Here is a 46,371-nt window from a genome sequence, read left to right as displayed (position 1 = left end):
ACAGCCCAGCACGATCCGAATGCGCAGCTTTTCATCCGCAGGCGCTTTACGAATTGCCAGATGCGCTAGCAACTCTGCACGCTCTTGATCGGTGATCGTTAACGTTGAAGCAGGGCGTCCGCGCTTGGCCATGAACAAGAGTTCCCGTTTATCAAGGAACCAACCATGACACACGGCATGAATTAGTTAAAGTTATTTTTGAGACACCACACTAGGTACTCACATATCATGATGACGTCCGGAGATGACGTCGTATGTATCGCAAGTCTCCGACCAGTTTTCATGGAAATACTTCGCCACTGTGCTGGAGTACGGATCGTCTTGCACGCTGGTGCCTGATTGCGACCAAATAAACGCGCGTGATCGTCTTGCATTGTCGTTATTGTCGACAAAATGACCGCAAACAGTTGTTTGGAATCCTGGCTTGGCGACCACAAAGACATCCAGATATGTGACGTCGTGAGGAGGTCGGGAGGAAAGGGAAACTTCATACCGAGCCGTCGTTTCCGCAATTCTGGATTCTTCAAGCATTTTTCTGTGTTTGGCCTGAGATTGCCGAAGGGAATGAAAAAGGAACGGAAGGCAGCCGACAATGGCAAAAATGACTACCACAATGAGAAGGCGTTTAGTGGTCATCTGAAATAATTATCGCAGAGATAGGTTAATGGGGTAGTTCACGTCAGTGCCGCCCCCATACCCATACTTCGCCGTTTTCATCGAGCGCGGCGCTGCTGTTGTAACCCGCGGCGATCGCGGTGACCTTCCCGATGCCAGGCACCTTGGCGACATAAGGCGAGTAGGGCGCAACAGCAGTGAGATCGGTTTCTGATCCGCAAGAGTAGGAGACATGCGCATAGCGGTGCTCTCCTAATTCACCGTCGCTATTTTCACCCCAGGCCCAGACATTGCCTTCGGCGTCCAGCGCCAGGGCGTGCCGTTTCCCCGCTGCGATCGCAGTAATGTGCACCAAGCCGGCGATACGTACCGGGGACGCCTGGTACATGCGCTCGTCGATCTTTTTTGGGTCTTCTCCTACTGGGTCTATGCCTAGCTGACCACAGCTGTTGTAACCCCAACCCCAGACATGGCCGTCTCTATCCAAGGCCAGATCGAACGCGTGAAACGTCGAAATCGCTTCAATGGGGGGGAGTCCTTGTACTTTTGCGGGGAAAGAGTTCGGATCAGAAGAAAGGAATGGGAAATGCTCATTGACGTGTCTATCGCAGTAGTTGAAATTGGCTACTGGCTGAGTGCCGGCTACTGAATTGAAAAAAGAATCCGACATATTTCCCCATACGAAGACCGTGCCATCCCGAGTCAATGCCATGCTATTGCGCATGCCGGCGCCGACCGCTATCACATTGTGAAGCATCTCGACGGGCTCGGTTGTCCATTCGTGCAGCGGTCTGACTTCGCGGCCTAATTGACCACAATCATTCTTGCCCCACGACCATACTGTTCCATCCTTGCGCAAGAGCAACGCGTTCCAGTGGCCCGATGCTTCCTGAGCAATTCGGTTATCACCAAGGTAGTGGCATTGATTCCCTCCACCGGAGCATGGGGGCTCCTTATATTGATCCGTGGGTATAGACCGCGCTCTGCCGCTATCAGTCACCCCGACAGCACCAGATAAGCTGCTTGCAATCATGAGGAGCTTTCCCGCTTCAGGCTCATCTACCGATTGCTTGATGGGGAATACCTTGAGCGGTTTGGCCTTCGTGCAGCTTGCGTTGCCTTGATAATAAGCCCAGGCAGCTCCGTCACGGTCGACCGCCATGAGGACGCTTTTATCAACGAAGGCAATGGATGCGATATTTTTTAGATTGGGCACCTTCTGGGGAGGGGAGTAACCCAAATGCGGGCAGAAATCCTGAGCTTCTGTCCCGTATTTTGGCGTTGCAGCTTGTTTTGAATGCAAGATGGCATTCGATCCGTAACCGATTAGGCCTACAAGAATTATCGTAGCGATTAGGGATTTTGGCGTCATTTTTGGGGCTAACAGTGAGTTCGAGTGAGGGGCAAGCTCGTGCCGTGTTTGCTCACGCGCCGGTTCGGATTACGCATTTCATCAATCATTTTCGCAAATACGCCCTCTTCCTGTCGTAAGAGGGCGTTGGTTCGTAACGCGACTCAGTTCACACGTTTGATTATTAGGCCGCTTTGCCCAACCAGATCAGTCGGAATCAACGGCGGCTCGGCGATCAAGGCATTCCACCAAATGCTGCCGACAGCCTCCGAATGACCGCCTTTTGCATGGACATCGTCGCCCCAGGTCACGCACATATGGGAATCACCGCCAACAAAATGACTGCGTTTGCCCTGATTGATGATCACGTATTTGTTGTAGTCGCCCTCATTGTCATCGAGCTGATCTATTGAGGACTGGATCATGATCGTTTGGCTATAACCACAACCGTCGTCATCCTTGTTGTCTACAGACAAACTGACAATGGCTGTTGCACTATTGATGCCGTCGCTGACCGTGTAGGTAAACGCATCGGTACCACTGAAGCCGCTTTGTGGCTTGTATACGTAGACGCCATCTTCTTGACGGACAAGTCGACCATGAGCCGGTGAGTTGACGGTGATGGCAAGGACCGACTCAGCGTTTTCATCCGGATCATCAACTAGACGACGAAGATCGATAAGGACAGTACCATCGCTGTTCAGGTGGAATTGTGCGTCTTGCGCAGTCGGCATCGCGACCACTTTGATATGCACTGTGGCGACGTTCGACTTAGCCTCACTGTCATTGACGTAATAGCTGAAGCTGTCGTCACCGAACCACTCATCCTGCGGCACGTAGGTGTAGCTGCCGTCATCGTTATGCCGCAGATAGCCGTGGCACGGGCCTGCCACGATGTGCGCAGTGAGTGCCTGCCCATCCGGATCGTTGGCGTTGGCCAGGATGTTGATGGGCGACGGCTTTTCGGATGGCACGCTGATGGTGACATCGCTGGCGGCGGGCGGACGCTTCGGCGGCAGCACGGTAATGGTGACGGTGGCTGGCTTGGAGTCCAGTTCACCGGTGCTCAGTGCATAGGTGAAGGTATCGGTGCCGATAAAGCCCGCATCCGCCGTGTAGATCCAGCGTCCGTCGTCGTCCTGTTCCAGGTTGCCATGCTGCGGTTGGCTGAGAATCTTGGCGTACTGCTCGTCGTCGCCGCAGTCGTCATAGTCATCCGGTACCAATGTGATCGCCGTGGATTTGCCTGTGCGCACGCTGATGCTTTCGTTTTGGGCGACCGGTCGCGGATCGACATCGAGATGGATCACCCCGACATTCGAATCGTATTGCGTGTCATTGGCGACGAAGGCGAAGCTGTCTTCGCCTGTCCAGCCGGCGGTTGGGGTGTAGGTATAGGTGCCGTCTTGATTCAACGACAAGATGCCATGGCGCGGGCCACGCACGATACGCAAGGTCAGCGGGTCACCGTCCGGATCTGATGCTTCCTGCATTAGGTTGATCTGCTGTGATTCGTTTTCGGCAATGAATAGTTTCTCGCCCTCAGCGTGCGGCGGACGGTTGCGGGACTTCACATCAATGGTGGCGGTGGCGACGTTGGAATCAGCCTGGCCGTTATTGGCGACAAAACTGAAGCTGTCTGTACCCACATAGCATTGATCCGGCTTGTAGGTATAGGTGCCGTCGGCATTGAGGATCAGGTCGCCATGTTTGGGCGCACTGACGATGCGGAAGCTCAGCGTGGTGCCGGGCAGGGTGGTGGTGTCATCCGCCAGGTTGAACGTGCGCGTCCAGTTGTTGTGCAGCCAGAAGCTGAAGTTGCTGGCTGTCGGCGGCACTAGCGCCACATTCAAGCTGACCGTGGCAACGTTGGAATCCAACTGCCCGTCGTTGGCCACGTACGTAAAGCTGTCGTTGCCGTAATACAGGTCGGTCGGCTTGTAGGAGAAAGTGCCGTCGGCATTTTGCGTGACGGTGCCGTGCTGCGGTCCCTGGATGACGCGGTAGGTGAGGGGATCGCCATCTACGTCGTTGGTTGAGGTGTGGAAATCAACGTTGACGTTGCCGTCTTCGAGCACGTTGAGCGATTGATTCTTAGCCGTCGGTGCGTGGTTCACATGTGCGACGGACAGGCTCACGGTGCTGACGTTGGAATCCAGCTGACCATCGTTGGCGACGTAGGTAAAGCTGTCGCTGCCGTAGAACAGATAGCCTGGCGTATAGGTGAAGCTGCCATCCGCATTTTGCGTCAGGGTTCCGTGTTGCGGAGCGCTGACGATGCGGTAGGTTAGGGGATCACCATCCACGTCGTTATTCGACGTAGACAGGTTCACCTGTGCGTTGCCGTCCTCAAACAGGTTCAGCGATTGATCCTTGGTCGTCGGTGCATGATTTACATGTGCGACAGCTAGGCTCACGGTGCTTACATTGGAATCCAGCTGACCGTCGTTGGCGACGTAGGTAAAGCTGTCGCTGCCGTAGAACAGGTAGCCTGGCGTATAGGTGAAGCTACCATCCGCGTTTTGCGTCAGGGTGCCATGTTGCGGACCGCTGACGATGCGATAAGTCAGCGGATCACCGTCCACGTCGTTAGTCGACGTAGACAGGTTCACCTGTGCGTTGCCGTCCTCAAACAGGTTCAGCGATTGATCCTTGGTCGTCGGTGCATGGTTCACATGCGCGACGGATAGGCTCACGGTGCTTACGTTGGAATCCAGCTGACCATCGTTGGCGACATAGGTAAAGCTGTCGCTGCCATAGAACAGATAGCTTGGCGTGTAGGCGAAGCTGCCATCCGCGTTTTGCGTCAGCGTGCCATGTTGCGGGCCGTTGACGATGCGGTAGGTCAATGGGTCGCCATCCACATCGTTGATGGATGTGGACAGATTTACCTGGACGTTGCCGTCTTCGAGCAGATTCAGCGATTGACCATTCGTTGTCGGCGCATGGTTGACGTGCGCAATGCTCAAGTGAATGGTCGCGGTGTTGGATTGCGCAGCGCCGTTGTCGAGCAGGTAGGTGAAGCTGTCGTCGCCGTAGAACAGATAACCTGGCGTGTAAACAAAGCTGCCGTCCTGATTGAGCGTAACGGTGCCGTGTGCGGGGCCGGACACGAGCTTCGGTGCGGCACCGAAGAGATCGGTGTCATTGACCAGCACGTTGCCGGCCACGGTGCCGTCTTCATTGCCGCTGAACGATGCATCGTTGGCATGTGGCACCGCGAAGGTTGCCACATCGCTGATCGTGACATGACTGCCTGAGGGCTCAAAGCCGATCAGGTCGAAGGACAGGTTCACGGCCGTGCCGGTGGGTACGCTACGCAGATCGACGACGTAGGTGCGGCTGCCATCGGCGTTGTTGACGACGGTGATGCCTTGCGCAACGTGCGAGCTACCATCGCCTTGCAGGTTGAGCAGGGCATCGGTCTGGCTGAGGTCAATGGTGCCGCCAAGTGAAGCGCCGGTGGCTGCATTGAGCAAAGCCACTTGGAATGCGTCCTCGGGGCGATCGCCCGGGTTTTGCAGGGCGACGTTGCTGACGGTGAAGCGCAGGAAGCGATCATTGGCGCCGAGCGTGAATGCCTGATTGAGACGTGTCTGGGTCTTAATGGTCTCGCTCAGTACTGCCGTGCCGTTGATTAAGTTCACATCGCCTTCTGTCGACCAGCCCGTGCTTGACTGGAACGAGCCGGAGGCTAAGGACGGGTTGACCAGTACCTCGGCGTGTGCGGGCGAAGCCGCGGTTGGCGCGTTTGGGGTACTTGTTGACTGAGTTAGCGGAATGGTGACTTGCGTTCGGCCGGAGGCAACCGCTTGGCCCACCATCGCCATCTTCTGCGCAATCATTTGCTTGATAGCAGCAAGCTCGCTAGCTGACGGCAGGCGGCGCATGCCGGGTGTCAGCTTCAGCGACATCAAGTCATCGGCGTTCGTATCGTCGCCCAGCCCAAGTAGATGTCCATACTCATGCAGCACGACCGTCAGCAAGTCGACCTTGCCGTCGGCGGCGCTGCCTTGCTTGGCAACCCACACATTGGGATCGGACGTCGGCAGGAAGTCGGCATTCGAGACTGGATCGGTATTGGTATACCAGCCATAACCTTGTGCGTCGTCGTTGATGGAGATGGTATCGCCCTGGGTAAGGCCAAGTTCCGAATTACCGAGATGCGCCACGGATACGTTCGGGGTCATAGCCACGCCCAGCGCAGCCAGATCCTGAGCGCTCAGTCCCCATATTTGCGCAGCATCGGTAAGGATCGCTGCGATGTCGGTTTGTGATGCGACAGGAAGCGTGGATGAGGCCTGATTAGCATTCGGTGCAGTGACGTCTTGCTGCTGCCCAATGTCATGCGGCAGCAGCTTGACGTGAACCATGCCGGCATAGCCCGTCATCTGGTCGATATCGTGAATACCGAAGCGCGCGCTGTGCGGATCATTGGCCGGATCAGCGTTGGGTCCTTGGTACGCCTGCGGAATGGGCGTATCGAAATGAATCATGCCAAGAACGGCTGTCACCAGGCTATTGCGGAAGTAGGGGGCACTATCGCCGAGATAGGCGCCATTCCAGTATTGGCCAGCCGCTTGTCGCAGGCACGCGACATCGACGATCGCCGCCTTTTCGGCGGCATATAGCCCAGAGAGGCTCATGACGTATTGCAGCTGACTAGGTAGATCCTGCATGGCGCGCAAGGCCTGACCTACCTGGTTCAGGTCAACCGGATCGGTGCGGTGATCCGGTTGGGAGAGCTGGTCGTCAAACTTGATATCGAATTCCCGTCCATCGAGATTTTCAAGCTGATGCTCGATATCGGCGGCGGAAGGCGCTGTTTGCGGCTTGGGAGGTTCGCTCCAACCGTCATGCGACATCTGCAATAGGTTGAACTGGCTTCCGGTATAGGCGGAAGCAGCGCTGGAGGCTTGCAGAATCGTGTCGGTGGACCAACTGGTGCCGAAGCGTGTGTTGTTGCTGGTGCCGTTGACGATCGTGTCGTTTTTGTCGGCGGTGAATTCCATCCAGCGCGGCGCATTGGGGTCGTTGAGCCATTGCAACGTCTTGTCGCTGGTGTCAGTGGTGATGATGCCGGTGCGATCCTTGGGATTGGACGGATCGAGCGTGGATTCGATCTGGTTCGTATACACCGGTTCGTGATTAGGTGTACGTGCGCTGTTGGCGGCGAGCTGGTGGTCTGCGCCGACATACTCGTCGAGCTTGGCGCGCGCCCACAAAATGGTGTTCGGCGGCTGAGTGTGGGTGGGGTCTGCCGAGTACTGGGCTGCCCAGGCTGCGTACGTCTGGTCGTATGACTGGCCGGTAATGCCTAGGACCAGATCCTTCAAATCCTGCATGTAGGTAGAGGAATAAGTCTGCGATGTGTGCGATGTGGGATCGACGATGGTGACCGAGTAGGCGTGATCCTCCTTAACATCATCAGTAAGTTCGTCCGGAATTTGCTGGGCCTGAGGAAGCGGATTTTCGCCATCCGCGTCGTTCAGAAGATGGGGCAAATACGGCTTGTCATCGAAGAACAGGACGATGCGGCCAGTTTCGTTATCGACTACCGTGCTGAATTGGTCGTTGGTGCCCGGCCTCGGGTCATACACGGTATAGCGCGGATCGTTGCGGAATTCGGCTGGGCGATGGCCGAGCAATGCGTATGCCATGTTCAGACCCTGGTCGAACGAATTTTCAGCTCCTTGCGAGAAGATGGCGCTGAATGTGTTCCAGAATCCCGGTAGGTCGCCGAGGTTTATCGTCGGCATGCCGTTACCCGGCGTGAGGTACAAGATATTCCCCGGGAAATACTGTCCCAGTCCCTTGGATTCCCATGTGGCGCGGTCGGCGTCGAGTATCTGGGCATCCGTGATGCGGCCATTGCCGCCGTTACGGAGGTTCTCCCGAATTGCGCGGATATTGCCCGCGTCGATATCCATGGAGAATTGGTCCAGGTTGAGGTTGTACCAACCATCCCCGACATTCTTCTTAGCCATCGAGTTGCCGATCAGGCCGCCCGCGCCGAAGAAGCCCGCGTAGGTGGTGATCTGCGCTTGCACCAACAACATTGGTGCGCCAACCGCGCTGTAAAGCGTCATATAAGCGCCGGCACGATTGCCCGCTGCGAGTTGCGCTTCGGCACGCTCAAGCAAATCCTCCGTGACGGGAACAAGTTGATTGGCTTGCAAAGGCTGGTAAATGACGTCCGATGCCTCCGTTCTGGTGTCGTAGGTCTTCGGTGGCTGCACGGCCGAGGCTGTAGCGGCCTGGAACAAGTCCAGTGCCGCTTCCGTGCGATCAATCGGCGTCTGCGACGATGACGGCATGACATCACCGCCCCACTTTCCGTCGACGTTGATGACGTTTGGCGTCGAGAAATCGGCCGGATCAGCGGCTGCACGTGTGGCGTCGCTAATACCCTTGTCGTCGGCGCTGTCATAGGACGGATAGCCAAGGAATTTAAGGCGCTGCTGCACCCGGGCGACATCTAGTGGATTATTGGTCTGGCCTTTGCCTACACCTGCACCAGGCGTCAAGGTGAAGGCGGTGTATCCAGGATTATTGCTGTCCTGCAAGGTATTGGCGTTATAGCGAAGCAATACCTTGAACGTCATGTACTCATCGACTGTCTGGCCGTTAATGCTCCTCACTTTGACCGTAAAGTAGCCGAGCGATGACTGCGCCGGCAAGGCTTCACGTTGCTGGATCTTGGTGAAGTCGAAATCCGGTGCAAAGTAGAACGTGCCGGTGTCGGCAAAGGTATTGTTGCCTGGGGCGTTGGCGGTGGAATCGTCTTGCACGATTTGCCAGTTGTCGCCGTATTGATAGGAAAGCACATGACCGTTGTTGAACCAGCCGTAGCTCATGGTGTCACTGCTGGAGGGAGACGCGGAACCGCTTCCTCCTGCCTCTTGGTTTAAAACGGCATCCATCGAGAATGAGGGATTGTCGTCGACGACGATGCCTTGAGCAGACAGCATGGAGCGCAAGTCGACTTTGGCGATATCCCCATATTGCTGATTGTCCAACTCCAGCGTTTGCATCTGCGATTGTTGCGTGGGTGCTGCGCCAATACCATAGATCCACCCAAATTTCGTTGCTGCTGTGGGTCCGTCGTAACGCGCGGGATGGAGGCTTGAATTATTCAGGTCGATGGGCGTGGTAAGCCCTTTTCCGCCTTGATAGTTGGCGAGCGCGGCATTGACGATGTCGTCGACGTTGTTCCAGACCAGCAGTGCCTTGAAGTCCTCGGAACTAACGCCAGGTTCGGTACTGGGCTCGTCGACGAACACATCGGCATAGAGTCTGCCGTCGTCGCCCAACACGAGATGGTCAAAAGCACCTCCTACGAAAGGTGTCGTGGCGCCTAGATAGATCGGCCCGCCTTGCTTGCCGAAGGGGTCTTGAATGATGCCGATCTTGCCGCCAATCTGCTTGCCTAACAGAGTGCCGCCGGCGTAGTTGGCATCGTTGAAGATGAAGTTGTAATCGGCAACGAGTGCGTAATCGACGCCGCCCACGTCGGTAAAGACAACGCCGTTGGCACGCTGAATATTCTGCTGGAATTGACGCGTAAGCCACGACGGATCGCCGGAGGCCGGTGTCAGCGTAGGTGCGGTTACGGTTGGAGTGCTACCCAGATTGCCTTTGTCATCGACCGGCCAAGAGACGATGGCCAGGCCTCGGCTGTGGTCCATTGCGTCAGAAATGATGAACTCGCCAGGACGATCTCCTGCGACGACGTAGTCGGGGGCTTTGCCCAGGAATGAATCAGGCAAGGCAGACAGCGGCAACAGTCTCACAGCGTTCTTGCCCACCTTGCCGGTGTCGTCGATCAGATTCAGGTCGATGACATAAGTGTTGCCTGGAATGGCGTTGGCCGTTTGGGTGACGCCGATGGGTGACTGTGCGGCAGTCACCGCGAGGTAGCGGCCGGTATTGATCGCAAGGCCAAGGTAGCCGTCGGGCGCTTGACTTATGCCGAGATTTAGCACTTGCTGCGCGCGAAGGAATCCGTCGGAGGACGGATCGATGTTGACGCGAGTCAAACGACCCGCACCGCCATACGGACCGCCTTCTGCGGCATACAGCCAGGCCCCGTTGACAACCAGGCTGCTGATCGACCCGCTCGAATTTTGCAGCGCTATGGTGTACCCGATGGTGAGCGTGGTGGCGTCGATGACGTAGATGAGACCGTTTTTTCCGGCTACGAACGCCAGCGAGCGATTGTCGTTGTAAACAATCTGGCCGTACTTGGCGCCAAGCATTTGTAGCGGTCGATTCTGCTCATCGGTGATTTCCTGCTTGATCAGCTCAAGTTGCGAGTCGTTCTTGAAATAGCTGATGCTGTTGGCGTTCGTGACCAAGGTCGCGGGAATCACCTGGGTCGGGTCGAACGGATTCACTGCATCGCTGCGGATTCCTGTCTTCGGTACGACGACATTGCCCTGCGCGTCGACCATTTTGACGATGCGTTCGACGTAGATCTGATGCTGGGAGAGCAGAATTCCGGGAGGGATGGTCACGGCGATATTGCCGTTCCCATCAACAGTTCCGTCCAGGGCAGTCCAGATCAGCCCATGATCGGGCGTGGCGGTCGTGGCCGTTAGCTCCTTGCCACGCGGCGCAATCCAAACTTTGAGGATGACGTTCTGGGCAGGTGTGCCATCGGAAGGCAGGAAGTTCTGCCCTTGCAACGTCAGCTTCTGCGTCTGGGCGTCCAGGGTATACCCCGTGATGGCAGGCTTGTCCCAACTGCGCGGCGGCGCATCCGGGAACGTAACGCTAAAGACGCCGGATTGATCGGTGCTTACAGGTACGGACAGCTGATAGGAGCCGGCCAGCGTGTATTGCACGCAGCTCAACGGGCTGCCACTTCCTCCAAAGATATCGAGCATGGACAAGGCCATCACCGGGGTTGGGGCCATCGCGATGGATGACGCCTGTGCCCACAATGCATTCCAGTTCAGCGTAGCCGCTGTGACCTTTGTTTCGCCGGTATGCAAGTTGACTTTGCTGGTGGTGATGAGGATGTCGCCACTTGAAGTAAAGCCAGGGAAGGGCGGGCTGGAGGTATGTGCCATTCCGTCGGCACCCATCACACCGTTATCGACCAGCCACCAGGTGTCATGCGCAACACCCGCACCGTCGATAATCGTTCCCTTGCGCCAGAAAAACACTTGCGTGCCGGCAGCCGGGACGCTCGGCTGGCCGGTCATGGGATCGACTGGGCCGGTTACGTGCAATGCCATTTGCAGCGGAAGCGCCGAGTTGTTGGCGCCCACATCCACGTGATAGGCGCCAATGACGTTCAGCACGTTGGGCGCGGGCATCGGCATGTTGAGCGTCGCAGGATCGACCGCTGCAATGGAAACGGTGGTGTCGGACGGCAATGCACCCGGCGGCACCATGACTAGGTTGCCTTGTGCATCTTGTACCGACGCGCCAATCGCAGCTGAGATCAGTGTTGGACCCGTGGACGGTGCTTGTACATAGAGGAGAATGTCGTGCTGTAAGCCGCCGTGGATGATCGAAATGGTTGCGTAACCGGTTGCCTTGGCCGTGATGAGCCCATCGGGCGTGATGCTGGCGACGCTATCGTTACTGATGAAGTACAGCGTGCCACTCGCTGCCGCAGATATGCTCGTGCCATCGGCTGCAGTGACCTTGAGTTGGCGCGTACCAACATTGGCCGGCAAGTCGATTGCGCGTGGATATACGTCGACATCGAAGCCATTCGGATCGATCGGTGCTGTGGTATCAATGTTGAGTGCATCCACTGCCCGGATTCCTTGGGTGGACACTTCGATTACCGCGGTGCCCGTGGCGAGAGCGTGCACAGCGCCATTGTCGAAGATCTGCGCGATGGCCGTGTTGCTGGACGTAATGCTGACATAGCTGCTGTCGAGAGCGACGTTATCCTGATCTTCGAACTTGCCGGTGATCCGTAGGTTTACCGTGTCTCCCGTGGCTACGCCTGCGACGCGATTTATGTCGATCTCCAGCAATTTTGCTGCACTGACGTTGACGTTGAGTGCAATCGGCGCGCTCGCTACATAGCCATCATCGGCTACCACTGTCACGGTAGCCACCCCGCTATAACCCGTAGCCGGCGTAAAGATCACCGACTTGCCATCGCTGCTTAGCTTCGCCGTACCGTTCGTCACACCCGTGATACGCCAATAGATCGGTGCACCGCTGTAGTTGGTAGCGACTTGATCCAGCGCAATCGTGGTGCTCAATCCCACATGCGTCAGCGTGGTCGGCAAGTTGGTCGCCGCTTGCGGCGGCAATGCAGCCTGGAAGCCATAGTTGGCGTACAGAATTTCGCGATCGGTTTGATCGACCACCCCATCGCCGTTGATGTCGCCGGCTACGTTCTTGCTGGCGATGTCTTGATCCAACGCCGCAGCATCGCTGCCGTCAACCTTGCCATCGCGACTGATGTCACCGGCAATCGACACGTTAATCGTTGCAGTGCCGGTACCGCTGATGCGCAGCAGTTTCATGCCGGCATCGGTGATGCGCACGAGGATGGTGTGTACGCCATTGACGATGGTGTTGCCGAGCACGTCGCCGCCGACGACCTGCAGCGTGCTGCTTGGGTCGCTGAAGGTGGCGCTGATGGCGACGATCAATGCGCCGCTGCTGCCGGGCACCTTGATGGTGGAGGCCAGTTCGCTGTCGCGGATGGTGAAGGCGAGGCTGGTGGTCTGGCCGGCTTGCAGTGTGCCGCTCCACTGGTTGGCGGTGCTGTTGCCCATCCAGTTGGCGGCGGTGCCTAGGTTGGCGGTGATGGTGTCGGTCAGCAGGTTGCCGTTGCTGTCGTAGCCATACGGTGTGCCCATGCCGGTGTCGTCGAGTGCGCGGGCGAGTACGAGGCGGTTTTGGCTGTCGTACGCGTAGACCATGCTGCGGGTGTTGCCGCTGGCGTCGATCGGGCCGGTGATGCGCACGATGTTGCCGTTGGCGTTGCGCAGGATGTCGACGCGGTCGCTGGCGCTGCCGCCGACCAGTGCGATGCCTTCGTCGGAAACCAGCCATTGCTTGCCGTCGGCGAAGGTGACGCCGGTGATCTTGCCGGTGGTGTCGAGGTTGTACTGCGTGCCATCGGGTGCGGTGAGCACGTAGCCGTCCGGTACCCACGGCAGGCCGGTGGTTTCGTCGTAGAGGTGGCTGCCTTGGCGTTGCAGGGCGGTGCCGTTGGTGGCTTGCAGTGACCAGCCTTGGTTGGTGCCGAAGTCAGCGTTGTAGCTCAGCGGGGCGTTGGCGCTGCCCTGCATGGCGATGGCGTCGGCGCCGAGGGTGAAGCTGAGGTTTTGCAGCAGGGCGTTGGCGTCGCCGAGGTTGGTTGGGATCGACAGCCAGATGTGGCTGCCGGTGGTCCATGCGGCTGTTGCGTCGCTGCTGGTGGTGGCGGGTTGATCTGTTGTGAGGCCGATGTCGAAGCCGGCGATGGTCCAGTTGCCGAGCGAAAGTCCCTGGGCCCCGGCGTTCGCCGGGGCGACGGAGGTTGGGAGAGTGCGGTTTATGGTGAAGCTGTGGCCGCCGAGGGTGTAGGTGACGTCGGCGACGTTGGCTTGCGCGGCATTCTTTTGCGCGGTGTTGATGATGATGCGCGTGTCGATCTCGCTGGTGCGGCCTTGCAGGTCCCATGCGGTAAGGCGCAGCTGATAGACGCCGTTGTTGAACGCGGCCGGATCAAGCGAGGCAAGGTTGACGGCCTGGTTGACGTTGCTGGCGTCGTAGCTTTGGCTGCCTAGCGTTTGCCAGGTGCTGCTGCCGATCGGGGCGATCTGCAGGGTGTAGCCCATCAGCTGCAGTTCTTGCAGGTTGGCTTGCAGCGTCGTCAGTGCATCGATTTCAACCGGCTTGCTGGTGAGCGTGGCGTTGGCCAGCGCGCTGCTCCATGTCACGACGGGTGCGAGTGCGGCTGGGTCCTTGATCAGCAGGGTGCCGTCCTGCGTGGTGCTGAAGCCGTCGGCATCCGTGGCGATGACGCGCACGTCGATGGTGCCGGGTTGCGTGGCCTTGAGATGGAAGCGGCCGCTGCTGTCCAGCGTTACGGTTTGCCATTGATCCGTGCCCAAGCCGGTGCCGCGCATTTGGACGGCCAAACGGCTGACCGGGCTGAAGCTGGTGGCGCGCACGGTCACCATGATGTCCTGACCGGGCAGGGCGGGCGTGCTGGGTACGCTGTCGATCAGCACCTTGGGTGCATTGGCCGAGGCATCGGCCACCACGCGCACGGTAAAGGTGCGCTGCACGACGTTGCCATGACCGTCGTTGACGTTGGCGGTGATGACGAAGTCACCCACCTGGCCGGGGCCGGGTGTCCAGTTCAACTGTTGCTTGGCGGCGTCGTAGCTTGCGCCTTGCGGCAGGTTGGTGAAGCTTACGGTGAGCGCCTGCGTCAGCGCATCGCCATCCAGATCATTGGCGTAGATGCCTTGATGTGTATCCGTGCCGCCCAGCTGAATCGGCAAGCTCAGGGCCTGGCCCACTACCACGGCATGGCTGGTCGCGTCGAGCATCGGCGCGCGATACACGCCGAGTACGCGTACTTGAACGGTTTGCGTGGTGGTGAGCGTGCCGTCCGTGGCCTGGAAGTGGAAGATGAAATCCTTGGTTGGATTGTTCGCCTTGTCCACCGTGTTGTAGCTGGGTGTCCATTCGAAGGTGCCGCTGGTGGGATCGAACGCAACACCGGTGGGCGTGCTGGCGTCGTAGATCAAGCTCATGTGCACCGGCTTGCCGTCGGCATCCACGCTGTGCAGCTGGAACGACAAGGTGTTGCCTTCGTCCACCAGTTGCATCGGCAGCGGCACGATCTGCGGCGCCTGCGATACATGCGCAACGTGCACTTCGAGCGTGCGCGTGAAGCTCATCGCGCCATCGCTGCCGGTGACGGTAATGGTGTAGACGCCGTTGCTGTTGACGCCACCCTTGGACGCGAACATGTCCGGCGTCCAGCTGAGCGTGGCCTGGTTGCCGTTGGCAGCAGCAGGCACGTTGAGCATCATGCCTTGCGGCAGGCCGGTGGCGGTCCAATTGACTAGGTGGTTGGCGGCATCGGTGGCGAACAGGTTCACCGCGAGGGGATTGCCTTCCGTGGTGTTGACGATCACCGGCGTGGTGGCATCACCCGTGTCAGCCAGCGTGTTGCCATTGAGCTGCATGCCGAGCAATTGCGGCGGCGTGTCGCTGGCAACGACCACCACGTGAATGGTGTGCGTCACCACGTTCGGCACCGGATTGGCCGGGTTGAGGTAACCCTGGTTCTGCGGCGGTAGGCCGCTGTCGGTCACGGTGATGTCGATGTCGTGCGGGCCGATGTCGCTGGCGGTCGGCGTCCAGCTCAGCAGTGCCTGGCCGTATTGCGTGCCCATGGTCAGCGTGGCATTGGCCGGCAAGCCGTTGCTGGACAGGTGCAAACCATCCTGGTCCACGTCGCTGATGTTGATCGGCAGGCTCAGTGGCTGGCCAATCACCGCAACGATCTGCTGCGGCAGGTTGAACACCGGCGGTTCGGTGAGGCTGGTCGCCGTGACAACGAAGCGTTGCGCAGCGGCCATGCCAGTGGCGGTGTTTTGCGCTACCACGGTGAGCGTGTAATCGCCGCGATCATTGTCGCCCGGTGCGAGATGGATGGTGCCGGTGATATGGCCATCCGCCGTCGGCGGATTTTGCGTGAACGTGGCAAAGCGCGGCAGGCCATCGATGGTGACGTTGATGTTGTCGCCTGCGCCCGCGGCGATGCTGACCGGGATGTCCAGCGTGCTGTTCTTCGCGAGGGTGGCATCGCCGATCGGTGCGATGGTCGGCGGCAAATTCACCTGCACCACGGTGATCGGAATGGTCACCGTGCTCGTCATCGGCGTGCCGTCGGCATCCTTGCTGGCGACGACGGTGACGTTGTAGCTGCCGGCCTGGTTGTAGCCGGGCGTCCAGTTGATCTGAAGCGTATCGGGATCGAACGTGGCGCCTTGCGGCAAACCGGTCACGGTGTATGTCACGGTTGCCGCGGCATTGCCGCCGGTTTCGTCGACAGCTTGACTGCCTTGCGACATCCGCACCTTTGGAGCGAATAGCGGATTGTTGGGATCGAAGGCGAATACGCTGATGCTCAGCGGCTGACCTTCCAGCGTGGTCCACGGCTGGCCCAGGTTCCCGTCAAACTGCAGCGCACCGTTAGCGTGCAGCACATTGAGCTGCAGCGTTTGCTGCACGCTGGTTTGCTGCACGGAGCCACCAGGCAGGGTGTAGGTGGCGATAAGCGTAATCGTTACATTGACTGCGCCTTGGATGTCATAGCCAGGTGTCCAGCTTATCCAGCCTGTATCGCTATCGAGCACCATTCCTCCGGGCATGTTCGCGGCGCTGTAGCTGAGTTTTACGGTGGTGCCGTCGGCGTGGGTCAGGCCACCAGGCACCGAGCCACTCAGCTGCAAACCGAACGCACTGCCTTCACGCAACGTTTGCGGGGCAACCGGCAGAAGTACGGGTTGCGCCCAAGCAGTGTTTACGACGATGTCGAAACTCTCGCGTGTCGTGATCTTGCCGTCGCTGACGGTAATCGTGACGTTCTTGTAGGTACCGGCTTGATCGTAACCGGGTGTCCAGCTCAACGTGCCACTTCGCGCATCGAACGAAGCTCCTGGCGGAAGGTTGCTGACGCTCATCGTCAAAGCGTCACCATCCGCGTCGGAGGCACTGAGAGGCAGGGCCCAGGCCTGGCCTTCATTGATCGTTACCGTGCCTTGCGACGCAATCACAGGGGCGTGGTTGCCGTTGGTCACGGGGATGTGCAGCGTCTGCAAAGTTACGCTGCCGCTATCGTTGACTACTCGCAATACGACAGTGTTGTCGGCGTTGGCATTGGCACCCGGTGTCCAATTGAGCGTGGCGACAACATGGTGTCTACCCCAGTCGTCTACCGTGTCGGACGACGGGGGCGTCAGCGTGAAACCTGCGGGAGCTTGCACGACCTGCCAATAGACGGCGCTGGTCCCGTTATCGATGGCTTCAACCTGAGCCGTCCAAGGCTGTCCAATGGTCGCGGCATTTGGGAAGGTGTCAGGTGCATTGGTACTGCCGACCGGGGTAATGATCGGCGCCAGATCAGGTGTTGGCACGGCATAAATGCCATGCCCCAAGCTGAATTTAGCCAGATCCACAAGCCCGCCGGCGGCGAAGGCGCTGGCGGGCACCACGGTAACCGTTTGATTGGCGAACGTTGCGCCGGCCATCAGCTTGCCATTGGTTAGGCTGCCGGTGAGATCGAGCATCCAAAGGTTGGACTGATTACCGGTACCTGGCTGCGCGCCGGTAATCGTGTTGCCGAAATAGGCACCCGGGTCAAGCAGCAGTGTCAGCGGGCCGTGCAAGTCATCCGTACCGATATTGGTGACGCTGACGTCGTAGCTCACTGCACCGGTGTTGTCGTCGGCACGCGTATCGCTGAAATGTAACTCTACGTGGTTGCTGATATCCACCAAGGCAGTAAAGCTGGTTACGCTGTCCAGCCCGATACGTAACTGCATGGCGCTGCGCAGGTTACCGCTTACGGTGAGCTCGTAGTGGCCGGCCGGCAGTCCGGTTACGTCCAAGTATGCGGTGTGACTTGCAGTATCCCAGCGCACGCCCTTAGGTGAAATCGTCGTGCCAATGGCATCGCCTGCCAGTAGATAGTTGGATGGATCCATGACGCTCGATCCATCACTTTGCGCCGATTGCGGATCGGTACCCAGCCACATGTCCTGATCGAACTGCACTGCAATCTGGTTGAGCGGCAGCGGTACGAGCGCGCCATCCGGCACGCTGGTGGCAACTACCTTCGGCGCGGTGGCGGGTGCCAGCACATCAACGCTATCGGTCTGCGCAACCAGGATGCGGCCATCGGCCGTGGTGATCACGCCTTCGCCTTGTGTGCCGCCGCTGGCGACTTGCAGCACGCGGCGCGATTGCAGCTCGATCATCCACACGGCGGAGCCGTGCGTGCTGTCGGTGATGCCATTGATTTGCACGTGTTGCGACAAACCGCCCGTCGCCATCAACAGGCCATCAAGCAGCGAGCCGCTCTGGCCGAACGCGATGTGGTTCACCACGCCGTTGATGCTGTATTCCAGCCCCGCACGGCCCAGCGTGGCGCCGCTCATCGGGAAGCTGACAATGTTGGTGGTGCCATTGGGATCGGCGGAGGTGATGTTGCTGCCGCTCCATTGCACGCCCCACAGACGTCCATCCGGCCCGAAGGCCAGCGACGACACGCGGGTATTGCTGAAGTGTTGCCATTGCTGGTTGGGGTCGGTGGCGTTCGGATGGAACACCTCGATGCCGCTGCCATCGGACACGTAGATGTCGCCGGTGCCCGGTTGAATGGCAAGCGCATGCGTCAGCGGCTGGTTACTGGGGCCTTGCAGCGTACGCAACACGGCGCCGCTGTTGGCATCCACTTGCAGCAGTTCGTTACCGGTCATCACCCATAGCTGGCCGAGTGCATCGACGGCCATGTCCAGCACCGGTTGATCCAGTGTGAACAGTGGCGTCGTGCTGTGGCCGCCGTCCTTGGCGGAGTAGCGGTACACGGCGTTTCGCTCCGTGCCTGCGCTTACCAGCAATGAACCATCCGGCATTTGCACCATCGCCATGGCGCCGATGTCGCCTTCGCTGGTGCTGAAGCCATCGGCAAAGCTGCGCGTGCTGAACGGTGCGAGCACGCTGGTGAGATCGCCGGGGTTGTTGCTTGCCACGTTGCCGGGTAGCAACTGCGTGGCTTGCTGGAATAGCGGATTACTGTTGTACGTGCGGTCTTGCGGTGCTTGCGGCGTTTGTGCGGTTTGATCCAGCGAGGGCGTTACACCCAGGCCATCCAGCACGGCTTGCCGTGCGCCGTCATCCGGCAATACCGCATTGGTGACGTTGGCCGCTTCGCGATTGCCTGCGTTATCGGTGGCGACAGCAAGGAATTCGTACGTGTTGCCGGCAACACCGGTGAACACGGCCTCGTTGGTGCCGGGGTCAACCTGGCGCTGCCAGATCTGGAAGTCGCCGCCATTGGTGGCAACGTACACGGTCACGAAGCGAATGCCGCTGGCGTCGCTCTGTTCGTTCCACTTCACGTCGTATGTCGGCGCACCTTGCGTGTTGTTGCCCAGCGAAGTGACCGTCACGGTGGTGGTCGGCGCCTGGGCATCCAGCGTGGTGGTAACGGGCGTGCTGTCGATCGGCGGTGCGTCGTCGAAGAGGATGCGCGCTTGGGTGGTGATCTTCGCGCCCGTCGCAGCGCCAGCGGCGGCAGCCACGGTGAAGCTGACAAAACCGCCTTGCGCCACGCTCTGGCCGGCCACCGGAGCAAGCAGGGCGTTGGCGACGTTCTGCATCACTTCGCCGGTATCCGGATCGATCGCCTGGATCAGCCAGGTGGCGATATGCGACGCCACGTCGATACCGGCGCTTACGCGCAGGATGTAGCCCTTGCTGGCGGTGAAATCGAAATCGGCCTGGAAGTTCGCGCGATCGGCCGGCACGTGGATGTTGATGTCGCCGATCTTGAGATCGCCGAGACGCAGCGAACGCGGATCGAGGTTGGGATCCAACTGCGTGACGATGCGGATCTGGCCCACACCGGTGGCGCTGGGATTGCTGAAGGCGAAGCTGTAGGGCAGGGGCGTTGCCGCGGGCACGTATACGCTGCCGTCACTGGCCACGGCATTGCCTTGCGGGCCTTGCACGCTGATCGATGCCTGCGTGGCGCCTTTCTGCTGTGCCACCAGTTGCAGGTATTGCGCAAGGTTAAGGCTCTTGCCTGGCAGTGGATTGAACTGTTGGTCGAGCAAGCCTTGCGCGCGCAGGTATTCCAGCTCGGCCTGGCCGCCGACGAAGATGCGGAAGTTCTCGAACTGCAGCGTGACGCCGGCATGTTGGTCGTAGTCCGCCGAGTTGGCGAGCTTCGGCACGGGCACTTCCACGTAGTCGCCGTTCTGATCGGTGCGTATTTCGTAGTGGTCGATCGCATCCTTGGCGGCATTCGGATCACCGGCATAGGCGGCCGTGTTGCCGTACCACTGCTGCACTTTGCTGAAGAAGCCGGCGATGTCGGCTTGCGTGCGGTAGTTGTCGCCGCCCTTGGACAGCAGGATGCCGGCTGCGAGCGTGGCGTTGAGGCTCACCACCTGCGGGTTGGTGCTGATCGGCGGCGCCTGGTCGGCCGGTTGCAGCATGCCGGCTTGTTCCAGCGCGGCGAGATAACCGTTCACCCATTGAGAGGCGTCGGCGGCCAGTACTTGCAGCGAACTGGGCGCCGTGTTGTCGGCAAGGATCGCTGCGCGCAACTTCAACGCGTAAGCGGTCTGTTCGGCGACGAATTCATCGCGCGTCAACGCGGTGGCCGCGCCCACGATGTTGGTCTCGAACGATTCGGCCAGCACTTCCGCATCGGTGAGCCGGTGCGGGTCCGGGTCGATGAAGCGTGCGGCCAGGCCTTGTTCGATCTTGTCCAGATCCTGCACGCCGCCATCGAGCAAGCCTTGCGCTTTCCAATCCGGATGCGTGGCGTACAGCGCATCGCGTAATCCATTGAAGTCGCGATTGATCCAGGCAGTAAGGCCCGGATAGGTCTGCAACTGGAAGGTCATGCTCACCGTGCCCTTGTCGGCCACGTCGAAGGCATAACCCGGTGCAAGGTTGTAGCCGGAAGTGTTTTCCGTGCCGTCCAGCGACGCCCACGGGATATCCGTGCGCGCCTGCGTGCCCGGCGTCTGGCCGTAGCCCTGCGTATTGGCCGGTGCGCTGTCGATGTTGCCGAACGGCGAGCCGCCCACGTTGGAGGCGAACACCGCATACGGCAGGTTGAGTTCGCCCAGCAGTTCCTGGTTGTAGCCCATTTCCGCCGCGCCGATGTCGAAGCGCACGTACGGCGTGTCGACATTGGTCAGGCTTTGCAGCGAGACGCTATAGGTGCCTTCGGCACCCGGATCGAGCGTGCGCGGGCCGCCGATGCCGATGGTGACATCGTCTTCGATGCCACGCTGCACCAGGTAGCGATCCGCTTCGGTGACGCTTTGACCGTCCGGATTGGTAACGGTGGCGTCGTACAGGCCGAGCGGGAAATTGCGCGTGTCGAAGATGGCGCGGATATGCGTGGCATCCAACACCTGCCAGCGCGAGGGTTCCGCTTCGAACACACCAGGGCGCGAGAGCTTCACGATGGCGCCGGCCTGGAAGCTGGCGCCGTAGATATCCAGCGTCACCCAGCGATGCGCATCGTCGCTTACGCCGCCGGTGTCGGGAGTGACTTGCGTGATCGACAACGGCAGCAGATCGGCGCGCAAAGTGGTCGGCACATTGGTGCCGCTGCGCGAGCGCACCAGGATGTAGTAGTCGCCCGCCTGTGTGCTGGGGATCAGCACTTGCTGGTCGGCAGCCGAGGCATTGGTGTAGGCCGCGTCGTAGGCAAACGTGGTGGGCACGTCGCCGTAGCGGATGTACAGCTCGTTGTCGCCGCTGGCTTCCAGCGCATCGAGCATCACGCGCAGCGTCTGGCCGGCGGCAACGCTCACCTTGTACAGCTTCACGTCGCCGTTGGAGAGCGTGGTCTGCAATGGACTGGCAACCGCGAGCGGCGGCACCTGCGTCTGGATCACCGCCGCCGATGCGGTCAGCGTTCGCGGCGTGCCGGTTTCCTCATAGATGTCCGGGCGCACGATGATGCGCCAGCTGCCGTCCTTCAGCGGCGGCAGTTGCGCGGTGAGCGTGCCGGTGTAGCCCGCATTGGCGGCCACGTCGCCGTTGTGCACCACCTTGCCGAGCAGGATGTCGCCCACGTTCCAGGTGTTGTCCTGCGACAGGTAGATCGCATCGGTCCAGCTGCCCGTGGCCGGATTGGTGGAGTTGTTGGTGACGTTGTAGGTAACGGTGACTTGATCGCCCACGTTCGCCGTCGGCGGCACGGTGACGGCGCCCACGACCAGGTCGGCCGGCGGCGGCGCGTTGATCAGCATCGGCTGCGGCGCGGCGGTTTCGTTGTTCTTGTCGGTGCGGAATTCCAGCACGTGGCCATTCGGGCCGCTGCCGAACACGTTGGCCGGATCGGTCACCACGAACACGTAGTAGGGGCCGTCCAGGTCCTTCGGCGCGGTCACGGTGAACTGGCCGTCGTAGCCCGCACCCGCAGCAAGGCCGCCGGTGTGGCTGATGTAGCCCAGATAACGATCGTGCTGCAGATCGAGCGTGCGGTCGCGCGATATGTACACCATGTCGTACCACTGGCTTTGATCGTCGGGTGTAGCGCCGCCGTTGTTGTCGACGTGGTAGTTGACGGTGAAGCTCTGGCCCGCGGTGACGGCTTGCGGCGCGGTGACGGTGCTCACTTGCAGATATGGTGGCGTGACCTGCGTGACCGTGATCGGGATCGACTTCACGCGGTTGGCGCCGGTGCCTTCGTACACGGGTACTGCGCCAGGGCCGCTGCCGGTGACCACCGCCAGGCCTTGGCGGATCAGGCTGGGCGAGCCGCCGTTCCAATCCATCACCGTGGTGGTGTCGGTCTTCAGCACCACGTAGAACTTGCCGCCGATGGATTGCGGAATATGGAAGCTGGCGGTTTCGGTGTAAGACTGGCCGGGCTGCAGATAGGCCGGGTGGCCGTTGGCGTCGGTGATCGAGACCGGGAATACGCGCCCCGGATTGTTGTAGAGCGAACCTTCGATCAGCGGGTAGTCGCCCGATTCGATCGATCCGTCCGGCGAGAGGTAAATGCCGTCGTTCCAGCTTGTTGCACGCGTGGCGCGCGTGCCGGTATTGGTGACCGTCCAGGTGAGCGTGACCAGATCGCCGGAGTTCGGTGTGGCGTTGGAAATGCTGACGTTCTGGATCTGCAGATCGGGTTCGCGATAGGTGATGTTCAACGAGCCATTGCCAACGCGGCCGGTGACGTTGCCGCCTTCGTAGGCGTGGGCAGCGTAGTAGCTCAGTTCGTTGGTGTTGTCGCCACCGTTGAGATCGTCGCTGTGCGGCGTTGTCTTGGGCGTGGGATTGGGCAGGTTGTCGTAGGGATAGTAATCGCTATCGGCGATCACGTAGATGTAATACGTGCCGCTGGTGCCCGGCGGCAATTGCACGTTGGCGGTTGCCGTGTAGCTGGCGCCCGCCGCAAGGCCGTTGATGTTGTAGTGCGCGAACGCGCCCAGCGCCGTGGCGCGGCTGGGAATGAAAGTGGGATCGGTGCTGATGTACACCGAGTCCACCCAGCCGGTGCTGCCCGGCCATACCGCGTCGCCCTTGTTGGTGACGGTCCAGCTGATGGGGGTGAGTTCACCGGAGTAGTTCTGCGCCTGGCATTGCACGGCGGTGACCTGCAGGCTCGCCGGGTGCGCGGTGACGGTGTCGGCGGCCGCCTTGCTGCGCATGATCTGTGCTTCGGGCGCATGCGTCCACGCGTTGCTGTCGGTCTGCACGATCACGTAGAGGCCGTTGATGTCCGGCGCCAATTGAATCGTCTGGTTGACGGTGTAGCTCTGGCCGTTGTTGAGCGTATTGCTCTGATTGTAGTCGCCAAGCTTCCACACCTTTGTGGCCTTGGTGAGATCCGGATTGTCGGCAACGTAGACCGTATCGACCCAGTTGCCGGTGAAAGCATCGCCCTGGTTCTGCACGGTGTAGCTGAAGCTTAAGTTTCCGCCGGCATCGGTGCTCGTCGGCGCCGTGACCTGCGTTACCTGCAGGTTGGGCGGCGTAACGCCCAGCACGCTGATCGCGCGACCCAGGTAGTTGTCGTTGTTAGGTGTGTTGGCATCGTGGGTGATATTGCTGGCCAGCTCATTCTGCAGAATGGTGCCGTAGCTGTTGGTCCAGACGGTGATGAAGTACTGGCCGCTGAGCGTGTTGTCGGGAATGCTCACCTGCATGTTGCCCAGGTAGCTGTCGCCGACGTTGAGGTTGCCGGTGTGCGTGGTGGAGCCCAGCAATACGTCGCCCTTGTTGGCGCCGGGGCGGCTTGGGTCTTTCGCCAGCCATACCGTGTCGGTCCAGCTGTTCACGTCCGCCGTGAGCCCGCTCGTAGGCCCGCTGCCAAGATTGGTGACCTTGTAGGTGACGTTGATGCTGGCGCCATGCACGGCCTGATCGGGCGCTACGACGTTGCTGGTGACCAAATCCGCGAATGGCACCCCATCCACGTGGAAACGCGCGGCATTGGTGTTGTTGTTCTGATTGGGATAGGTATCGACGGTGTGGTTGCCGTTGGCGACGACGATCAGGTAGTAATCGCCACTGAAGGTGATCGGCACTTTGATGGTGCCGGTGACGTTGCTATAGCTCTCGGTACTGCCCAGCGCGCTGGCGTTGTCGAAGGTGCCGACCAGTTGCGCGGTGGCATCGAGCTGGCCGCTCTGCGACAGGTACACCTTGTCCTGCCAATGCCCCGTCGCCGGCACGCTGCCGGTGTTCTGGATGGTGTATTGAATGCCGACGCTGGTGCCTGCTGTCACGTGATCGGGCAGAGTGACGTTGCTGACGATCAGGTCCGGGCGCGGCTGCAGCGAGACAGTCATGCTGGTGCTGCTGGTCAGCGTGGCCTCGCTGCGCACGGCGGGGTCTTCATAGACCGCACTGTCCGCATTGGCGATCACTTCGATGCGATAGGCACCTTGGATGTGCAAGGGCAGACGTACCTGCTTGTCGTGCGAATACGTGATGCCTGGCGCCAGCGTCTGGTCGTAGCTGAAGCTGCCCAGGTCGACGGCCGGGCCGCTGCCGTCCACCGGCACCAGCTTCAGGTCATCGTTCCAGGGGCCGGTGGCCGTCGCCTGGCCTTGGTTCTTCACCGTCCACGACACGTCGATCAACGAGCCTTCCGTTGCTTGCGCAGGGATGGTGATCGACTGCACCGCCAGGTCGGGCGAGGGCGACAGCGTGACCGGCACGGCGGCGCTGTGGCCAACGTTATCGTTGCCGTAGATGAATTCATACGGCATGCCAAACGTGGCCGCGCGCACGTTGACGTAATACGTGCCCTGCAAACCATTGGGCACGGTCACCGTGATGCTGCGCGAATAGCTGCTGCCCGCCGACAACTGGCCAAGATGATCGGCATAGCCGAACTGCGCGACCACGTTGTTGCCGGCCGGATCGCTGCTCAACCACACCTGATCGGACCATTGCGTGCTGTCGGTAATGCCGATGCCGTTGTTGATCACCGACCAGCTCACCGTCAGCGGCTGGCCGCTGCTGGCGCTGCTTTGCGTTGTCACCGACTGCACTTGCAGATCGGCATACGGCCTGGGCATCACGTCTACGGTATGCGACGCCTGCGCGGTGTTCACGGCGGTCAGGCCGTTCTGGAACACCTGGCTATAGGCATCGCTGATCACGAACAGCTTGTAGCGTCCGCTCATGCCCGGCGGCAGCATCACGTGCAGTTGGCCGTTGTAGCTGGCGCCCTGCGCCAGCACGCCATCGTGCGCGACTTCACCCAGCACGAGATCGTCGTTGTTGCCGGGGGCATCGTGCGTGGTGAGCACCACGCGGTCGACCCAGTGCGTGCTGTTGCCGGCGCCGGTGCCGGTGTTGGTTACCGTCCAGCTCACATCCATCGACGCCGGGTCGGCAATCAATTGCGTCGGCGCGGTAACGGCGCTCACGGCCAGGTCGGCATAAGGCGCGAGCGTTACGTTGGTGCGTTCCTGTGCGCTGTTCTGGTCGTAAGCGTGTTCGTTGAGTACGTGATTGGCGTCGGCCACTACCAGCACGTCGTATTCGCCATTGGCGTTGAGCGGCAGCTGATAGTCGTAGGAAGCGGTGTAGCTCGCACTGGAAGCCAGCGGACCGGTTTGCGCCACGTCGGCCAGCTTGATGGTCTGGCCGTTGTGCACCAGGTACACGCTATCCACCCAATTGCCGGTGGCGTTGGCGCCGTTGTTGGTGACGGTCCATTGCACATGCAAATTGCTGCCGGATTGCAGCGTGGCCGGACCGGTCACGTTGCTCACCGCCAGATACGGCTTCGCTACGCTCACCGCGTTGCCGGTGCCCACGTCGTGATCGGTACCGCCGCGTTCGTAGATGCTGCCATCGGCATTCGCGCGCACCACCCAGGTGTAACTGCCTTCGGCGACACCCGGCGGCAGGGTGAAACTGATGCTGCGGTTGATGCTGGCGTTGGCGGCGATGCCGTCGGTGTAAAGCTGGTTGGCGACTTCGATCAGCTGGCCATTGCTCGCCTGCAGATACACACGGTCACGCCACGCGCCGGTGGTGGCGGCGTTGCCGGTGTTGTTGGCGGTGTAGGTCAGGGTGATCGCGTCGCCCGGCCGCACCGCGGCCGGGCCTGAAACACTGGTGACAGTAAGGTTCGGCACCGGCGCCAGCGCGATGTGCATCAGGCTGCTGGCCAACAGGTTGTCCGTGGTATGGCCGTTCTCGACCACCGCGCCGTCGCTGTTGCTGTACACCAGGATGTAGTAATCGCCGGTGAGATCGCGCGGCAAGGTCAGCGTGGCATTGCCGGTATAAGTGCCGCCGTTGGCGAGCACGCCGGTATGCGTGATGGCGCCGGCCAGCACGATGTCGTCGGGCGAGGGCGTGCTGCTCCTGGCCAGCACGATGCGGTCGTTCCACAGCGGCGAGCTGGTGGGCGCATTGCCGGTGTTCTTCACCGTCCAGCTCACGTTGATGCTGTCGCCGCTGTTCACGCTGGCGGGCGCATTGACCGTGGTGATGCTGAGATCGGAATACGCCGCGGCCACGGCGATGGGACTGGAGGCGCTGGTGCTGTCGGCGCGCGTATCCGGCTCCAGCACTTCGTGGTTGGCATCGCTCACCACGTAGATGTGATACGTGCCGTCGTTGAGCATCGGCAGGTTCACGGCGGCCGTCTGCGTATAGGCCTGGCCGACGGCGAGCGCGCCGTTGTGGCGCACGGTGCCGATCACGACGTCGTTGCTGCCCGGCGTGGCGCCAGTGCCCAGCATGATCACGTCGCTCCACGCATCGCTGGTGGAGGCCTGGCCGTTGTTGGTCACCGTCCAGGTGATCGTTGCCGGCTGCCCGCCGATGCCTTGCGCGGGCACGCCGACGTTGCTGATCTTGAGGTCCGCATACGGCGTGGTGGCCGACACCACGTTGGTGTTGGCGGTGCCGTTCTGCACGCTGGTTTCAAACAACTGCTGCACGCCGGCCGCATTGCTGTCGGCGGTGACGGTGATGCCGAGATTGCCGGCGCCGGCCAGGCCATCCGGCAAGCGGAAGGTGAAACTGCGCAGGCGATGGTCGCCGGCCACGATCGAACCATTGGGCTGGCCGTTGGTGATCGCCGTGGGGTCGTACACCAGGCTGGTGTTGAGCAGTACCAGTCCCGAGTCGGCACGCGTCACCTGGATGCGGTCGTTGAACGCGGCGCCGGTGGCGCTGCCGCCCATGTTCCAGTCTTCCCAGGTAATGGTAACCAGGCCACCCGCCTGGATCGTTGTGCTGGTGACTTGCAGGTTCTTCACCTGCAGCGCTGGACCTACCGCCTGATCGATTTCGGCTGTGTTGTCGGCTTTTACGGCATTCGCTTCTGCAATTTCATTGGAACTATCAGCGATCAGCTTGATCGCGAAATTGCCCGAGGCGTCCACGCCATCCGGCCAGGTGAACGTGCTTGTGCGCGAGCGGCTGCCGCCTGCGACGAGCGTGCCTTGCGTATCGCGCAAGGTGACGGTGGCCACCACCTTGCCGGTGCTGAGGTTGGTCACCTGCAGCAGTTCGCTCCACGGCTGCGTGACGTCGGCGGTGCCGTTGTTGAGCGTGGTCCACGTAGCGGTGACCGTCTGCCCTGGCTGGAAATTGCTGGCCGGCTGCAGCGTGAAATTCTGCACCTGCAAGTCAGGGTAGGGCGCGAGCGCCACGTTGATCTGTGTGCTGGCGGCCGTGCTGCTGGTTTCCTTGAAGATGCCGTCCGAATCGGCAATCACCGTCACGCTGAGCGTACCGGCGGAAAGGCTGCCATCGGGCAGGCGAATCTGTTGTTGCCGGTTGCGCGCATCGTTGACGTTCAACACACCGTTGCCGTTGGCGCTGGCGTCATACGGCACGGTGACATCGGCGACGATCGCACCGGTGGTGGTGTTGCGCACGATGATGCGGTCGTTCCAGTTGCCGCTGGTCGGCAGCGTGCCCTGGTTGGTATCCACCCATTGCACGGTGATGGTCTGGCCGGTTTGCAAGCCGCTGCTGGGAGCAACCGTCACCGCGCTTGCGGCAAGCGCCGGGGCTGGTGTGGCAACCAGCGAGTTGAGCACGACCGTCGGCGGATCCTGCTCCTGGATCACGTTGAAGGCAAGGTTGGGAATGACGTTGGTGTTGGGGTAGTCGATCACCAGCGTGTAGCGCCCGCCGTCTGCCAGCGTGCCAAGGTTGATCGGATATCCCCGGCCGACATAGTAGGTGGGCGAGCCCTGATAGACCTCATACCCCATGGTAGTCGTGCTGAACACCATGCGGCCTTGCGGATCGAACAGTGTCCAATTGGGCGACTGATCGTAATTGTTTGTGCCGGTGCTGCTGCCTGCCAGCACGTCGAGAAAATAACGACTGCCCGCTTGCGCATCGAAACTGTAGAGCTGCACGCCGTGCGGATCGTTGACGTTGGTGGTGACCGGCGTGCCCACCGTCACCGGCGTGGCGGTGCTCTGGTCGAGCATGCTGAAGCTGTAGGGCTGCGCGTCGGCGCTGTTGTTGATCATCGACAGCACGTAGTCGCCGGCCGGAAGATCGGCGGTGGTGTAGCCGTTGGCAGACATCACAACCTGCCCGTTGGCATTCACCAGTGACCAGTAATTGCCATTGACGGTGCTCAGGTTGTGGAAGGCCACGACCTTGGCCTGGTCCAGGTGCAGGATGTAGTGCGTCGCGACCCGGTGCGCCGGCAGAGTGCCACTGACCACCGTGTTGAGCGGCAGCGGCGTCGCGCTGGTATCGACGTAGAAACTGTAGCTGTCGTTGCGATAGATGCTTTCGAGCAATACGTAGTAGTTGCCCGCTTCCAGCGGCAGGTAGCCGGTGGTGTCGTTTGTCGACTTGAATGCCAGCGTTTTGCCGGATGCCGATACCAGTCGCAAACGAGTGTAGTAACTGCCGCCCGCCAAGCCCAGGGAGAAGTTGCCAGGCTGCGACACGATCAACCGGTACGCAACCACGCCGGGGCTGCTTACCGTGCCGGTAGTCAAGCTGTCCGTCGACAGCAGCGGCGCGCTGGTGATGTCGCTGACGACCAGGTTGACGTTGCGCGTGGAGCCGTTTCCATAGGCGTCGCTGAACTTGACCGTATACGTACCGGCAGCTGGCAGCATGATCGCGTGGTTGTTGGCGCTGTTGCCGTCGTCGTCCGACTTGGGGGTGCCCGAGTAGATCAGGGCGCCCTGCACATCGTAGACGTCCACGCGCAGGTTGGCGTAGTAGTCGCCGGTGCTCACCCACAACGTGGAGCCTTGTTGCACGGTAACGCTGTAGGCGGCGCTGCCGTTCTGCAAGGTGACGACGATGGGTTGACCCAGGGTGAGCGAAGGCAGCTGGTTGCTGACGGTAGCGGTGAAGGCGTAGGCCTGGGTAGTGCCGCTGCCGTCGCCCTGCGTGTCACGCACCAGATAATAGGTGCCGGTGCGCGGCAGGTTGTTGATCGCGCCTGCGCCCTGCACCTGCTGCACCAGATGGCCGAATTCATCGTACAGCGACCAACCGAAACTGCTGTCGTTGCTGGCCAGCGTGACGGTATCGCCGGCACTGGCGGTGAAGCTGTAGACGTCTGCGTTGCCAAGCGTGTCGCTGCCGCTCACCGCCACGCCGGAAGTCAGCGGCGTGGCGCTGGCCAGGTCGAGCAGGCGCAGGTTGGCCTGGTAGTAGTAGATGCCCTGCGTATTGAATTGATAATCGCCCGCTGGCAGCGACACCACGCTGCCCTGCTGCGAGTTGGCGAAGCCGCTGGCAACCTGCTGCCCGTGGCTGGTGATCGTCCAGTGCATGTTGTTGTATTGCAGCTGGCTGATATCGATCAGCACGTGCGTCGCCGCCGGAAGATTGAAATTGAAGCTGCTGACGTTGGTCAGCGCCACCGAGGTGCCCATCGCCGTCGTCGCGTTGTCGAGCGCAAACTGCACGGCGACCGGCGTGGTGGCGGAAGCGCTGTCGGCCTGCCAGGCCCAAACATATCGCCCGCTGGTGGACAGGGTGATATCGGTGTTGCCGCTGAACACGCCGTTGGCGAACGTGCCGCTGCCGGCGACCGTGCCGCCGGGTGCGTACAGCGTCCAGGCACCGTTGAACGTGCCCATCGCCGCGGGTGCGAAATGCAGCTTCTGGCCATTGCTGCCATCGAAGCTGTACAGCTTGACGTCACCGGGCACGAGGCTCTCGCTGATCGGCGTGTCGAGGCTGAGGGGCGCAACGCTTGCGACATCGTCGAAACGGAACGACAGCGAGCCGCTGGCGTTGCTCGCGGGGCGAACCGCGAACAGGTAAGTGCCGGCTTGCAGCTCGATGATTTGCGAGCCCGTACCGTTGGCGCTCACCGTACTGCTGAATTGGCTGTTGGCGCTGCTCAGCAGCCAGCTGAAGCCGACATCCTGGGTGGATGCATCGAGTATCAGCTGCGTGGGGGTTTTCAGGTCCAGGCTGTAGAGCGTGGTGGTGGCGGTGCTGCCGGCGTTGACCGCCACAGCTGTGCCCAGCGCGAGCGGCGTGACCTGTTGGGGCGGAGTGCTGTTGAGGCTGAATCCATAACCGCTGGTAGTGCCGGACGGGTCGATATTCCACAGCAGGTAATAAGTGCCGTCGGCGGGCAATGGCGACAGCGCCACGCTATCGGCCGAGCCACCCGATGCCACGTAGTTGCCACTGGCATCGACCAACGTCCACGATGCGTTGTCGTCTTCGCCATCGACGGGTGCGTAGTAAAGCTGCTGCCCCTGCTTGCCGCTGACGCGGTAAGCCGCGTAGCCATTTGCATCGAACTGCACGCTGGTGACCGTATCCGGCGTAACGACGGGCGCGGCATTGTCGACCGGCTCCAGCAACAAGTTGTAGCTGGACGGCGACATGTTGCTGCTGATGCGGATGGTGTAGCTGCCCGGCGGCAGGTAAAGCGGCCCGCCGTAACTCACGTCGGTCGGTTGCGGCATGCCGGGGCCGGTGATGCTGTAGCTGGTGGAGCCGCCTGCCGGCCCCAAGATATCGACCAGCTGGCCGCTGCTCACCTGCAGCGTATAGACGTCCGTTCCGCCATACGCCAGCGTGCCGGTGATGGCCTTGCCAGGGGACAGCGCCTGCGCCGTGGTGACGTGCAGATGGTTGCCGTTCTGCTGGTTGAAGGCGATGTACCAGGTGCCGCTCGTATCCGCATGCAGGTCCACCGCACCGTTGCCACCGGCAGCGCCCGAATACGCAAGCGAGAGATCCTGACGATAGACCGTATAGGGCAGCCAATTCGGGCTGCTGAAGTAGTAGTCCTGCCCGGCCGTTACGGTGATGGCCTGCAGCCCCGTTTGATCGGACAGGTCCGCCGGCAACGATGTGGCGGGCGTGGCTTGAGCCTGCGTGCCTACGGTTAGTGAGACATCGGCCGATTCGCCGCCGGAGAAATTGTTGAGCAGCAGGGTGTAGCTGCCAGCCTCAAGCACCGCGGGTTCCACCGTGTAGCCGTCCCAACCGCTGTCCAGCTGGCCATTGGGACCGAACAGTTGCCATAGCACCTCGCCTTGCAGCGAGGAGCTAAGCGCCAGCGAAACCAGCGAGGCGCTGTCCAGCGTAAACGTGTAGCTGGCGGTGCCCTCCGGCCCCAGGGTGGTCGAGCTGGCCTGGCTCAGCGTCAGTGGCGTGCTCGTTACCGGCGGAATGTCGGTATGGCTCTGCAAGGTGGTGCTGAAGTTGGCGGTGAGCGCCTCGCTGGCCTGGTAGACGACCAGCGCGTAATGGCCGGCCTGGGTGATCTCGAACGACGTCTGGAAGCCACCGTTGGTGGCGTAGCCGGAGGTCGCCACGGAACCATCCGGGCCGATCACTTCCCAGCTCGCATTGAGCGTGCCGATGGCGGTGCTGCTGAATGTCGCGGCCAGGTTGAGCGTATCGCCCACGTTGGCGCTAAGGTGCATCGTCTGCACGTCGCGGGATGTCGCCAGCGATACTGTGGCGGGCGTTCCAACCGCCAGCGGTGCGCCTGCATCCATGTCGAACAAGCGAAAGTGCGTGACGACGGCATCGCTATTGCTGCCGCTGCTGCTGCTGTTTGAGGCGACCATGGCGGTGGCGGTGGCCGCAAAACTGTTGCCCGAGCCGCCGCGGCTGTAATTGCCGAACTCCAGCGTGTAGCTTCCGGCGGCCAGCCCGATGGGATAGATATTGCCCAAATAGCTGGAGTACACCACGGCGCCGCGCACATCGACAATGCGGTAGGGCGTGTAGGGCGTGCTGTCGTCCGGCGCCGCCATCAACAAGCGCGTGGGCGCGTTGAGCGTGAAGGTGTAGTTGGCCAGCGAGGCGAAAGCGGGATCCAACGTCAGCGTCTGGCTGGTGCCCAGCGCAAGCGCGCTGGTGGGAATGCTGATGCTGTCGAGCGTGGTGGTGTAGGGCAGGGCGTCACTGCCGGCGTCGGCACGATATACCAGCAAGTGATAGCTGCCGCTGGGGAATACCTGCGTAACCGTGCTGTCCTGCCCACTGCTGGCGACGGCGCCGTTGTCGTCTTCATAGAGCTTCCATGCGATGCCGCTACCGCTTTGTGCGGCGGCGCCTACATTCAATGGCGTCGCACCGTCGCTGCTTACGCTGTAGATGGCCACGTCCTGGCCGGCGGCCAGGGAGGCGGTACTCGACGTGCCCGAGGGCACGGCTGGTGCGTTGGCGTAGTCGAGCAGGGTGAAGCGATAGTTCAGGTCGTTGGCGTCGCCCTGGATGACGAAATCGTAATTGCCCGGCGCAAGGGTATAGATGTGGCCATCCTGCGTGTATTGATCGCCTTGCGTCGGCTGCAACACATAGACGTTGGCGTTGCCGGCGGCATTTGCCCCGTACAGCATCACCTGGCCGCCTTGCGGCAGGCTGAGGCGGAAGCCGGTTTGCGGATAGCTGCTGCTCAGCGTGCCGCTGAGCGTTTGTCCCAGCGCGCAGGCGACAGGCGCCACCGGCGTGGCGGAAACGGCATAAGTGACGCTGCTGCCTGTGGCGGATGCCCCAAGCAGGCGCAGCGTGTAGCTGCCGGCGATCAGCGGCAGCGTATCCGTGTCGATGGCGCCTTGACCTGAGGTGGCGATGTTGCCCATGCCATCGAGCAGTTCCCAGTTCAGCGAAGCTGGCGTGCTGGCGCCGAAACTCAAGTGCAGCGCGTCGTCCTGCGCGAGCGAGATGCTATAGGCCACGGCATCCTGGCCGGCAAGGCTGCCGGTGGTGGCGGTGCCGGACAGCATGGGCGCCGCATCGAGGTCCAGCAATTGCAGCGCATAGTTCAACGCGTTGCCGTTGCCGTCGATCCAGAGTTCGTACTCGCCGGCCGCAAGTCGCTGGGGACGCGGATCGGAACTGCCTGCGGTGCTCCACTGCGGAGCATCGCCTGGCGCGGTGATGGCCCAGCGCACGCCTGCATCGGACCCGTCATTGTGCAACTGGATCAGGGTGGCGACCGGCAGGTCGAAACGATAGACGGTGAACGGCGCGGCAGTGGTCAGGCTGCCGCTGACCGGCGCGGCGAACGGCGCCACCGGCAAGGCTTGCGGCTGCACGCTCACGGTGACGTTCGTGCTGGCGGCGGCGGAGTTGCGGCTTACGACGAGCACATAGCTGCCGCGATTGATGAGCGGAGTGGTGTCGCCGGCTTTTCCAGTGGCCAGCTGATTGCCCAAGGTATCGAACAGAGCCCAGCTGTCGGCGCCATCCAACGCCACCGAGAGTGCTGCAGGGTTGTCGGTGCTGTAACGGTATACAGCGGCCTGCTGGCCGGCGGCGAACGTCGTTGCGACCGGGGTGTTACCGATGGATGGCGCCTGTACGCTGTCGATCGTCTGCAGATTGTAGCTGGCGTTGTCAGCGGTGGCGGCGATGGTGAGGTCGTAGTCGCCGGCAGCAGGTAAAAGGTTCTGGTAGTAGGCAGAATTCTGGTCTTGCCACGGCGCGGCGCTGGCGCCGATCGCGGTGAGCCGCCAGTGAATGCCGCTGGAACCCAGGTCGCGCAGCAATTGCGCGAACGGCAGTTGCTGGTCGTAGCCGACGGCAATGCGATAGGTTTTGCTATCGCCGATCGAAGCCAGGCTGCCACTGAAGGATGCGCCCAGATTCAATGCGCTTGAGCCGGACGAGGAGCCCGACGCCGCGCTTTGCGTAGCGGTAAGCGTGTAGGTGTTGGCGCTGCCGCCGTCGATCACGACATAGCGCGTGATGCCGTTGGCGACGCCATCGGCGATGCTGGTGAGCGCCAGCGCATTCGCACCGGACGCAATGAGATTGCATGCACCGTCATAGACGTAGATCTGCGCGCCGGCATTGGCAGCCGCGTCGACCTGCAAGGAGAGCGCGGCTTGATCGATCGTGCTCGTTACGCTGTAGACCAGCGCGTGGCCATCGACGAGGCTGCCTTGCGTAGCCTGGCCAAGCGGCAGCGCGGTGGCGCCGGACAGGTCGACCAGGCGCAGGCCATACGCGCCCAGCGCATCGCTGCTGGCGGCTTGCACTTGCAGCGTGTAGACATCTGGCGTGAGCACCAGCGGCGAGATCGCGCCCAACTGGCCGGAAGCCACCACGGTGCCGTTGCTGGCGCGGATCGTCCAGGCCTGATTGAGGCCGGTGAGGCCGTCGACGAACAGCTTGGTGGGCGTATTCAGCGTGAAGCGATACGTGTCGGGCACACCGGCCGTGCTGGTGCTGCCCTGGATATCGCTGCCCAGCGCGAGCGTGCCTTGTTGCGGGGTGATGAGCTTGGCGCTGTAGCTGATGTCGGTTTCGGCGGTGTTGGCGATGTCGCCGGCCACGATCAACTGGTACGCGCCATCGTGCGGCAGTGCGAGCGTGAAGCTGTCGGTACCGGTGAGCGTGGTGGTGGCGAGGACCTTGTTGCCGTTGGCGTCGACCAGCGTGACGCTGGCATTGCCGCCCGCCAGGCTGCTCACTTGCAGGCTGACGTAATCGCCGGCATGCGCGTTGATGGTGTAGGCCGTGCTGCTGTTGCCGGGCGCCAGCGCGATCGATTGCGACGTGCCGATCACCAAGGCGGGTGCCGCCGCCAGATCGAGCAGGTTGAAGGCGAAGTCGCCGAGCGCATGGCCGACCGGGACGATCAACAGCTGATAATTGCCGATGGCGTTGAGCGCGATCGGATCGCCCGCGCTGCTGCCTTGCGTGCCGGACAAGGCCGTTGGATTGACGACGGTGCCGTCCGGGCCGATCAAGGTCCAGCTGATGTCGCTGCGATTGCTCAAGCTGTCGAACAGCACGCGCGTGGGCGCGGCCAGGCTGAAATCGTATTCCTGGCGCTGAGCGATGTTGGCGATGGTGCCGCTTACGGCCGTGCCCAAGGTCAACGGCTGCGCGACGGTAACCACCTGGCGCAGCGCGAAGTCGATAGCCATGTTGGCTGTGTTGGGCGACTCCCAGGTCAGCACATACTGCCCGGCGCTCAGTTTGAAGGGCGTGCTGTTGTTGCCGGAGATCCAGTTGCTGGCGACCACGCTCCCTTGCGCATTGCGGATGATCCACGCCGCGTTGCTGCCGTTGTAGGGCGGCACGTCCATGCTGTAGCTGCCGTCGGCTGGCACGTTGAGCACGAAACCTTGCGCCTGGCCGTTGCTGGTAAAGGCGGTATGCGTGGTTTGATCGACCGCAAGCACCGGCATGGTCGACGTGTCGGCAAGGGTGAAATCAAAATTGCCGGTGGAAAGATCGCTATAGGCCACCGTGAGCACATAGGTGCCGGTGGGCAGCGACATCAGGTTGGGGCCATTGTTGAAACCCTGCAGCGGAGCTTCCGTGCCGCGCGGGCCGGTGAGGGTCCACTGCAGGTTGGAGCCGTTCTGCGAGGGGTTCATCAGCACCGTGGTTGGCGCATTGAGCGTGAAGCTGTACTGCACGCTCTGGCCCGGTTGCGCGATGCTGCCGGCGTTGTCGGCGCCCAGCGTCAGCGCAGAAGTGGTGGTGGTGCGGTGGCCGAAGGTGAAGCCCACCGTCATGGCGGTGGTGATGGAATAGTTCTGCGCAAACACCAGCGTGTATTCGCCGGTGGCGGTGATGGCGATGTCCGGTTTGTCGTAGCCGGTGTAGCCACTGTTGACGGCGACGCCGTCGCTGCGCAGCAGCGTCCAGTACACGCCATAGCCGCCCTGGCTGGCATGGTAGTAGTAGTGATCGCCGGCATTGGCGGTGAAGCGGTACATGCTCACCTGATCGGGCGCCACCGTGGCCTGCACGGGCGTATCCAACGACAGCGCCTGCGCGGAATCGCGATTGCGCAGGCGGAACGAGAAGCTGGTGGGCGTATCCGTGGTATTGCGCAGCACCAGGGTGTACTGCCCAGCTGGCAGGCCTTGCCACTGGCTGGTGTTCATACCGTTCCAGCCGTAGGTGGCGCCACTGCTGGAGCGGATCAGCCATTGCAAGTTGCCGGGGCGCTGGCCGTTGGCGTTGAGCAGGGCATCCAGGTCGAGCGTCTGCGGCTGATCCAGCGTGAAGGTGTATTGGGCCAGGCTTTGGCGCCCGGCCAGGTTGCCGCTGAGCGTGTCGTTGAAGCTCAGTGGCGCGGTGGTGACCACCTGCTGGCTTATCGTGAAGTTGTCGGTGCGCGATGAAGTGCCGTCGTTCTTGTAGCCGACGTCCAGAAGGGTGTAGATGCCATCGGCGGGAATACCGTAAATCTTGCCGAGGTTGTCGCCCTGTTGCGAAGGCAGCACGTGGCCGTAGGCGTCGACCAGTTCCCAGCTGTTGTTGTAGTTGGCGCTGCCGTTGAGCACCAGCTCGGTGCCGGCGCTGGCCTGTATGCGGCAGCCCGCGGTGGCGCTGGCCGGCGTGCGGGTCAGCGTGGCGAGCTGGCCCAGTTGCGCCATCGGCAGGGTGGAGGTGTCCGTTACCGTGAATGCATACGCGCCGTTGCCGCTGTAGTTCCAGGAATACTGGCTGCCTTGCAACGTCAGCGCGTAATCGCCCGCAGGCAGGTCGAGCACGGAAGCCGTATTCCAGACGGTGCTCTGGTTGAATTCGATGCCGCGCGGACCGGTGAGTGTCCACACCGCGTTGCTGCCGTACGGCGTGGTGGTGTCGAACAGCAATTGCGCCGCATTGGCGAGCGTGAAACGGTAGGTCTTGGTGGCGTTCCATGTCGCCAGGCTGCCCGCAGTGGCGCTGCCCAGGGTCAAGGCATCGCCCGACGGCAGCGGCGTCGGCGCCACGTTGCCGGTGGTGTCCAGCTCTACCTGGTAGTTGACCGGCGCGGTGTTGCCCGTCGCGCCTTCGATCAGCAAGGTGTAATTGCCGCCCAGCGCAAGGCTGATGGCGTTGCTGTCGGTGGACAGGTCGTTGGCACCGGCCACGTCGTGACCGTAGGCGTCGACGATGCGCCAGGTGGCGCTGCCGCCGCTGACACTGATGCTATGCAGCTTCACGTTGTCGCCGGCTTGCGTGGTGAAGCGATACGCCGCGGCGGCATTGCCTGGATTGAGTGTGCCGCTTACCGGCGTACCCTGAGTCAGCGCGGCCGCGGTGGCCAGGTCGTTCAAGACGAAGGCGTAGGCGCCGGTGGCGTTGCCAGAACCTTTCACGGTGAGCGTGTAGTCGCCGGCCGGCGCCGTGATCACGCTGTAGGCATAGCTGCCATCGCTGCGGCCCAGCCAGCGCGGCGGCACCAGTTGTCCGTTCGGGCCGGTGAGCGACCATTCGATATCGGTGCGCGTGCTTTGCGTATCGAACGCCAGTTGCGTCGCCGCGGCGAGATGAAAGCTGTAGATGGTTGACTGGCCGGGCAGGGCGACGCTGCCGGAGGTGCTTGCGCCCAGCGTCAATGCCACTGCCAGATCCGGCACGCTGTCGAGCTGGAAACCATAATTGACCGTGGCTGTCGCGGCGTTGCCGGAACTGCCCTGCATCACCAGCCAGTAATCGCCGCTCACGGTCGCCGTGAAGGGATCGCCGTTATTGCCCAGCGTGCCGTTGTTGACCTGTACGCCATAGGGATCGAGCAAACGCCAGTTGACGCTGCCGCCCGTGGGCGATTGCCCGTTGAGATAAAGCTTCTGCCCCTGGCTCAACGACACCTTGTAGAGGCGCGAGCCAAACGGATTGTCGAGACTGTCGGTGATTGGCGTGTTGGTGCTGAGCGTCTGCGTCGACGCGTCGGTCAGCAGGCGGAAGGCATAGTTGCCGGTACTGCTGCCATCGTAGTTGATCGACAAGGTATAGCTGCCAGCGCCGAGCTGCAGCGCGCTCGGCTGCTGCTGCTCCTGGTACGAGTGCCGGTTCTGCACGATCTGGCCGTTGGGCCCGAGCAACGACCAGTTGAAGCCGTCGCTGCTCAAGCGATCGAAGATCACCGAGGTGCTGGCATTGAGCGTGAAACTGTAATTGGCGGTCTGGCCCGATTGGGCGATGGCGCCGGTGGTGGATTGATCCAGCGTCAAGGCGTTCTGCGTGTCGTTGACGGGATTGAGCGTGAACGAGTAGTTCACCGGCAGGGTATTGCCTTGGTTGCCCTCTACCAGCAACAGGTACTCGCCGCTGCGTTGCACTGCGAACGGGCCGCTGCTGGAGTGCAGGTCGCTGGTATTGCCTTCCTGGCGGCCGTAGGGATCGATCAGGCGCCAGTTGACGTAGGCATAGTTGCCATCGGTACCGTTTGCGCTGCCGGCGTTGAAAAAGAATTTCTGCCCGGCCGTGGCATCGAAGCGGTACACGCTGATTTCATTGCCTTGCGCCAGCGTATCGTTGACCTGGGTGCCGGGGGTGAGGTTGGCCGCGGCGCTGGCGTCGACAATGCGCATGGCATACGCACCGGTGGCGTCGCCGGATGCGTTGATCGTCATGGTGTAGGTGCCGGCGGCCAGGTCGACGAACGGCTGGGTGTCGTCGGCGAAGTTATGGCGAGCCACCTGCCCGTTGGGGCCGGTGAGCGACCAGCTGATGTCGTTGCGATTGGTGAGGCTGTCGAAGACGACGCGCTTGTCGTCCTGCACGGTGAACTGGTAGTGATTCTGCTGGCCGGGCTGATCCAGCGAGCCGCTGATCGATAGCGCCGCCGGGTTCACGTCGCCGGACAAGAGAACCCTTGGCTCGAGCGCTTCGAAGCGAATGGATGGCCGGTTGTCCGCATTGTCGGGGTGGGTCTGCACTTCCGCGTTCTGACGCTGCTCGGAAAGACTGTCAGCCATGGCCTTGCCGTTGGCGTTGCCGTGCGACTGCTCCATATTTTTCTCCTGTGCGACCGCTGCCCTCGTTTGGCGCGGTAGATTCGTCAATGAATAATGCTTTGAAAAACGGTGATCCATCGTTTCGCCGTCCGGATGGTGTGGTCCGGCAGCGATGTGCACTGCACTTACTGCACTACTTGTTCAACGTCGCCTTGCACTTCACGCCGGAAGGCAGGTCGAACTTGGGATTGGGTAAATCGATAAACACGACGAAGGTCCCGCTGGCCGCATCGATGATGCGATCGACACCGGTGACCTTGGCCGCGTAATGCTGGTTCTGCAGGATCTCCGGCACGATCGTGGCGGACATGCCGGGCGAAGCTTCGCCGAACGCGCGCATTGGCATCACCACGCGCACGTGCAACGGGTTGATCTGGGCGAGCTTCAGAATGGCGTGCTTGGTCGAGCTGGGCTCGAAAATCTCGCCAGGCCACATCATCTGGTCCACCACTACGCCGTCAAAGGGGCTGCGAAGCGTGCGTAGATTGAGCTGGGCCGATTGCTGGACGAATTCCAGCCGGGCTTGTTCACGGTTTTCTTTGGCGGTAACCAGCTCGGCCTGCGCTTGTTTCAGCTCCGACTCGGCATCGTCGCTGTCCTGGCGCGACATCAGCTTTTCCGCGGCCATGTCGCGGCGGCGCTCGAACTTGCGCTGCGAGAATTCGATCTTGCTTTGCGCCAGTTGCGTCGGCCCGACCAGCTGGGACTTGTAATGCGCCAAGTCGGCTGCTGCTTGTTCCGCATGGGAATCCAGGGAGGCGAGTACCTGGCCGCGCGATACGCGATCACCGCGTTTGACCAGCACCTTGTCGATCAGGCCGCTTACGGGCGCACCCAGTTCCACCATCTGGGCGGGTTCGATCAGGCATTCGTAAGCATCATTCGCGGCCTGCGAGATGGCCGGTGCACATGTGAAAAAGGAGGCGGGCAGGGCGAGCGCGAAGGCGCGTAAGGCGATACTCGTCCTTGGGCCATATCCTGGCTTTCGCCTGGACCGAAGATCCATTGCTGTTCCCTGTAACGCGAACCTCGGCCGGCCCCCTGCCAAGTCATAGGTGTCGCGCCGCAAAATCTATCGATTCCGTCGCAAACCGGCAAGTGATTTTTTGCTGACGCGGCTACGCAAAAAGCAAGATTGTAGTGGCCTTTCAAATATTTACATGACGCAATTGAGGCGGCGGGTAGCCATGCACCCGCGAACGGCGGGCGGCTTCCCGCCGCAGGAATTGTCCTTATAAGTCATCCGGTGGCACCGGGAATGCACATCCGCGTTCGCTGGCTCGGCTGCCGTTTCCTGCGGAGCGCCAACCGAGGTTGTGGCGCGGTTGGCATAACAGCGCGGAAGTGACATCAGGGAGTCATGAATATCCCACGGAAACATGGATATTGGCGGCCGATGGGCGTTTCATGCGCGCATTTGTCCGAGCGCCTTGACATGACCAGCTATTGCTTTGCCTCGCTGGATGTTACTGATGGTCTCGCTCATCGCCTGCGGCGGTGTCGCGGGGGTTTCGGCAGTGACGTCCGCGCCAACCACGATGATTGCCGCTACGTTCGTCCATCCAGGCGTGATGCATACGGTGGGCAATATCCAGGAGTGATGCCAATCATGTCCGTTTCGCAATCGAAAGCGGACATGACTTTATTTCAACAGGCCATCGCGCCAGGTGGTTCGAAATGGGCCTGGTTTTAGCGGCGATGTTTGTCAAGGAATTTCAAGGTAAGGGCGGCCACCTCATCGTTTTTGGTGTCCATGGCGAAATGGCCCGCATCCAGAAGGTGGACTTCCGCGTGCTTGACATCCTGCTGGTAGGCCCACGCGCCTTCCACGGTGAAGGAAGGATCGTACTTGCCCCAGATGACGAGCAACGGCGGCTGATGTTCGCGCATGTACGCCTGCCATGCGGGATAGGACGCCACGTTGGTGCGGTAGTCGTAGAACAGATCTTCCTGGATGCGGTCCTGGCCGGGCCGGCTCAGGAAGGCGGACTCGTCCGTCCATGCATCGGGGTCGTACCGTTCCGGATGCGGATCGTGGCCCACGTGCCTTTGTTTTGCGGCTTCGGGTGCGATGAGATTGGCGCGGAGTTGCTCGGCATAGGCGCTGCGATTGGCCCAATATTTTCGCCGCGTTTCCCACAAGGGCCCAAGCCCCACTTCGTGTGAGACCGCATTCTGCACAATGATCGCGTCGATGCGTTCGGGATGGCGCAGCGCCAGGCGAAAGCCGACCGGGCCGCCGTAATCCTGCACGAACAGCGTGTAGCGATCGGTGCCTTGTTGCTGCACGAAGGCATCCATCACCGCAGCGATATGATCGAAGGTGTAGGCGAAGCTGTCCGGTGACGGCGCGTCGGAATGGCCGAAGCCGGGATAATCCGGCGCGATGACGTGATAGTGCTGCGCGAGCATGGGCATGAGCTTCTCGTACATCCTCGACGAGGAAGGAAAGCCGTGCAGCAGCAGTACGGTCTGATTTCGGCGATCGCCACCCTCGCGATAGAAGATCTGCAGCCCATCGACGGACGTGCTCCGGTAGGTCAACATGCAATCTCTCCGTTGTGGATGTCCATGGGGTGGATGTTTACAGGATGCGCGGTTATCTGCCCTAGCAGAAGGACCAATCGACATCGCCAAGCTTTCGCGTCGTCACAAAATCTCGACAAAGATGTCGAAGCGTTGACAAGCGACGACAGCGTCACGCAAGCGAATACATGTAGGTAGGGTTATGGCGATAAACGCCGTTCTATTTGACTATGGCTTGCAGGCTGACAAGCTATGGTTGCGTCGCATTTGCGACGAGCGCGCACGATGGGCAAAACGTGCGGCTTCTTGAATCACACCTACATGCATCGGGGAATTCTCATGAAGAGCAAGATCGCGCTGTGGTGTTTTGTCGTCTGTACGTTGATGGGGGTTGCCGCAATGGCATCGGCCGCCGACCAGGCGGTGGAATCGGAAGTCGAGCACGAACAATTGATAGCTACGCCCAACGCCAGTAGCGGCAGTTGCGGTGTGGAACGCTGGTCGGTCAAGACAGGTACCGATGCGGATGTGGGCCTGGTCAATCTCAACAATCCGGTTTCGCAGACCATCAGCTATCTGGATTCGTTGACGGCACCCAGCACGTTGCCGGCCAACAATCGCATCCAGCCCACCGAGACCACCTTGTTCGTGGTCGACGCCACCCTGGTGGAATACAAGCTGGAAACCGATTCGGATTATCACCTGGTGCTCAAGGATGCGCAGGGCAATACGATGATCGCGGAGATTCCCGATCCGGCCTGCGTGGGCGCAGGCAGTCCTTTCGCCGCGGGCATCCAGAATGCGCGTAGCGAGTTCGATGGCAGGTATACCGTTACGACCAGCTTCCAGACGGCGAATATTCCGGTGGAAGTTCGCGGCGTGGGGTTCTTCGATTTCAATCACGGCCAAACCGGCGTCGCGCCGAATGCGATCGAGCTGCATGCCGTGCTCGACATCAACTTCAATCCGACCAGCGGCGGCGATGTTCCACCGGTGGCGAACTTCAGCGATTCGACCAACGGATTGGCTGCCTCGTTCACCAACAGCTCCACCGACAGCGATGGCACGGTGGTCTCCAGCTCCTGGAATTTCGGTGACGGCAGCACCTCCACTGCCACCAGCCCAAGCCATACCTATGCCGCTGCAGGCACCTACAACGTAACCCTGACCGTCACGGACAACGGCGGCAAGACCGGCAGCAAGACCAGCGCGGTAACGGTGTCTTCGGGCAGCGGCGGTGGCAGCACGCAATTGCTGGGCAATACGGGGTTTGAAGGTGGCACCGCGTCGCCCTGGTCGATGAGCAGCGGCGCGTTGTGCACCAACAGCACGTGCTCCGGTGAGACGGCGCATACCGGAACCGGCTTCGCGTGGCTGGACGGCTACGGCAGCGCTACCGTCGATACCGTTTCGCAGGCGGTCACGATTCCGGCTGGCGAGACGAGCGCGATCTTGTCATTTTGGCTGCATATCGATACCGCCGAAACCAGCAAGACCAATGCGTACGATACGTTGAAGGTGCAGGTGCTCGATAGCTCCGGCAATGTGCTCGGCACCGTGGCGCAGTTTTCCAATATCAATGCCGCGTCGGGTTATCAGCAGCACAGCGTGGACTTGAGCGCCTATATCGGCAGGTCGGTCACGTTGAAATTCATTGGGACGGAGGATTCGGCGTATCAGACGTCGTTTGTGCTGGACGATGTGACGTTGAATGTGCAGTAAGGGAAATTTTTCTACAACGTGTCCCCTCCCCTACGTGTAGCAGGGGAGGGGTAGGGTGGGGTGAAGCAACCTCGCGACACATTTCAACGATGCGGCCAGCTCGTACAACCCCGCCCCAGCCCTCCCCTGCAAGCAGGGGAGGGGGCCGTCGTTCGCGCCGTTGAGGTTCGCTACACGATCGGCACTTGATTGACGTTGTTCTTAGGATCCATCCAGAACGCCTCATTGGCAAAGCGCCCAAAAATCTCGCGCGGCAGAATCGGTTGGCGTTCGACCAATTCCACCTTCGGTCGAACGGCATGCAGCCCTGGCATACCGACGCGGGCGTCGAATTCGTCGGCGTTGTAGTCGATGCGGTCGAAGTCGTGTTCGTACCACGGCTCGCCAAGGAACTGATACACGGCGCGCATGGCCGCGGCGGGATCACGCACCAGGCTTTCGTAGGTCAGCATCAGCAGGTGGTTTTGCGCGTACGAACCGTAAAACGCCTCCTTGGTGGCCTGGTAGGCGAAGCCGACCATGCCGCGCGGATCGGTCAATGCCTCCACGCGCGAATACACCGTGGTGTTGGTGTCGAAGCGGAAGACCTTGCTGACGCTCACCGGTTGCTTCTGCACCAGGCGCTCCATGCTGTCCAGCACCCAAGCCAGCTGGCGCACGCATGCGATCACCTTTACGCCGGGGAACAGCGTGTCGAGCAGGCGCATGCGGCTGCACCAAAGGCGGCTGGTATCGAATACGACCGCAGGGCCGGCTTCCACCGAATAGAAGTTTTCGACCAGTCCGCGCAACAGGGCCACGCGCTGTTCGTCGGAGACGTCGAACGAAAAATCGTTCTTGCTGCTGGCCTCGGCCATCACCACGCCCATGATGTCCGCCAGCGGGCTGGTCATGCCGGCGCGAAAGCGCGGGTTCTGGTTGAGGATCGCGGCCAGCAACGTGGTACCGGCGCGCGGCAGCCCGGAAATGAAATGGAACTTCCGTGGCGAGCTGTTGGCGGGCATGTGGCGGTCTCCTCTGGATCGTAACGCGTGTAGCTTCAGGGCGCGGGGGCGGTCGATGCGCGCAGGCGCATTTCGTAGCCGACTTCGACCATGCGCGCTTCACCCTTGCCGAGCACGCGCAGCAGTTCCTCGGTGGCACGCTTGCCCATGTCGCGCACGGGTTGATGCACGGTGGTCAGCGGGGGCCACACCTGCGTGGCGATGGTGGTGTCGTCGAAACCACAGATGGAGATGTCGCCGGGTACCGCTACGCCGGCTTCCGCGGCGGCCCAGATTGCGCCCACGGCCATATCGTCGTCGGCCGCGAAAATGGCGGTGGGCCGTTGCTTGAGCGCCAGCAACTTGCGCGCTGCGGCCACGCCCGATTCGAAGGAGAAGCGGCCTTGAACCATGTACGCCGGATTTTCCTTCAGGCCCGCACGCTTCAGTCCATCGCGATAACCGGCCAGGCGCCAGATGCCCGCACCGTGCTTGGGGTCGCCAATGATGTGCGCGATGCGGCGATGGCCCAGCGACACCAGATGCTCCACCATCGCCGCGGCAGCCTCACGCTCGCGCAGCATCACGCCGATGCAGCCCTTGGGCTGGCGTGGGGCGATCGAGGCGAACGGAAGCTCGCTCTTGCGCAGATGAGCCAGCAGTTTTGGATGATCGGTGATGGGCGGTGTAAGGATCAGCCCATCGGGCTGATGGCGCGAGAGAATGCTCTCGACTCGTTCGACGAAGTCTGCCGCAGTGGAGACCAGCGGCTGCACCATCATGATGTATTGCTTTGCCTCGCATGCCTCCAGCACGCCGGCCTGTACTTCCATGATGTAGCTGGGCGAGAGGTTGTCGTAGAGCAGTCCGATCATGAAGGAGCGGTTGGTGGCCAGGCTGCGCGCCGAAGTGAGCGGCCGGTAGTTGAGCTTGGCAACGGCCGACATCACCCGTTCGCGTACCTGGTCGCGTACGTTCGGCTCGTTGTTGAGCACGCGCGAGACGGTTTTTTTCGAGGTGCCCGACGCGCGGGCGACGTCGTTGATGGTCACGCGTGACATGCAAGCCTTGATGTCTTCACTGGTCTGTTCCCTGCGCGGCGGTTGCCGTAATGCTTTGGGCTGCAACGTTCCACCCGCTCACCTCCAGCACCGGCAGGGTGGTTCCCTGCGTTTCGTAGCGCGCGGTCAGGGTGATCGACTCGCCGGGCCAAAGCGTCACGTCATTGTCAGTCCAGCGAATCGGCAGCACAAGCTCGCCGTGCGCGCCATGCCGGATCGACACATGCTGGAACAGCGCCACGGCCTTGGACGATGCCGGCACCGACAGCGTCACCGTGGTGACCTCATCCTTTCCTTGGCGCCGCGTGGTCGCATGCGCCTCGCTTATCGCGGTCGGTAGGGATTTCAGGGAGGTGAAGTCCGCATACTGCGTCACCGGAGTGAGGTACCAGTTCGAGTGCGGCCAGTCGAGCGTGTCCTGTTGCGTGGACAACCAGTAGACGTTGCGGCTGACCGGCTTGCCTTCGGAAGAGGCGAGGTCGAGCTCGACGAAATAGACGGGTGACAGGCCGGCGATAGCCGGCAGCTTCGCCACGGTGCGCGTGTGGTTGCCTGCAAGCTCGATGCCTAGCAGGTGTTTTTCGTAACGCACACTGCCATCCAGATTGCGTACGCGGATCGTCGCCTGCAGGCCATGCACATCGTCCAGAGCATGGTTCACGAGCACGATGCCGTTGTCGTCATACGAATATTGGATATGCACCAGCTCATTGGCTTTC

General features: G+C 61.3%; 9 protein-coding genes and 1 pseudogene. 2 read left to right on the top strand and 8 right to left on the bottom strand.

Annotation, left to right across the window (positions count from 1 at the left end):
* Positions 1-219: 219 nt before the first annotated feature.
* The 4 genes from ACTHNE_RS14950 to ACTHNE_RS14935 form a co-directional block, all read right to left on the bottom strand.
* A complete protein-coding gene (locus ACTHNE_RS14950; protein ID WP_440269666.1) occupies positions 220-636 on the bottom strand; it encodes a hypothetical protein in 417 nt (138 codons plus the stop codon).
* Positions 637-679: 43 nt separating this feature from the next.
* Positions 680-1,918 (bottom strand): hypothetical protein, encoded by a 1,239-nt coding sequence (locus tag ACTHNE_RS14945; RefSeq protein WP_440269665.1) that lies wholly within the window; start codon positions 1,916-1,918, stop codon positions 680-682.
* 212 nt (positions 1,919-2,130) lie between these two features.
* A complete protein-coding gene (locus ACTHNE_RS14940) occupies positions 2,131-39,357 on the bottom strand; it encodes a tandem-95 repeat protein (protein ID WP_440269664.1) in 37,227 nt (12,408 codons plus the stop codon).
* A gap of 136 nt (positions 39,358-39,493) precedes the next feature.
* Positions 39,494-40,366, bottom strand: coding sequence for an efflux RND transporter periplasmic adaptor subunit (locus ACTHNE_RS14935; protein WP_324937152.1), 873 nt, complete (start codon positions 40,364-40,366; stop codon positions 39,494-39,496).
* A 466-nt stretch (positions 40,367-40,832) separates the two neighbouring features.
* On the opposite strand from ACTHNE_RS14935, the gene ACTHNE_RS14930 reads away from it, so the two are divergent.
* On the top strand, positions 40,833-40,961 hold the full coding sequence (locus tag ACTHNE_RS14930; RefSeq protein ID WP_324937149.1) for a hypothetical protein: 129 nt from the start codon (positions 40,833-40,835) through the stop codon (positions 40,959-40,961).
* Between the two features lie 88 nt (positions 40,962-41,049).
* Here ACTHNE_RS14930 and ACTHNE_RS14925 read toward each other — a convergent pair whose 3' ends face one another.
* Entirely contained in the window at positions 41,050-41,907 is an 858-nt protein-coding gene (locus tag ACTHNE_RS14925; RefSeq protein ID WP_324937147.1) for an alpha/beta fold hydrolase, read from the bottom strand.
* 318 nt (positions 41,908-42,225) lie between these two features.
* On the opposite strand from ACTHNE_RS14925, the gene ACTHNE_RS14920 reads away from it, so the two are divergent.
* A complete protein-coding gene (locus ACTHNE_RS14920; protein ID WP_324937145.1) occupies positions 42,226-43,608 on the top strand; it encodes a PKD domain-containing protein in 1,383 nt (460 codons plus the stop codon).
* A 170-nt stretch (positions 43,609-43,778) separates the two neighbouring features.
* Here the strand turns inward: ACTHNE_RS14920 and ACTHNE_RS14915 are convergent, their stop codons facing one another.
* From ACTHNE_RS14915 to ACTHNE_RS14905, 3 genes and pseudogenes are all read right to left on the bottom strand, one after another.
* Positions 43,779-44,612, bottom strand: a complete 834-nt coding sequence (locus tag ACTHNE_RS14915) for a sulfotransferase family protein (protein WP_324937143.1) — start codon at positions 44,610-44,612, stop codon at positions 43,779-43,781.
* 35 nt (positions 44,613-44,647) lie between these two features.
* Positions 44,648-45,652 (bottom strand): LacI family DNA-binding transcriptional regulator, encoded by a 1,005-nt coding sequence (locus tag ACTHNE_RS14910; RefSeq protein ID WP_324937141.1) that lies wholly within the window; start codon positions 45,650-45,652, stop codon positions 44,648-44,650.
* A 16-nt stretch (positions 45,653-45,668) separates the two neighbouring features.
* Positions 45,669-46,371: pseudogene (locus tag ACTHNE_RS14905) on the bottom strand (glycoside hydrolase family 2); the annotation flags it as partial.

This window comes from Dyella sp., assembly GCF_051954575.1.
GTDB lineage: Bacteria > Pseudomonadota > Gammaproteobacteria > Xanthomonadales > Rhodanobacteraceae > Dyella_B.
Note: the sequence above shows the minus strand (reverse complement) of the source record. Positions and strands in the feature narration are given on the sequence as shown.

Excerpts from the sequence above, each read along its gene's own strand:
- ACTHNE_RS14935 (WP_324937152.1), bottom strand. The coding sequence starts at position 40,366 with ATGGATCTTCGGTCCAGGCGAAAGCCAGGATATGGCCCAAGGACGAGT.
- ACTHNE_RS14910 (WP_324937141.1), bottom strand. The coding sequence starts at position 45,652 with ATGTCACGCGTGACCATCAACGACGTCGCCCGCGCGTCGGGCACCTCG.
- ACTHNE_RS14930 (WP_324937149.1), top strand. The coding sequence starts at position 40,833 with ATGGTCTCGCTCATCGCCTGCGGCGGTGTCGCGGGGGTTTCGGCAGTG.
- ACTHNE_RS14920 (WP_324937145.1), top strand. The coding sequence starts at position 42,226 with ATGAAGAGCAAGATCGCGCTGTGGTGTTTTGTCGTCTGTACGTTGATG.
- ACTHNE_RS14950 (WP_440269666.1), bottom strand. The coding sequence starts at position 636 with ATGACCACTAAACGCCTTCTCATTGTGGTAGTCATTTTTGCCATTGTC.
- ACTHNE_RS14915 (WP_324937143.1), bottom strand. The coding sequence starts at position 44,612 with ATGCCCGCCAACAGCTCGCCACGGAAGTTCCATTTCATTTCCGGGCTG.
- ACTHNE_RS14940 (WP_440269664.1), bottom strand. The coding sequence starts at position 39,357 with ATGGAGCAGTCGCACGGCAACGCCAACGGCAAGGCCATGGCTGACAGT.
- ACTHNE_RS14925 (WP_324937147.1), bottom strand. The coding sequence starts at position 41,907 with ATGTTGACCTACCGGAGCACGTCCGTCGATGGGCTGCAGATCTTCTAT.